Annotated in this window: 55 protein-coding genes and 2 pseudogenes (1 of these 57 running past the window's edge); 30 read left to right on the forward strand and 27 right to left on the reverse strand. The window is 66.6% G+C overall.

The genetic code is table 11. The features are described 5' to 3' along the window. Window positions 1-113 precede the first annotated feature (113 nt). The gene (locus tag OU994_RS08220; protein ID WP_281610353.1) at window positions 114-1310 is read left to right on the forward strand and encodes an MFS transporter; all 1197 of its coding nucleotides are present in this window, start codon (window positions 114-116) and stop codon (window positions 1308-1310) included. Here the strand turns inward: OU994_RS08220 and OU994_RS08225 are convergent. Then, a complete protein-coding gene (locus tag OU994_RS08225; RefSeq protein ID WP_281610354.1) occupies window positions 1299-2234 on the reverse strand; it encodes a LysR family transcriptional regulator in 936 nt (311 codons plus the stop codon). The genes OU994_RS08220 and OU994_RS08225 overlap by 12 nt on opposite strands. 113 nt (window positions 2235-2347) lie before the next feature. Between OU994_RS08225 and OU994_RS08230 the strand changes: the two genes are divergently transcribed. Both OU994_RS08230 and OU994_RS08235 read left to right on the forward strand, forming a co-directional pair. Continuing rightward, window positions 2348-3103: an SDR family NAD(P)-dependent oxidoreductase gene (locus OU994_RS08230; RefSeq protein ID WP_281610355.1), complete on the forward strand. Its 756-nt coding sequence runs from the start codon at window positions 2348-2350 to the stop codon at window positions 3101-3103. Window positions 3104-3117: 14 nt separating this feature from the next. Next, window positions 3118-3522, forward strand: a complete 405-nt coding sequence (locus tag OU994_RS08235; protein ID WP_281610356.1) for a limonene-1,2-epoxide hydrolase family protein — start codon at window positions 3118-3120, stop codon at window positions 3520-3522. A gap of 117 nt (window positions 3523-3639) precedes the next feature. Here OU994_RS08235 and OU994_RS08240 read toward each other — a convergent pair whose 3' ends face one another. After that, complete coding sequence (locus OU994_RS08240; protein WP_131147318.1) at window positions 3640-4134, reverse strand: PEGA domain-containing protein; 495 nt, start codon at window positions 4132-4134, stop codon at window positions 3640-3642. 401 nt (window positions 4135-4535) lie between these two features. Here OU994_RS08240 and OU994_RS08245 point away from each other — a divergent pair, with 401 nt between their 5' ends. Continuing rightward, window positions 4536-5066 carry a hypothetical protein gene (locus OU994_RS08245; RefSeq protein WP_281610357.1) on the forward strand — a complete coding sequence of 177 codons (531 nt, stop codon included), beginning with the start codon at window positions 4536-4538 and terminating at the stop codon, window positions 5064-5066. An 80-nt stretch (window positions 5067-5146) separates the two neighbouring features. On the opposite strand, the gene OU994_RS08250 is transcribed toward OU994_RS08245, so the two are convergent. The 3 genes from OU994_RS08250 to OU994_RS08260 all read right to left on the reverse strand — a co-directional run bounded on the left by OU994_RS08250 (window position 5147) and on the right by OU994_RS08260 (window position 9819). Next, window positions 5147-8560: a DUF4450 domain-containing protein gene (locus OU994_RS08250; protein WP_281610358.1), complete on the reverse strand. Its 3414-nt coding sequence runs from the start codon at window positions 8558-8560 to the stop codon at window positions 5147-5149. 102 nt (window positions 8561-8662) lie between these two features. Beyond that, window positions 8663-9106 (reverse strand): hypothetical protein, encoded by a 444-nt coding sequence (locus tag OU994_RS08255; protein WP_281610359.1) that lies wholly within the window; start codon window positions 9104-9106, stop codon window positions 8663-8665. Next, window positions 9106-9819, reverse strand: a complete 714-nt coding sequence (locus tag OU994_RS08260) for a S24 family peptidase (RefSeq protein ID WP_281610360.1) — start codon at window positions 9817-9819, stop codon at window positions 9106-9108. Before OU994_RS08260 ends, OU994_RS08255 begins: the two co-directional genes overlap by 1 nt. A gap of 164 nt (window positions 9820-9983) precedes the next feature. Here OU994_RS08260 and OU994_RS08265 point away from each other — a divergent pair, with 164 nt between their 5' ends. Then, window positions 9984-10412 carry a hypothetical protein gene (locus OU994_RS08265; protein WP_281610361.1) on the forward strand — a complete coding sequence of 143 codons (429 nt, stop codon included), beginning with the start codon at window positions 9984-9986 and terminating at the stop codon, window positions 10410-10412. A 17-nt stretch (window positions 10413-10429) separates the two neighbouring features. On the opposite strand, the gene OU994_RS08270 is transcribed toward OU994_RS08265, so the two are convergent. Continuing rightward, on the reverse strand, window positions 10430-11311 hold the full coding sequence (locus OU994_RS08270) for a CAP domain-containing protein (protein WP_281610362.1): 882 nt from the start codon (window positions 11309-11311) through the stop codon (window positions 10430-10432). Between the two features lie 222 nt (window positions 11312-11533). On the opposite strand from OU994_RS08270, the gene OU994_RS08275 reads away from it, so the two are divergent. The 6 genes and pseudogenes from OU994_RS08275 (at window position 11534) to OU994_RS08300 (ending at window position 16634) form a co-directional block, all read left to right on the forward strand. Next, a complete protein-coding gene (locus OU994_RS08275; RefSeq protein WP_373922568.1) occupies window positions 11534-12010 on the forward strand; it encodes a GNAT family N-acetyltransferase in 477 nt (158 codons plus the stop codon). Between the two features lie 71 nt (window positions 12011-12081). After that, window positions 12082-12501: a hypothetical protein gene (locus tag OU994_RS08280; RefSeq protein WP_281610364.1), complete on the forward strand. Its 420-nt coding sequence runs from the start codon at window positions 12082-12084 to the stop codon at window positions 12499-12501. 24 nt (window positions 12502-12525) lie between these two features. Further along, window positions 12526-13173, forward strand: a complete 648-nt coding sequence (locus OU994_RS08285; RefSeq protein ID WP_281610365.1) for a hypothetical protein — start codon at window positions 12526-12528, stop codon at window positions 13171-13173. Next, window positions 13170-13553, forward strand: a complete 384-nt coding sequence (locus tag OU994_RS08290) for a phosphonate transporter (protein WP_281610366.1) — start codon at window positions 13170-13172, stop codon at window positions 13551-13553. The genes OU994_RS08285 and OU994_RS08290 overlap by 4 nt, the downstream gene beginning before the upstream one ends. Beyond that, window positions 13550-14890, forward strand: a complete 1341-nt coding sequence (locus OU994_RS08295; RefSeq protein WP_281610367.1) for a sensor domain-containing diguanylate cyclase — start codon at window positions 13550-13552, stop codon at window positions 14888-14890. Before OU994_RS08290 ends, OU994_RS08295 begins: the two co-directional genes overlap by 4 nt. A 428-nt stretch (window positions 14891-15318) precedes the next feature. Beyond that, window positions 15319-16634 (forward strand): annotated as a pseudogene (locus tag OU994_RS08300) (putative bifunctional diguanylate cyclase/phosphodiesterase). On the opposite strand, the gene OU994_RS08305 reads toward OU994_RS08300, so the two are convergent. The 8 genes from OU994_RS08305 to OU994_RS08340 form a co-directional block, all read right to left on the reverse strand. Then, a complete protein-coding gene (locus OU994_RS08305) occupies window positions 16612-17196 on the reverse strand; it encodes a Rhs element Vgr protein (RefSeq protein WP_281610368.1) in 585 nt (194 codons plus the stop codon). The pseudogene OU994_RS08300 and the gene OU994_RS08305 overlap by 23 nt on opposite strands. A gap of 193 nt (window positions 17197-17389) precedes the next feature. Beyond that, window positions 17390-18175, reverse strand: coding sequence for an alpha/beta fold hydrolase (locus OU994_RS08310; RefSeq protein WP_281610369.1), 786 nt, complete (start codon window positions 18173-18175; stop codon window positions 17390-17392). A gap of 144 nt (window positions 18176-18319) precedes the next feature. Continuing rightward, the gene (locus OU994_RS08315) at window positions 18320-19060 is read right to left on the reverse strand and encodes a PEP-CTERM sorting domain-containing protein (protein ID WP_281610370.1); all 741 of its coding nucleotides are present in this window, start codon (window positions 19058-19060) and stop codon (window positions 18320-18322) included. Window positions 19061-19419: 359 nt separating this feature from the next. Continuing rightward, complete coding sequence (locus tag OU994_RS08320; protein WP_281610371.1) at window positions 19420-19809, reverse strand: DUF4124 domain-containing protein; 390 nt, start codon at window positions 19807-19809, stop codon at window positions 19420-19422. A 170-nt stretch (window positions 19810-19979) separates the two neighbouring features. Then, complete coding sequence (gene gluQRS, locus OU994_RS08325) at window positions 19980-20987, reverse strand: tRNA glutamyl-Q(34) synthetase GluQRS (RefSeq protein ID WP_281610372.1); 1008 nt, start codon at window positions 20985-20987, stop codon at window positions 19980-19982. 145 nt (window positions 20988-21132) lie between these two features. Beyond that, entirely contained in the window at window positions 21133-22338 is a 1206-nt protein-coding gene (locus OU994_RS08330; protein ID WP_281611603.1) for an MFS transporter, read from the reverse strand. A gap of 407 nt (window positions 22339-22745) precedes the next feature. Beyond that, entirely contained in the window at window positions 22746-23738 is a 993-nt protein-coding gene (locus OU994_RS08335) for an LLM class flavin-dependent oxidoreductase (protein WP_281610373.1), read from the reverse strand. A gap of 88 nt (window positions 23739-23826) precedes the next feature. Further along, entirely contained in the window at window positions 23827-26043 is a 2217-nt protein-coding gene (locus OU994_RS08340; RefSeq protein ID WP_281610374.1) for an ATP-binding protein, read from the reverse strand. A 178-nt stretch (window positions 26044-26221) separates the two neighbouring features. Between OU994_RS08340 and OU994_RS08345 the strand changes: the two genes are divergently transcribed. From OU994_RS08345 to OU994_RS08355, 3 genes are all read left to right on the forward strand, one after another. Then, on the forward strand, window positions 26222-27718 hold the full coding sequence (locus tag OU994_RS08345) for a dipeptidase (protein ID WP_281610375.1): 1497 nt from the start codon (window positions 26222-26224) through the stop codon (window positions 27716-27718). Between the two features lie 473 nt (window positions 27719-28191). Further along, window positions 28192-29067 (forward strand): TraB/GumN family protein, encoded by an 876-nt coding sequence (locus OU994_RS08350; protein WP_281610376.1) that lies wholly within the window; start codon window positions 28192-28194, stop codon window positions 29065-29067. A 179-nt stretch (window positions 29068-29246) separates the two neighbouring features. After that, window positions 29247-29690, forward strand: coding sequence for a hypothetical protein (locus OU994_RS08355; protein WP_281610377.1), 444 nt, complete (start codon window positions 29247-29249; stop codon window positions 29688-29690). Between the two features lie 10 nt (window positions 29691-29700). On the opposite strand, the gene OU994_RS08360 is transcribed toward OU994_RS08355, so the two are convergent. From OU994_RS08360 to OU994_RS08375, 4 genes are all read right to left on the reverse strand, one after another. After that, window positions 29701-30096, reverse strand: a complete 396-nt coding sequence (locus tag OU994_RS08360) for a VanZ family protein (RefSeq protein ID WP_281610378.1) — start codon at window positions 30094-30096, stop codon at window positions 29701-29703. Window positions 30097-31017: 921 nt separating this feature from the next. Further along, window positions 31018-31527 carry a TPM domain-containing protein gene (locus tag OU994_RS08365; protein ID WP_281610379.1) on the reverse strand — a complete coding sequence of 170 codons (510 nt, stop codon included), beginning with the start codon at window positions 31525-31527 and terminating at the stop codon, window positions 31018-31020. Continuing rightward, window positions 31527-32348 (reverse strand): YgcG family protein, encoded by an 822-nt coding sequence (locus OU994_RS08370; protein ID WP_373922611.1) that lies wholly within the window; start codon window positions 32346-32348, stop codon window positions 31527-31529. The genes OU994_RS08365 and OU994_RS08370 overlap by 1 nt, the downstream gene beginning before the upstream one ends. Window positions 32349-32609: 261 nt before the next feature. Continuing rightward, window positions 32610-33212, reverse strand: coding sequence for a LemA family protein (locus OU994_RS08375; RefSeq protein WP_281610380.1), 603 nt, complete (start codon window positions 33210-33212; stop codon window positions 32610-32612). Window positions 33213-33383: 171 nt separating this feature from the next. Here OU994_RS08375 and pyrF point away from each other — a divergent pair, with 171 nt between their 5' ends. Further along, complete coding sequence (gene pyrF, locus OU994_RS08380) at window positions 33384-34199, forward strand: orotidine-5'-phosphate decarboxylase (RefSeq protein ID WP_281610381.1); 816 nt, start codon at window positions 33384-33386, stop codon at window positions 34197-34199. Window positions 34200-34431: 232 nt separating this feature from the next. Here the strand turns inward: pyrF and sbcB are convergent, their stop codons facing one another. Beyond that, window positions 34432-35877: an exodeoxyribonuclease I gene (sbcB, locus tag OU994_RS08385; RefSeq protein WP_281610382.1), complete on the reverse strand. Its 1446-nt coding sequence runs from the start codon at window positions 35875-35877 to the stop codon at window positions 34432-34434. Between the two features lie 34 nt (window positions 35878-35911). Between sbcB and OU994_RS08390 the strand changes: the two genes are divergently transcribed. Beyond that, window positions 35912-36460 (forward strand): DUF5610 domain-containing protein, encoded by a 549-nt coding sequence (locus OU994_RS08390; protein WP_281610383.1) that lies wholly within the window; start codon window positions 35912-35914, stop codon window positions 36458-36460. A 58-nt stretch (window positions 36461-36518) separates the two neighbouring features. Here OU994_RS08390 and OU994_RS08395 read toward each other — a convergent pair whose 3' ends face one another. Continuing rightward, the gene (locus OU994_RS08395; protein WP_281610384.1) at window positions 36519-37487 is read right to left on the reverse strand and encodes a diguanylate cyclase; all 969 of its coding nucleotides are present in this window, start codon (window positions 37485-37487) and stop codon (window positions 36519-36521) included. Window positions 37488-37595: 108 nt separating this feature from the next. On the opposite strand from OU994_RS08395, the gene OU994_RS08400 reads away from it, so the two are divergent. Next, the gene (locus OU994_RS08400; protein WP_281610385.1) at window positions 37596-38381 is read left to right on the forward strand and encodes a helical backbone metal receptor; all 786 of its coding nucleotides are present in this window, start codon (window positions 37596-37598) and stop codon (window positions 38379-38381) included. Between the two features lie 22 nt (window positions 38382-38403). Here OU994_RS08400 and OU994_RS08405 read toward each other — a convergent pair whose 3' ends face one another. From OU994_RS08405 to OU994_RS08415, 3 genes are all read right to left on the reverse strand, one after another. Continuing rightward, a complete protein-coding gene (locus tag OU994_RS08405; RefSeq protein WP_131147293.1) occupies window positions 38404-38778 on the reverse strand; it encodes an HPF/RaiA family ribosome-associated protein in 375 nt (124 codons plus the stop codon). 90 nt (window positions 38779-38868) lie between these two features. Then, complete coding sequence (locus tag OU994_RS08410) at window positions 38869-40116, reverse strand: MFS transporter (protein WP_131147292.1); 1248 nt, start codon at window positions 40114-40116, stop codon at window positions 38869-38871. A 74-nt stretch (window positions 40117-40190) separates the two neighbouring features. Beyond that, complete coding sequence (locus OU994_RS08415) at window positions 40191-41216, reverse strand: CDP-6-deoxy-delta-3,4-glucoseen reductase (RefSeq protein WP_281610386.1); 1026 nt, start codon at window positions 41214-41216, stop codon at window positions 40191-40193. Between the two features lie 136 nt (window positions 41217-41352). On the opposite strand from OU994_RS08415, the pseudogene OU994_RS08420 reads away from it, so the two are divergent. The 3 genes and pseudogenes from OU994_RS08420 (at window position 41353) to OU994_RS08430 (ending at window position 42983) form a co-directional block, all read left to right on the forward strand. Then, window positions 41353-42184: pseudogene (locus tag OU994_RS08420) on the forward strand (sugar nucleotide-binding protein). Window positions 42185-42246: 62 nt separating this feature from the next. Then, window positions 42247-42543 (forward strand): hypothetical protein, encoded by a 297-nt coding sequence (locus tag OU994_RS08425; protein WP_281610387.1) that lies wholly within the window; start codon window positions 42247-42249, stop codon window positions 42541-42543. A 197-nt stretch (window positions 42544-42740) separates the two neighbouring features. Next, window positions 42741-42983, forward strand: a complete 243-nt coding sequence (locus tag OU994_RS08430) for a hypothetical protein (protein WP_131147288.1) — start codon at window positions 42741-42743, stop codon at window positions 42981-42983. A gap of 136 nt (window positions 42984-43119) precedes the next feature. On the opposite strand, the gene OU994_RS08435 is transcribed toward OU994_RS08430, so the two are convergent. The 3 genes from OU994_RS08435 to OU994_RS08445 all read right to left on the reverse strand — a co-directional run bounded on the left by OU994_RS08435 (window position 43120) and on the right by OU994_RS08445 (window position 47981). Continuing rightward, window positions 43120-43977: a hypothetical protein gene (locus tag OU994_RS08435; protein WP_281610388.1), complete on the reverse strand. Its 858-nt coding sequence runs from the start codon at window positions 43975-43977 to the stop codon at window positions 43120-43122. A 212-nt stretch (window positions 43978-44189) separates the two neighbouring features. Beyond that, window positions 44190-45998: a CHASE domain-containing protein gene (locus OU994_RS08440; RefSeq protein ID WP_281610389.1), complete on the reverse strand. Its 1809-nt coding sequence runs from the start codon at window positions 45996-45998 to the stop codon at window positions 44190-44192. A 216-nt stretch (window positions 45999-46214) separates the two neighbouring features. Beyond that, window positions 46215-47981 (reverse strand): glutamine--tRNA ligase/YqeY domain fusion protein, encoded by a 1767-nt coding sequence (locus OU994_RS08445; protein WP_281610390.1) that lies wholly within the window; start codon window positions 47979-47981, stop codon window positions 46215-46217. Window positions 47982-48122: 141 nt separating this feature from the next. Between OU994_RS08445 and OU994_RS08450 the strand changes: the two genes are divergently transcribed. Genes OU994_RS08450 through OU994_RS08475 form a run of 6 tightly spaced genes read left to right on the forward strand, consistent with a single transcriptional unit; the run spans window position 48123 to window position 51796 of the window. After that, window positions 48123-48416: a DnaJ domain-containing protein gene (locus OU994_RS08450; RefSeq protein WP_131147285.1), complete on the forward strand. Its 294-nt coding sequence runs from the start codon at window positions 48123-48125 to the stop codon at window positions 48414-48416. Between the two features lie 30 nt (window positions 48417-48446). After that, window positions 48447-48950, forward strand: coding sequence for a hypothetical protein (locus OU994_RS08455; RefSeq protein ID WP_131147284.1), 504 nt, complete (start codon window positions 48447-48449; stop codon window positions 48948-48950). Then, window positions 48950-49732, forward strand: coding sequence for a hypothetical protein (locus OU994_RS08460; protein ID WP_281610391.1), 783 nt, complete (start codon window positions 48950-48952; stop codon window positions 49730-49732). Before OU994_RS08455 ends, OU994_RS08460 begins: the two co-directional genes overlap by 1 nt. Beyond that, window positions 49732-50604 (forward strand): hypothetical protein, encoded by an 873-nt coding sequence (locus OU994_RS08465; protein WP_281610392.1) that lies wholly within the window; start codon window positions 49732-49734, stop codon window positions 50602-50604. The genes OU994_RS08460 and OU994_RS08465 overlap by 1 nt, the downstream gene beginning before the upstream one ends. Window position 50605: 1 nt before the next feature. Further along, window positions 50606-51172 (forward strand): hypothetical protein, encoded by a 567-nt coding sequence (locus OU994_RS08470; protein WP_281610393.1) that lies wholly within the window; start codon window positions 50606-50608, stop codon window positions 51170-51172. A 15-nt stretch (window positions 51173-51187) separates the two neighbouring features. Further along, on the forward strand, window positions 51188-51796 hold the full coding sequence (locus tag OU994_RS08475) for a hypothetical protein (RefSeq protein ID WP_281610394.1): 609 nt from the start codon (window positions 51188-51190) through the stop codon (window positions 51794-51796). Window positions 51797-51827: 31 nt separating this feature from the next. Here the strand turns inward: OU994_RS08475 and OU994_RS08480 are convergent, their stop codons facing one another. After that, window positions 51828-52727: a LysR substrate-binding domain-containing protein gene (locus OU994_RS08480; RefSeq protein WP_281610395.1), complete on the reverse strand. Its 900-nt coding sequence runs from the start codon at window positions 52725-52727 to the stop codon at window positions 51828-51830. 95 nt (window positions 52728-52822) lie between these two features. On the opposite strand from OU994_RS08480, the gene OU994_RS08485 reads away from it, so the two are divergent. The 4 genes from OU994_RS08485 to alaS all read left to right on the forward strand — a co-directional run. After that, on the forward strand, window positions 52823-54034 hold the full coding sequence (locus OU994_RS08485) for an MFS transporter (RefSeq protein WP_281610396.1): 1212 nt from the start codon (window positions 52823-52825) through the stop codon (window positions 54032-54034). 112 nt (window positions 54035-54146) lie between these two features. Next, the gene (locus tag OU994_RS08490) at window positions 54147-54470 is read left to right on the forward strand and encodes a hypothetical protein (protein WP_281610397.1); all 324 of its coding nucleotides are present in this window, start codon (window positions 54147-54149) and stop codon (window positions 54468-54470) included. Window positions 54471-54662: 192 nt separating this feature from the next. Further along, complete coding sequence (ugpQ, locus tag OU994_RS08495; protein ID WP_281610398.1) at window positions 54663-55406, forward strand: glycerophosphodiester phosphodiesterase; 744 nt, start codon at window positions 54663-54665, stop codon at window positions 55404-55406. An 87-nt stretch (window positions 55407-55493) separates the two neighbouring features. Further along, on the forward strand, window positions 55494-56112 hold the 5' end (the start) of the coding sequence (alaS, locus tag OU994_RS08500) for an alanine--tRNA ligase (RefSeq protein WP_281610399.1). The gene runs 1991 nt beyond the window's last position; the window shows 619 of its 2610 coding nt (coding positions 1-619); the start codon lies at window positions 55494-55496; its stop codon lies beyond the right edge, outside the window.

Here is a 56112-nt window from a genome sequence, read left to right on the forward strand (position 1 = left end):
GATCACCGATTTACAACACAAACTCACAGCCTCGGCTTACAACACCGTGCATTACCCAGACCGCCCCGTTCCCCGACCCCTGCCTGCCGCACGCCATCAGCCCGGAGGCCTGGATGCCTGACCTCGGCAAAGCCCGCATCGCCGTCATGTCCGTGTTGTTCTGCAATGGCGTGATCTACGCTTCCTGGGGGACCCACGTGCCGACGATCAAGGACAAGTTTTCGCTGTCCGAAGCCAACCTGTCCCTGTCGATGCTGGCGGTCGCGCTGGGCGGCATCCTCATCATGGCCTGGGCCGGACGGTGGATCGCGAAGGTGGGCAGTGCGCGCGCCTCCGTCAACAGTGGCGTGCTGATGGCGCTCGCCGCCTTCGGCATCCTGCTGATGCCGCAGTACACGCTGCTGCTGTTCTGGCTGGCCCTGTACGGCGCCATGTCGGCGGTAAACGACGTGGCCGCGAACTCGCAGGCGGCCGTGATCGAAGCCACCTTCGAGCGCCCCGTCATCGGTTCGCTGCACGGCGCCTTCAGCCTCGGCGGGATGTTCGGCGCGCTCGTCTCCAGCGGCTGGCAGGCGATGCAATGGCCGAACCAGTGGCACCTGGCGGCCGTGTGCACGCTGTGCGCCGTGCTGACGCTGTCGACGGCGCGCTGGCTGCTGCCGGAGCCGGCGGCCGCTGCCAGTGAAGATGGCGGGGTGCACGGCGCGCAGCCATTGGCGCCGGCGGTCAGGCGCAAGCTGGTCGTGCTGGGTTGCCTGGCCTTTCTCGCGCTGATCGTGGAAGGGGCGATGTACGACTGGACCGCCGTGTACATGCGCGACGTCGCCTTGGCCAGCGGCGGTTTCGTCAGCGCCGGCTATGCCGCGTTCTCGATCGGCATGGCGACCGGGCGCTTCACAGGCGATCCGGTGCGCGCGCGCTTTTCCGAAGGTGCGCTGGTGGTGGCCAGCTGCGCGCTGTGCATCGCCGGGCTCGGATTGGCGCTGCTGCTGCCCGCAGTGCCCACCGCGCTGGCGGGATTCCTGGTGTGCGGGCTGGGTGTGGCGAACATCATTCCGGTGATGTTCTCGTCGGCCGGGCGCATCGCGCTGGCCAATGGCGTATCGCCGTCGACCGGGCTGGCCATTACCACGCGCCTCGCCTATGTCGGCTTGCTGGTCGGGCCGGTGATCGTCGGCTTCGTGGCGCACCGGTCCGACTTGCGCACCGCGCTGGCGCTCAGCCTTCTCGGTGTCGTGGCGATCGCCGTTGCGTCGCGCCGCGTCTTCGCGTTCGACGGACCTGCGGTGCCGCAGCCGTCACGCGTGTGACGGGAAGGCGGCGAACCGTTCCGCCAGCCGGTCGCGTTCGAAGGCCTGGGTGACAAAGTCGATGAAAGCGCGCGTTTTCGCCGGCAGCAGGGCGCGGCTGGCGTAGTAAAGGGAGATGGCGCCCGCATCGGCGTGCCAGCCGGGCAGTACGCGCACCAGGGTGCCTTGTTCGAGTTGGGGTAGTACGTCCGGCACGGCAAGCATGGCGATGCCGAGCCCCAGCAGGGCCGCTTCGCGCATGGCGGCCGGGTCGCTCAGCACGAGGGATGGGGAAGCCTCCATGGCCACTTCCTCCCCGGCGCCGTTGCGCAAGACCCAGGTGCGGATGCGGCCGTTCTGCAGGGAGCGCGAGGCAATCCAGTCCACTGTCCGGAGGTCCGATGGATGGGCGGGTTGCGCGCGTGCCTGCAGATAAATTGGCGAAGCCACCGCGATCACGTGCGCCGGGGCCAGCCGCCGCGCCACCACGCCTTGCCGCAATTCGAAGCCACCGCCGATCGCCGCGTCGTATCCCTCGCCCACCAGGTCCACCTGCCGGTTCTCGAAGTGCCATTCCGGGCGGATGCGCGGGAAGCGCGCCAGGAAATCGGGCAGCATCGGCATCAGCCAGCCCATGCCGATGCTGGGTGACATGCTCACCCGCAGCACGCCGGACGGCTCCAGCCGCTCGGTCGACACGGCTGCCAGCGCCGACTGCAGTTCTTCCAGGCTGCCGGCAATACCCTGGCGCAGTTCTTCGCCCGCCTCTGTCAGCGCCAGGCGCCGGGTGGAACGGTGGAACAGCCGCGCGCCCAGGTTTTTCTCCAGCATCGCGACATTGCGGCTCACCGCTGCCGGCGTCAGGCCGAGCTGGCGTGCCGCTTCCGAGAAACTGCCGGCATCGGCCGTGCGTATGAAGCATTCCAGGTTGCTGAGGGTTTCCATGCCAGGATTTTAAACGAATCGTTGAAAATAACTGAAGCGATAGGCGACTAATCAAGAAGGAATAAGAACGCGATAGTAGAGCCACTTCCAAACACCTATCGAAAGGAAACACCATGAACACCCATCTGCCCCTGCAAGGCCGCGTCGCACTCGTCACCGGTGGTTCGCGAGGTATCGGTGCCGCGATCGTGCGCCGCCTGGCACGCGACGGTGCCGACGTCGCCTTCAGCTATGCCGCCTCGGAACAGCGCGCCAATGAGGTCGCTGGCGAAGTCGAGGCACTGGGCCGGCGCGTGCTCGCCATGCGCGCCGACCAGGCCGACCAGGCGGCGGTGGCCGAGCTGGTGAAAACGGTGCATGCGACCTTCGGGCGCCTCGATATCCTGGTCAATTCGGCGGGCGTGTTCGTGACCGGCGCCGTGGACGACAGCACGGTGGATCTCGCCGCGATCGAACGCCAGTTCGACATCAACGTCAAGGGCGTGGCCGCCGCGGTGCGTGCCGCCGCGCCGCTGCTGTCCGAAGGGGGCCGCGTCATCTCGATCGGCACCACGGGGGCGGACCGGATCCCGTTCGGCGGTGCGGCCGACTATGTTGCGTCGAAGGCTGCGGTGGCCGCTTACACGCGCGGCTGGGCGCGCGACCTGGGAGCACGCAACATCACCGTCAACGTGGTGCAGCCGGGGGCGATCGATACGGAAATGAATCCCGCCGATGGCGCCTTCGCCGATACGCTGAAGGGCATGGCCGCGCTGGGCCGCTATGGCCGGCCGGACGAGATTGCCGCCGCGGTGGCGTTCCTGGCGGGGCCGGATGCCGGCTACATCACCGGCGCCACGCTGAACGTCGATGGCGGCCAGTCGGCCTGAACGAGGAGAACGCCATGAACCCGATACAGGTCGCCGAGACGTTCTTCGCCCACTGGAACCACAACCGCATCGACGAAGCGCTGGCGATGCTGGCCGACGATGTCCTCTACGACAACGTGCCGTTGCCGGACATCGCCGGCCGCAAAGGCGTGGCGGATTTCCACCGCGGCTTCGGCATCGGCACGGACTTCCTGCTGGACTGGAAGATCACGCACATCGCCGCGGCGGGCAGCGTGGTGCTGAACGAACGCATCGACATCTTCCGCCACCGGGACGGCGGCGAAATCAGCCTGCCCGTGATGGGCACCATCACTGTCGAGGATGGCCGCATCACCGTGTGGCGCGATTACTTCGACCTGGGCGATTTCGAGCGCCAGCTGGCGGCCATTCGGGGCGGGCAGGGCGGGCAGGATAGCTGAACGCAGGGCAGCCAAGGCAGGCAGCGAAGGCAGTTCAGCTGAGGGGAGGCGGGGTAAGCAACGGGGGCAGGGCGTGCCGGTATCGACAGCCAAGCCCTCGCTTCGTGAAACGGTCGCTCAGGGCGCCGAAATCAGCTTCGCGTGCTTCATCACTTCCGGCGACAGCTCGGTGGTCGACACGATCGTCAGCGGTGCCGCACCCGCCACCTTTTCCTGCGAGGCATCCAGGGTCGCGGTGACCGATTCGGGGAACGAGTACATGGCGCCGGTGGCCGGATCCACCCCCACCATGCCGATCAGGCCGCCGAACACGATGTTGGCGATATACCAGCCGTTCACATTGCTGTTGAGGGTGAGTTCGCGATCGCTGAAGCCTTCTTTCGTGACCACCACCTTGTACGATTCCGACTTGAAGTAGCCGGCGCCCCGCTTGAGCGTCAGGGTGACAGGCGTCAGGCCGCTATGGATCTTTTCGCCGGCGCGGTTGGTGACCGACACGCTGGCGCCTTCCGGCACGCTGCGGATGCTGATCGGCTGGGTGCTGCCATTCATGATGCTGGCACAGCCGGAAAGCGTGACAGCCAGCAGGCCGGCGATGAGGAGGTGGCGCATGGGTGGTTCCTTTCAGTTTTTTATTGCGGGAATGGTAAGGGGCAGCCGAATCACAGAGCAATGAAAATATTCTATAAATAAATATTTGTTGTTGATTGGCATCAACCTGCTTGAGTTGACCCTGCGTGCCGCGTGGGCACGCCGCAGAAAGCCCGGCACCGCGAGGAGCGGTTTCTTCAAGGCCACGCATGTGCAGCAAAAAAATCCCGTCGAATCTTCTTGCCTCGGCGGCGGAAAATTCCGCGCCGTTCGTCAAAGGACTGAGACCACACAGCGAGCTTGCAATGGATACAGGAATTGCCGAACGGGGATTGACCGACAATGAGCGCCTGATGGGCCCTGGATGGCCTGCTCCGATCTCCATACGCCCACGTCCCTTGGCTGGACGGGAAGTTCCGCCCATGCCGGTGCCGCCGGCGTCCGGGCTGCCCCCGCTGGCCCGCGCCATCGCGGCGCTGGCACCGTTCGGCCAGGATGCGCGCCGCCGTGAACGCTTCCTGGCGGCCCGCGAGCAGGGCTGCTGCCATCAGTGTCACGCGCCGTTGCAGAACCTGCTGAACGATTGTCCGTGCCCGCACTGGTTCATCACGTCGGCCAGCACCGTCGAGCGCATCGCGCCGGTGCTGCGCATGTATGCGCTATCCGACGTGCTGCACTTCCTGCTGCTGCACGTGGAAGCCGGCAATGCCGGTCGCGCGCCGACGAGCAGCCAGCTTGCCGCCCTGGCCCGGCGCGACGGCTACGAGCTCAAGGTGCGCCTCGGCAGGAAGCAGTGGAGTTTCCGTACTACGCAGGCCGGCGAGGATGGCGGCCGGCTCGTGGTGGAACTGTTCAATCCGCGCACGGGCAAGCACTGCGCGATCGACCTGCCGGCCAGCGGCGTGGATCTCGATGTGATGGACGCGGTCACGCAGGCCATCGGCGGCGGGTAAGGCGGCGTGAAGGCGGCTTTATAAACGTTGCCTGGAAAATGGGGTCCGTCCCCATTTTTGAGGCAACTCTTGCATGCGGGTCATGGGTCCAGCGTGAGCCCCATCAGCCCAATGACGACGTCGTTGGCGAGGGCGCGCACGGTCACGCTGTGCAGCGTCTTCGAGCGGTCCAGCGGGACCGGCAGCACCGTGGCGGCGCCGCCGTCGATGGTTTCGCGGCCGGCCCCCTTGAAGGTGGCCGGATCGGGCACGGATATCCTGGCTGTCTTCAGGTCGACGCGCACGGGCAGCGTGCTACACAGCCGGAACTGGTAATCGTCCAGGAAGTAATCGCGCTCGATGGGCCACCAGTTGTCCGGGTTGCGCAGCGGCGTGCGGGTGATGGTGCCGTCCGTGTACCGGACCGCGATCTCGCCGTTGTCGACGCGGCTCTGCATGTGGTTCGTCGAGCCGGCCATCAGCAGGAAGGCGCGCGAACCCTGGCCCGCCAGCGGCACGGTGATCTCGCGCGGGTAGTTGCGCCACTGTGAAACGAAGGCCACGTTGGCGCCGGTGGGCGGTGTCGCGAATGTCAGCCCGTTCGGCAGGCGCAAGGTGCCGCCGAGGGCGCGCAGGCCGGCGTCGTCCAGCTTCGGCAAGTCGTTCACGTGGCCAGCCCAGGCGCCGGTGCCTTGCGCGGGCAGGGCCAGCGTCACGTGCGGCGAGCGGGGCGACAGGTACTTGAACGGCTTGAACAGTTCCGTGACGCTGTCGTTGAAGGTACCAGCCAGGGGCACGTGCCGCGGCTGCACCGGCGCGCCGGATGTCCAGCCAGGGCCGGCCAGCGTGCAGGCCGCCGATGTCGCAGCGGTAGCGGTTGTCGCAGATGCCGAAGATGCCGCAGGCGCGGGCACGGCAGTCCACCAAAGGAAATCGCCCTGGCGCACCTGGCGGAAGCCATCGCGCGGCACGGTGCCCGCCGAGGTGGCGCGGACGGCATCGATCGGGTCGCCGCGCCAGGCGATTTCGATGGTCGCCTGCGCGGCCAGCGGCACCTCGACCAGCAGACGGGGCGCGCCCACCGCATCGGCCTCGGCCTGCCAGCGGGCCGGCTGGCCGTTCACTGATACGCTGGCCACGTTGGCGGTGCGCGCCGGTGCCTGCAGCGCCAGTTGCCGGAAGCGCGGCGCCGTTCCGCTGGCCGGCTGGCTGACTTGCCATGTCTCCCGGTTGCCGTCGCGCTGGTAGGCGATGCCCACATCCGGGTGCTCGAGCCGCGCGTGGTGCCAGTCGCGCGGCAAGCCGGGGCGCACCGCCAGCACGCCGGCCAGCGCATCGGGCCGCACGCCGAACAGGCCTTCGACCAGCGCGCGCGACATGACGCCCGAGCCATCGGCGAAGTCGCGCTGCGATTCGCGGCGGTACACGTCCAGGTAATTCATGCTGCCGATGTTGCCGGGGCTGATGCCCATGTACAGGCTGGCCAGCAGCGCGCCCTTGGCGAGGGCGAAGGCGCTTTCGGCGCGGTCCGCCTGCCAGTAGGCCAGCGCCGTGTGCAGGTTTTCCGACATCACCACGTTGTTGATCGACCAGGTGTACGGCATCCAGTCGCTGGTCGGCAGCACGGCATACGGGCGGTCCGCCGGCACGCCGGGGCCGCGCACGGGCAGCGGGCGCAGGTGGCGATCCAGGTCCGCCGCCATGCGCGCCGCCTCGAGCCGCGTCGGCACCTGCGAATCGAGCGTGTGATAGAACGACCAGAGCGCATAGCTGGGATGCAGCAGCTTCTCGCCCAGGCTGTCGCGGTACTCGGCGAACGCGCCGCGCCCCGGCATCCATAACTGCTCGCGCATGCCGCGCCCGATCGCCGCCGCTTCCGCTTCATAAGGCGCGGCATCCTTGCCGATCAGCCGGGCGATGCGCGCGGCCATCGCGTTGTGCCAGGCGTTGTAGGCGGAGGTGTGGGTGACGCCGCCACCGTTGTAGTACAGGTCGTCGCTGGCCCAGATCGCGGCGTAGGCATCGTACAGCGGCAGCTTCGACGGACCGAACTCGCGGCGGAACAGCCGGCGCTCCCAGGCCAGGTGCCGTTCCAGCACGGGCCACGCGGCGCGCGCGTAATCCAGGTCGCCGGTCCACAGCAAGTGGCGCAGCAGCGCATCGACGAAGCCGATGTTCATGTCGTAGTGCGACTGCGTGAGGTTGCCGTTCGAATGCATGCCTGCCCGGTTGCGGGCCAGGTTGGTGGCCTGCTCGGGCGGCGGCACGCTGGCGGGAACCGGCGCCGTGTTCTGCTGCGCGGTCCAGCCATCGGCGTTGCGGCGGAAGCGGTCGTGCCAGCCCAGCGCATCGAGCGCATACGGCCCGCGCCAGCCCAGCAGCCTGCTGCGCCACGCCACGGCGCCGTGCATGATGGCTTGCTGGCTGTCGTCCCATACCGCATCGGCGGCCACGTTCAGCGCACCCATGGCCGCGTTCAGGTAGGGGTCCGGCGTGTCGATGCGCACCTGGTTGCGCACGCGGGCGAAGTGGCGCGTGGCGTCGGCGAAGCGCTGCGCCAGTTCGGCGGGCGTGAAGCGGGGCAGCGGCGCGCGCGGCCCATTCCGGTCATCGGCCGCACCGACTTCGCGGTACACCTGGGGCTCCTTCGGCTGTTCGCGTGAGACGACCTGCAGTGCCAGGTGCACCGGCTGCGCAGCCAGCGGCACGCTGCCGACGGCCACGTTTTCGTCCGCCGCTTCAGGCGATGCGAGCAGGGCTGGCAGGACATTCCAATGGCTGGCGGCAGCCGTGCGCACCCGCACGGGCACGCTGGCGGTGGCGCTGATCGTGGCCTTCGGCGTGCTGACTGTAAAACCTTGCGCCGAGACGTCGAAGCGGACGCCGCGCGCGAAAGCCGGCGTGAACTGGAAGAATTCGCCGATGGGCACGCGCTCGGTGCCGATGTCGCCATCGCGCCGGCCGCGCTGGCCATTGCCGGGGCCGAACGCGAACACCAGTTCCGCGCCCGCCGGCAGGCTTTCGCCACGCACTTCGACGGCCAGGCCTTCGGTGGCGGCGTAGGCCACGGCCGCCACCTTCAGGCGTCCGGTCGGGCCAAGCACTTCATCGGCGATCTCGTAATGCAGCTCGCCAGGGCGGTAGCGCGCCTGCACGCGGCGCGCTTCGTGCAGCCACAGCGTGCCCGCGGCCGTGCGCAATCCCAGCCGCAGGTTGCCGCCGCGGCCCGGCAGGTACAGTGAAAATTCCGGCCGGTCGCCGCCATCCACGCGGAACGCGGTATTGCCGCCATAGAGGGGACGGTTGAAGAATTCGCGGCCGTCGTCGATGACGAAATCGGCGCCTTCGGGGCGGTAGCGCAGCGGGCGATCGAGCTGCCCCTCCAGGTTGGGCGCGAGGGCCGGGGCTTCCGGCTTGTAGGGTTCCGCCGCCTGCGCGGGGCTGCTGGCCGCAGCGATGCCCGCGAGCAGGCACGCCAGGGCGACTGCAGTGCGTATGCACGTCGGTATGCACATCGGTATGCTCATCGGCGAACGGTAGCGGAAAAACGTTTTGTGGTGGCCGGCGCGGCCGCAATACTCACCGGGTTGATCGGACCCGCCGCGCCTTCCCGAGGCCTAGAACGGCTGCGGCAGTTCCAGCGACAGCCGCGCGGTGCCGACCGGTATGCCGTCCCCGGTGGCGCGCACTTCGAATACGCACTCGTGGAATGTCAGCCACGCCGGGATCGGGAAGATGTGGTCGACCGTGTAGGGGCCATCGGCGTGGCCGGGCGGCGGCGCGACCGCCGCATCCTCGTAGGTGATCCAGTCGATCTCCATGCCGTGCGCCCACAGCGACAGCGCCAGCTTGCGCAGCGGCGTCGCCACGCCGGTCTTCAAGCCGCTTTCCTGGCCCGCTGCTCCATGCACTTCCACGCTGGCCCAGATGCACAGTTCGGCGATGGCGCCGGGCGCCGCCAGCAGGATCCGGTCGTGCGCGCCGCCGATGAAATGCAGCGACTGCGTGCCGGCATTGTCCACGCCGTCGACGAAGGCGCAGGCCAGGCGGCGTGCCGGCATCAGATATTCTCGCTTTTCTTCAGCACCACGCGGCCGATCAGCAGGCACGTCACGCCGTCGCACAGCTTGCGGGGAAAGCGCCGCTGGTCGGGATTGTCGGAGGTGAGCCACCAGTGGCCGGCATCGCGGGTGAGGCGCTTGACCACGGCCTCGCCTTCATAGTTGACGGCGAAGACCTGGCCATCGGCGGGTGTCTTGTCAGCCGTGTTCACCACCACCAGGTCGCCCTTGTACAGGCGCGGTTCCATGCTCTCGCCGGTGACTTCCAGGGCCAGCAGGTCTTCCCACTTGTAGCGGTTGCGCGCGATCCAGTCGGTCTCCACGCCGAACGAGCCGCCGGCTTCCTCGTCCGGCTCCACCGCGAAACCGACGATGCCCGCGGAAAGGCGCAGCCGCACGCGGCGGATCTGCACGATGCCGGGACTGTGCGCATCGATCGCGCGCACGCGCAGGAAGGCCGGCGGCGCCGACGCTTCCTCGCCGGGGGCGATCGCGCCGAGGTCGAAGAACATGGCCGGCAGAGACAGGTCGCCTTCCAGCTTGCGGGCGATCTTTTCGCTGAACGCGCGCCCTTCCCGGTAGGTGGCGGACAGGATCTGCGACAGGCGCGCTTCGCTCCAGCCACAGGCCTCGGCCAATGCCTTGCGCGTGCCCGAATAGTGTTCGCGGATCAGGGAGGTGAGCCGCTCTCGTCGATGTTGATAGATGTTCATGAAAATACCGTGCAACGGGGGTGGTTTCGATAGATTAGCAAACGCTTGACTCCGACTATAGCAATTGCTAAAGTCGGTTGCAAGCGGCCTGATGTTTTATTGCGTTCACTCAAGCAAATAAATGGCAGTGCCAGGACGCGAACCACACCAGGAGACAAGGCATCATGACCATCGAAATCGGCGCGGCCGGCAGCGCGCTTCTCACCATCTTTGCGGCGCCGTTGCTGGCCGGCGCCATTGCGTGTGCACTCACATTCCTGTTCATGTGGCCCCGCACGCGTCGCGAAGGGTGGGTGCGCTTCATCTGCGCGATCGCCATGGCCGGCATCGCCGGGCCTTTCCTGCTGGCCGCGCTGCATTCGTGGTGGCCCACGCTGTTCGTGTCGGCCGGTTCGGTGATGGCGCTGTGCGGCATCGATGCCTCCCTGGGCGTGGCCATCGTGGCCGTGCCGATGCTGGTGGTGGCGGCGTTGCCCGCATGGTGGCTGCTGGGCGGCGTGGTGCGCTGGCTCGACCGGCGCCGCGACCAGGATATCGCCGAGATCGCCCGCGCCGCGGCGCAGGCGGTGAAGGACGTGAGGAATTCGCTGTGAGCGGGCGGGGCGCGATGTCAGCGTGCCAGCACCTGCGTCCAGTACAGGGTGCCGCGCACCGGGTTGACGGCATAGCCGACGCCCATTTCCACGAACGCCGCGTTCATGATGTTGGCGCAGTGGCCAGGGCTGTCCAGCCAGCCCTGCACGGCTTCCTGCGCGGTGCGCTGGCCGGAGGCGATGTTCTCGCCGATGGTGCGCCACTTGTAGCCGGCGCGCAGCGCCCGGTCGCCGACCACGCTGCCATTCTTTTGCTGGTGGCTGAAATAGCGCACCTGCGCCATGTACCGGCTGTGCGACAGGGCCGCCGCATCGAGCGCGGGATTCAGGCGCAGCGGCGGCGCGGCGGCGAACTGGCGGTCGCCGCACTGGCGCGGCGCGGCGCGCGCGGCATTCACCGCGGCCAGCGTCTCCTCGCCGATGCCTTCCGGCGCCGGCAGCTCGCGCCGCTCCGGGCGGGCCAGCACCACGTGCCAGCCATCGGCCACGCGGATCGTGCCGATCGCGGTGACGTCGGTGCCCAGCAGGCGCGAGCAGTACTTCTCGCGCAGCGTTTCCATCGCTTCGCCCGCATCCGCGGCGCCGGAGATGAACACGGCTTCGGCATGTTCGACAGGGTAGCCGGCGCGTTCCAGCGCCGGTTCGAGGAACGTGCCGGAAACGATGCGGATTTGCGACAGCGCCGCTTCCACGGCAAGCGGCGGCACGGAGGCGGCCGGCGTGCCGGCGCAGCTGCCCGGCGCGGCGCGGTAGGCGTTGATCAGGGCGGCCAGGTTCGGCGCGTGGGGTGCCTGCGCGGGCAGGGCAAGGGCGGAAACGGGCAGCAGCGCCGCAGGCACGAGCGCCACTGGAAGCAGGGCCGCGCGTCGTGCAATATTGCTGAAAGATGAATTGGACATCGGTGGTATTGCCGGGTAAAGAGCGATCTTGCCGCAAATTGGGCCATCGGGCAATACAGCAATGGTTCAATGTCACGGGGCCGATGCACGGTTTCAATGTGGGGGGCCGTGCGCGCGGCGATGCTGGAACGCGACGGGAGGGCGTGCCGCCGAACCGCCAGGGATCGTCCGGATTCGCCGCCAATGGTAAGCTGGCGGGCTACGCCATCCAGCCTGCCGATCTTGTCTTCCCCATCCCTCCAGCCGAGTCCCGAAGCACGCACTGTCCACGTGTCGCTCGAACCGCACATCGCCTATACCGCCGCGAACTCGCCCTGGGGCGTGCGCGCGTGGCGCTGGCACATCCTGGCCGATGGCGTGCGTGCCGGTTCGATCAGCCTGCGCGACGGGCACTCGCACGTCTTCACGCACCTGCTCGGCCATGTCGGCTTCGCTGTCGAGGCGGCGTTCCGCGGGCAGGGCGTGGCCGGGCAGGCGGTGCTGGCGCTGCTGCCCGAGATAACCAGGCTGGGGCTCGCCACCGCGTGGATCACCACCACGCCGGACAATGTCGCCTGCCAGCGCGCGCTGGAGCGGATCGGCTGCACGCTGGTCGAGGAGGTGGCGATTCCGCCCTGGTATGCCACGTACGGAAAAGGCGAGCGCACCAAGCTGCGCTACCGGCTGGCCGTGGACGGCGAACGATTACCTGGCACGTAATTGGCGCGATGCGGCGCCGGCGCGACACTGGCTTCACTGCTTCATCGTCAACCACCGCCAAGGAGATCGCCATGCAAACCGTCCAGCCATCCAGCCTGCTCAAATCCATCCTGCTGATCGATGCCGCCGCCAGCGGCGCAATGGCCGCCGGCCACCTGCTGTGGCCCGGCATGCTGGGCACCACGCTGGCCCTGCCCGAGGCGCTGCTGTCCGGCACCGGCCTGTTCCTGGCAGGCTATGTGCTGCTGCTGGTCGGACTGGCGCGCAGCCGGGCCGTGTGGCGGGCGCTGGTGTTGTTCGTGATTGCCGGGAACGTGGGGTGGGCGGTGCTGAGCGTGGCACTGCTGGCCGGCGGCGTGCTGGTGCCTACGGGACTGGGAGCCACCTATGTGCTGGCCCAGGCGGCTGGCGTGCTGGGGTTCGCGGCGCTGCAGTACCGCGGGCTGGGCCGGTCGGCGCCCGTTGCAGGCCGCGGTGCCGTGCTGGCGTAGCCTGGCTGGCGTGAACATGGCCGGATGGATCCGGCTCCGGATGAAAAATGGCCCGCGGATGCGGGCCATTTTTCCTTGCGGCGTGAATCAGATTCTTCTACTGCTTATTTCTTCACCGAGTTGTCGTCCGCATTGCTCGGGGTGGTGGGCGACGTGCCCGGCGTTGCGGTCGGCGACGTGGTGCCGGACTGGTTCCATTGGCCCGAGCTCGTCGAACCGGAAGCGCTGGAACCGGAGGTGCTCGAGCCCGACGTAGCGGAACCCGCGGTGCCCGAATCCATCGAGCTGCTGCCCGAGGTGGTCGAACCGGTTGCCGAGCTGTCGCTCGCGCCGCTGGAATTCGTGGTGTCGGTGGTGCTGCAAGCGGCCAGGCCGAAGCACAGGGCGGCTGCGAAGATAGCTTTGGTCATGGTCATGATCAGTTCCTTTTCCAGAGAGTTGATGGTTGACTCGAGCGTTAATGCTAGCATTGGATGCAACAAGACCGCGTTCCATTACCCCTCGAAAAGTCATGTTTCCGCGAGGGGAACCGTTGGTTTCAATCGTGCGTGGATTGACAGGACGTTATGCCCATGTCAGCATATATTTCCGCACATCAACCTCGATGACAACCTTGCTGGTCGCTCGACGGTGGATGCTGGCCTGCAATCCCGTTACCTGGAGTTTCGATGACCGCACTTGCCTTCGACCAGCCCGACCTTGGCGCGCGCCTTGCGTCACTCGGCGATGAACAGCTCGACGATGCCGCCTTCGGCATCATCGGTTTCGATGACGCCACCGTGGTGCGCCGCTACAACCGCTTCGAATCCCAGGCCGCCGGCCTGGCGCCGCACAGCGTGCTGGGCCAGCCGCTGTTCACCAGCGTGGCGCCGTGCATGAACAACTTCATGGTGGCGCAGCGGTTCGAGGATGCGCAGGCCGACGGCACGGCGCTGGACGCGACGATTCCCTATGTGCTGACGTTGCGGATGCGGCCCGCCAAGGTGCTCCTGCGCCTGCTGGCGGAACCCGGCGCGGCGACGCGCTACGTGCTGGTGCAGCGTCAGCCGTGAATACCCCGGCGGCAGGCGGCCCGGGCGCCGGTGCGGACGTGGACCTGGCAGCCGAACACGAGGCGCTGATGCAGTTCCTGTACCTCGCTCCCGTCGGCCTGGTGCAGGCCAGGGGCGATGGCGAGATCACGCTGATCAACCCGATCTCGGCGCAGCTGCTGATGCCGCTGTCGCGTGACGGCTGCCTGGACAACCTGTTCACCGCGCTGCAGGACGTGGCGCCGGATGTGCGCGTGCTGTGCGAAGAGTTCACCGCGCCGCGCGGCCGGATCTGCGACGGCATGCATATCCCGCTGCATGGCGGCGGCCGGCGCAACGTTCCGGCCATCCTGTCGCTGTCGATCGTCAAGCTCGATGCGCAGCGCCTGATGGCGGTGCTGCAGGATGTCACGCTGCAGGTGCAGCGCGACCGCCAGCTGCGGCAAAGCGACGCCTGGCTGAATGCGCTGCTGGCCAGTGTCGCCGATTATGCGCTGGTGAGCCTGGACAGCGAAGGCCGCGTCGAACAGTGGAACGGCAGCATCGGCCGGGTGACCGGCCACGGCGAGACGGTGGTTGGCCAGACGTATGCCGTGTTCGAGCCGGACGACACGACCACGCCGGAGCGCGCGCGCGACCTGCTGCGCGAGGCGGACGCCAACGGCTGGAGCCTGGACGAGGGCCTGCGCCTGCGCGCCGACGGCACGCCGTTCTGGGCCAGCGCGATGATCACGCCGCTGCCCGAACGCGACCCCGCCGCGGCCGATACCGATCCAGCCTACTGCCTGGTACTGCGCGACATCACCGACCGGCGCGATGCCAGCGAGAGCTGGCGCCAGGCGGTGTTCGCCGATCACCTGACGGGCGTGGCGAACCGCCGCGGCTTCTACCATGCGGCCGAGCTGGAGCTGGGGCGCGCGACCCGCTCGCCGCGGCCGGTAGCCCTGGCACTGTTCGATCTCGATCACCTCAAGGCGGTCAACGACACCCGCGGCCTGCACGTGGGCGACGCCGTGCTGCGCGCCTTCGCGCAGGCCTTGCGCGACACCTTCCGCGCGGTGGACGTGGTGGCGCGCCTGGGCGGCGAGGAGTTCGCCGTGCTGCTGCCATCGACCAGCGTGCCGCAGGCCTGCGCTGTGGCGCAGCGGTTGCTGGCGGCCGTGGCGGCCCTGACGGTGAAGGTCGACGGCGTGGCGGTGACGTTCACGGCGAGCGCCGGCGTGGCCGCCTGGGATGCGCAACTGGGTGGCATCGACGACCTGCAACAGCGCGCCGGCCGGGCACTGCAAGCCGCCAAGGCGCAAGGCCGCGACCGCGTGGTCTGCTGGAGCACCGACATGATCGGTACCGCCGCATGATGGGGCACGACGACAAGCTCGCCTACGAGGCGCTCCTGCAGTTCCTGTACCGCACGCCGATCGGCATGCTGCAGGCCGATATCGGCGGCGCCGTCGAGATGCTCAATCCGATGGCCGCGCAACTCCTGATGCCGCTGGTCCCGCACGGCGCGCTCGACGACCTGTATGCGATCTTCGCTACCGCCGCGCCGGACCTGCGCGCCGCGGTGGAGCGCTGCGATACGCCGTCCGGCGTGGTGGTGGAAGGCTTGCGGATCGATGCGCCGGACGGGCGCGACGGGCCGCTGGTGCTGTCGCTGTCGGTGATGAAGCTCGACCGGCACCGGCTGATGGCGGCGGTCAACGACATCACGCTGGAAACCCGGCGCGAGCAGGAACGGCTGGCCAGCCGGCTGTCGTCGGCGGCGCGCACCGATGCGTTGACGCGCATGCCGAACCGCAGTGCCGTGCACGAGGAGCTGCAGGCGATCCTGGCGCGCGGCAAGGGCAGGGACGGCGCCCATGCCGGCTTCGCGGTGCTGTTCATGAACTGCGACCGCTTCCGCCAGGTGAACGACACGCTGGGCCAGGCGATGGGCGACCGGCTGCTGGTGCTGGTGGCCGAGCGCATCCGCAACGTGCTGCGCCCGCCCAGCGACCGGATCGCGGTGGGTGCACGCGGCGGGCAACTGGCGGCGCGCGTGGGCGGCGACGAATTCGTGGTGGTGCTCGATGGCCTGCGCCGGGTGGAAGATGCCGAGAGCGTGGCCACGCGGATGATCGGCGCGATCGGCCACGCCTACCACCTGCAGGGGCATGACGTGGTCTGCAACGTCAGCGTGGGCATCGCGTGGGGCGAGGGCGACGATCCCGATGCGCTGCTGCGCGACGCCGGCATCGCCATGCTGGAAGCCAAGCGTGCCGGCGGCGCGCGCTTCGTGCGCTTCGCGGCCGAGATGCGCGAGCGGTCGGCGCGCCGCACCGATATCGAAACGGACCTGCGCCACGCGCTGCAGGCCGACCAGCTGTTCGTGGTGTACCAGCCGGTGGTGGCGCTGCGCCCCGATGGCGGCACCGACCACTCGGCCGGCGTCGAGGCGCTGGTGCGCTGGCGCCACCCGGTGCGCGGCATCGTGCCGCCATTCGAATTCATCGGCGTGCCGAGGAATGCGGCTTGATCGGCCCGCTGGGTGACTTCGTGCTGGAGCGTGCCTGCCGCGACTTCGTGCGCTGGCAGCACGAGCTGGGAGACCTGGCCCCGCGGCTGCTGGCGGTGAACCTGTCGCGCGCGCAGCTGGGGCAGCCCGACTGGGCCGGCACCGTGGCGCGGATCCTCGCGGAGACGGGCATGGCAGCGGAGCGGCTGCAGCTCGAGGTGACGGAAAGCCTGGCGGCGCAGGATACCGACGTGCAGCAGCGCCTGCACGAACTGAAGGCGCTCGGCATCACGCTGGCGCTGGACGATTTCGGCACCGGGTACTCGTCGCTGGCCAGCCTGCACCTGCTGCCGGTGGACACGGTGAAGATCGACCGCTCGTTCGTGAGCCAGAGCGAAACCAGCCACCATCACCGCGTGCTGATCGAGGCCACCGTGAAGGTGGCGCAAAGCCTGGGGATGAGCACCGTGGCCGAAGGCATCGAGACGGACGCGCAAGCCACCGTGGTGCGCACGCTGCAATGCGACAAGGGCCAGGGCTACCTGTATGCCCGGCCGCTGCCGAGCGACGACCTGGCGGCCTGGCTCAGGCGGCCCGCCGGCGCCTGAGCAGTGCCATGGCCTGCCGGGCGAATGGCCAGGGCATGCGCGGCAGGCTGGCGGGGTTCCCCGGATCGGCCAGGAAGGCGCCCAGCACTTCCTCGAACAGCCAGGCATCGCCCGCATACTGCTTCTGGCGCATCGCCCCCGGTTCGCCCAGCCAGCGCAGCGCGAACCAGTCGGCCAGCAGGTCGCCTTGCGCTTCCATGTTGAAGTCGGCCAGCCGCCGGCCCGGCGCCAGCCGGTAGCGATAGGACAGCCCGACGCGCAGCGCGCCGCGGCACATCACCGGGTAACCCAGCTGCCATTGCCACACGTGCACCATCTCGTGCATGAACCACAGCAGCCGCCAGGCCGGCGCGCGCGAAAAGTCTTCCTGCCAGTCCTCGGGCCGGAACCAGATGTGGCCATCCGGCGCCATCGCCGTGTGGCGCCATTGCAGGCCGAAAAACCAGCCGCGCGCATGGATGCGCACCCGTGCGTAGTCGACCGCCGCGCCGAACAGCTCGCGGCAGCAGGCGATCTCACCATCGGTCAGCGGGCGGGAGCGGCTATTCTGGCGTTCAAGCATTTGTTGTTGACCTGGGCGGGACAGTCCCGGGTTGGGTTGAGACCAGTTGTGTGGCAATTTCGTGGTTTTACAACCAGCCCGGCAGTAATTCTGGCGACGCTCCAGCGCACAAATGCGGTGCTCCCTCCTCTGGCGCCTTCGTCAAAAATTACTGGAGCATAATGTTGCTCAAATTCGGGGACTGTCCCCGTTTTCAAGCAACAGTTGCCAGGAAGGCGGCCAGTTCGCGGTTGACGTCGGCTGCGTGCGTGATCGGGGCCATGTGGCCGCCGGGCGTTTGCGCGCTGGTGGCGTTGGGCAGGGCGGCGGCCAGCCGGGTAACGACGGCGCGGGTGGAGGCGGGGCCGGCGCGGCCGGACAGCACGAGCGCCGGCACGCCGATCGCGGCCATGTCGTGCAGCGTGGCCGGTTCGCCGAGCAAGGCGGTGAAATCGAGCCGCACCTTGGCCACCTGGGCGGTGAAGCGCTCGCGCACGGGCGCGGGCATCGCATCGAAGGCGCCGGGCCCGTTCCAGTAGTCGATGAAGCTGCGGGTTGCCTGTTCCGGCGTGGCGGCCGCCTCGATCGCGGCGATGACGGCGCCGACTTCGGCGCGGCCAGGCTCGCTGTCGTCGAGCAGGTGGAAGGCGACAGGCTCGAACACGGCCAGCGAGCGGACACGGCCCGGTGCCGTGCGCGCCAGCCGCAATGCCGTGGCGCCGCCATACGAATGGCCGATCAGGTGGAAGGTTTCATGCGGTGCCAGATGCGCGGCCAGCGCGGCCTGGACCGCCTCGACCTCATGCGCGAGGGAGAAGCTGGCCAGCATCGCCGCGTCCGGGAATGGCGCCTTGCCATAGCCCAGCAGGTCGAGGGCGATGAATCGGTAGTCCCGCTCGTGCGCGGACATCAGCGCGGCCCACTGGCTGCGCGAACTCATCGAACTGTGCAGCAGCACGACGGCGGGGCGGGAATCCGGATAAGCGGCGGCGGTGGTCATGGTTCTCTCGCGGTATGGGCAGACCGCGCATTATAGGACCGCCATTGTGAATGGGCACAGTGCCCGGCAGGCGGTCGCCGCCCGCAGCGGGTTGCCCGCCGGCCGCGTGCGGCCACGCCGCGCCGGCGGACGATCAGTTGCGCATCAGCCCTGCTGCTTGCGGCGGCGGGCGATGGCGCCCACCAGGCCCAGGCCGGCCAGCATCATCGCGTAGGTGCCCGGTTCCGGCACGGGGCTGACGGTGATGTTGTCGACGGCCACGTCGAAATCGGTGAAGCCGAATGCGGAGCCCGGCTTGTACGTCGTGAAGGCGATCTCGTCGACACCGGCCAGCACGCTGGCGAACGTGCGGTCTTCCGGCAGGTAGGGAGTGCCGTCGGCCTGTTCGGCGCCGTAGCCGCCCCAGCCCGATGGCAGGCCGATCGCCGACGTATCGTTGATGGTGACGGAGAAGTTCTGCCATCCCTCGACCGAAGCATCGAGCGTGCCGATCGTGTACCAGACGCTGGTGTAAGGCAGGCCAATGTTGGCGTTGTCGTAGTCGCGCAGTTCGAGCACGAGGTCGCGCGTGACGTCAGTACCGAAGAAGCTTACCTGCTGCGCCAGCACGTCGATGCCGAAGGTGACCGACGACGACGCCGTGTAATCGCGCACGAAACCGGCGTTCGTGCTGTTGGCGAAGGTGATGCCGCGGTTGTTGATGATCGTGCGGTAAGCCGGTGAGCCAATGCCCAGCGATGCATCGATACCTGAGCCGCCGACGCCGTCCGCGGATTGCGTTCCTTCCCACCCTTCGGTGCCGGAAGAAAAATTCGTCGTAGCCGCGGCGGCTCCGCCCGCGGCAACCGCCAGGGCCAGTGCCAAGTATGCCTGCTTCATCTTCATGTGCATTCCTTATCGTGGTTGATCGTGCCAAGTGCCGCGGCCGGACTTCCGGCACGGTCGACTTTTGATCGACGCGGCGCAACCCATTCTCGGCATGAGATTGTCACGTGTCAAAGAGGAAACATGGATTATTTGTAACAAAGTGCCCCGCTTATACGGCTCTGTCCACAGGGAAAGAAAAGCAGACGATCAAAGTTTGGTAGCGCTAGCGAGACGTGCCGGGGGTGCACGCTATTGCGCGGCGTTGCGCGACATTTTGCAGCGTTTCGCTCACTTGGCGCGGCGAAGTGGCGCGTGCCGGTGCACGCTCCCGTAGTGACTTTATTCGTGCAAGCCGGGGTGTGTCCCCGGCGCCACGATCAATCCAGGCTGGCCTGGCGCAGCGAGGCGGTCTTGTCTTCCAGCTCCAGCTTCAGCCTGGCAGCCTTCAGCGTGGCCACGTCCACTTTCGGCGGGGTGCTCACGAGCTGTACCTTGGTGCGCTGGCCGTGGTCGATCTCCGCCGCCGGCAGCGTGAAGTACTCCTTCGTCACCTGCGGGCGGTCTTCGCCGACGAGGGGCAGGTCGCTCACTGCACCGGTAGCCGACGAGCTGTCGGCGGGAACCGCTTCGACGATTGCGCAAGGCTTATCGGACAACATCGTGGTGCCGTTCGCATCGATGCACTTGTAGATCTGGTCGTTGGCGACTGCGCCCGAGCCAGCCAGTATGGCCAGGCCGAGCGCGGCGGGAATCATGAAGCGACGCATGGCTCACCTCCTGTAAAAACGATGGAGGAAGTGTGCGCGCCTGCCTCGCGCGGGTCTGTTCGCCAACCCACGATAGGCCGGAGGACCAGTCCTACAGGGACGTGCGGTATTGTCCGGGAGGGCGCTGCAGGCTGGCAACCAGGCCGCGCCGCATATGCCTGCCGGGCTGCCTACATGCGGCCGTGGTCGCGCAGCAGGCGTTCCCAGGCCGGTACCGCGGCGGTCCAGAACGCGGCAATGGTGTCGGCCTCGACGTGCAGGCCAAGGAAGCGGGCCGCGGGCTGCAGGCTGTCCGCCAGCAGCCGCTCGGGCGGCGCGCCATTGTCGAAGGCCGCCGCGCCGGTCTGTTTCGACAGCTTCTCGCCATCGGCGTTGGCAACCACCGGCACATGCAGGTAACGGGGATGCGGCACGCCCAGCAGCTCCTGCAGGTAGAGCTGGCGGGGCGTGGAGTCGATCAGGTCGGCACCGCGGACGATGTCGGTAATGCCCTGCGCGGCATCGTCGACCACGACGGCCAGCTGGTAAGCCCAGAAGCCATCTGCGCGGCGGACCACGAAATCGCCGACTTCGGCGGTGATGTCCTGCTCGATGTGGCCATGCCAGCGGTCGTCGAAGCCGATCACGCGGGCCGGGTGCTGCGGCGTGCGCAGGCGCAGTGCGCGCGGCGCCTTGCCCGGTGCCAGGCCCGCACGGCACGTGCCGGGGTAGACCAGCGTGGCATTGTGGTGCGCGCCGGGCCGGGATTGCTGGTCGGGCTGCTGGACGAGCTGTCGATCCGGTTGCGGGTTCAGCTGTAGATTCGGCTGTAGATTCGGCTGTAGATTCGGCTGTGGATTCAGCTGTAGATTCAGCTGTGAGTCGGCGATCTCCCTGCGCGAGCAGCCGCACGGGTAGACGTGCTGCGCCAGTTGCGCCAGCGCGGCTTCGTACAGGTGTTCGCGGCGCGTCTGCCACGTCACGTCGCCATCCCACGCCATGCCGCAGCGGCGCAGGGAAGCAAGGATGTGCTGGTCGGCGCCGGGCACGTTGCGGTCGCGGTCGAGGTCTTCGATGCGCACCAGCCACTGGCCGTGGTGCACTTTCGCGTCGAGGTAGCTCGCCATGGCCGCGACGAGCGAGCCGAGGTGCAGCGGGCCGGTGGGAGAGGGGGCGAAGCGGCCGATGTATGCGGTCATTGAGTGCGTCATGCGGGCAGTATCGGCGAGCGCGCGGCGGGGCGTCAACGGTGGCACGCCTGCGCGCTGCCGACGCCGCCGGGGTGGCAGGCATGCTTGGTTGCGCTTGCGTGCGCCTGCCTCCCGATACTTGCCCTGCTCGCCCTTACCTGCGCTCGGTACTGAAGACCAGCAGCCCGGCGGCGGGGAACAGCAGGCCGGCCATCAGCACGCCCTGCCAGCCGTGGTGCGCATACATCCAGCCACCCGCCGAGGAGCCGAGCGCGCCGCCCATGAAGAAGATCGCCATGTACAGGCCATTCAGGCGCGAGCGCACGTCGGCACTGAGCGCATACAGCGCCCGCTGGCCGGTGACGAGGCTGGCCGACACCGCGCCGTCCAGCACGATCGCGGCCACCACCAGCAGGCCCAGGTCGAACAGGCGGCCACCGTGCAGCAGCAGCGGCGCGGCAAGCGACAGCGCGGCGGCCACCAGGGCGACGGCCGTCGTCGAGCGGGACTTGCCCTGGTCGGCGCGGCGGCCGGCGATCGGCGACGCCAGGGCGCCCGCCACGCCGACCAGCGCGAAGATCGCAATGCCCGATTGCGACAGGCCGAACGCGGGACTGGCGAGGATCAGCGGCACGGTGGTCCAGAACAGGCTGAAGGCACCGAACATGCAGAACTGGTAAGCGGAGCGGCGGCGCAGGATCGGCGTGGTCTTCAGCAGGAACCACAGCGATGCCAGCAGCGCCAGATAGGTGGTCTTTTGCGGCGCTGCAGTCTGCTGCGGAGTGGTTTGTTGCGAGGTGTTCTGCGCCATCCGGGCCTGCGCCGGGTCGCGCCGCGGCAGGCGGCGCCGGAGCACCAGCGCCAGGCCGGCCGTGACCAGCGCCGAGAGCACGAAGATGGCGTGCCACCCCAGCGCATCGGTGACGAGGCTGGCCACCGGCCGCGCCAGCATGATCCCCAGCATCAGGCCGCTGACGACGGTACCCACCGTCTGCCCGCGCGTTTCCGGCTTCGCCAGGTGCGACGCGAACGGTACGATGACCTGTGCCGCCACCGAGCCGAGACCGATGCAGAACATGGCCGCCAGGAACAGTGCCGCGCTGGTGCTGAAGGCCGCGACGGCCAGCGCGCACGCGGTACCGGCCAGTGCCGTGACGATCAGCCGGCGGTTCTCGACCAGGTCGCCGAGCGGCACGATGAAGATCATGCCCAGGCAATAGCCCATCTGCGTCAGCGTGACGATCAGGCCGGCGGCACCGGGATCGAGGCCCGTCGCCTGGCTGATCGGGCCGACCAGGGGCTGGGCGTAGTACAGGTTCGCAACGATGAGACCGGTGGCAGTCGCCATCAGCCACACCATGGCGGCGGAAATATCTTGTTGTTCTTCTAGGTGCACTGCGATTCCTTATTGCTGAGAAACGTTGGGCGGCAAGCAGAAAGGCATGCCGCCCCAAATACTGGAAATATTGCCAAAAAAAGGGGAAAGTCCCCGATTTTTAGAGATATTTTCAGAAGGTATTATTCAGAAGGTACTGAGCTGGCGCACCGAAGGGAATGACCCTTGCCGTGGTTGAAGCCGCGGAGGGTTCGACCGTTGCCGACCTGCTGAATCCGCGACTTTGTCGCGCAAGAACCGCTCGGGACAGTCCCCTTTTCTGGAAATCTTTCCAGGAAAATGCGGCCCAGCGGCCCGGCAACCCCTTGCGGTACGGGAGACATTTCCAGAAACCGGGGTCAGACCCCGGTTCGGGGAAATATAGCGGGAGGCTAGCCGCGCAGGATGTCGCCCAGGATTTCGTAGGAGCGCAGCCGGGCGCGGTGGTCGTGGATCTGCGAGGTGACCATCAGTTCGTCCGGCCGGGTGCTGGCGATGAAGGCGTCCAGCTGGGCCGCCACGGTGGCGCGCGAGCCGGTGGCGGTGCAGGAGAGCACAGAGTCGAGCATGGCGTTTTCCTGCGGGCCGAGGGTGTCGCGGTAGTTGGCCTGCGGCGGCGGCAGTTTCGACGGACGGCCGGTGCGCAGGTTGACGAAAGCCTGCTGCATCGACGTGGCGAGGAACTGCGCCTCTTCATCGGTATCCGCGGCGAACACGTTATAGCCCAGCATGACGTAGGGCTTGGCCAGTTGCGGCGAGGGCTTGAAGTTGCTGCGGTAGAAGTTCACCGCCTGCATCATCATCTGCGGCGCGAAGTGCGAGGCGAACGCGTAGGGCAGCCCCAGGTGCGCGGCCAGCTGGGCGCCGAACAGGCTCGAACCCAGGATCCACAGCGGTACCTTGGCGCCCTGGCCCGGCACGGCCAGCACGCGCTGGCGGGGCGAGTCGCTCATGTAGTCCTGCAGTTCCAGTACGTCCTGCGGGAACTCCTCGGCATCGGAAGCGAGGTTGCGGCGCAGTGCGCGCGCGGTGTTCTGGTCGGAGCCGGGCGCGCGGCCCAGGCCCAGGTCGATGCGGCCGGGGAACAGCGCTTCGAGGGTGCCGAACTGTTCGGCGATCACCAGGGGCGAGTGGTTGGGCAGCATGATGCCGCCGGCACCGACCCGGATCGTGCTGGTGCCGCCCGCCACGTGGGCGATGACGACGGCGGTCGCGGCGCTGGCGATGCCGGGCATGCCGTGGTGTTCAGCCAGCCAGTAGCGCTGGAAGCCCCAGCGTTCGCCATGCTGTGCCAGGTCCAGCGTGTTGCGAAGCGATTCGCCGGCGTGGCTGCCTTCGGCGATCGGGGAAAGATCGAGGATGGAAAGTGGAATAGTTGGAGTCATCGGATCGTTACGAGGGCGCGCCGACGCTCGGTGGCGCGGCCCTGCCTTTCATGCAAGATGCCGTTTCGGGCCGGGCGGGAGGCACGGCTCAAACGGTGTCGTGCATTGTGGCACGGCTGGCGCGTTCCTGCAGGAGGGCGCGCAGCTGGGTGGGTGCCAGCGGCTTGACGATGTGCCGATGAAAGCCGGCGGCCCGCGAGTCCTGCTGGTCCTTTTCCTGGCCCCAGCCGGTGACGGCCACCAGCATGCAGTCGCGCTGGCGCGGGTCGGCGCGCAGCCGCCGCGCCAGTTCGTAGCCATCCATGCGCGGCATGCCGATGTCGAGGAAGGCGATCTGCGGTTCGAAGGTCTCGGCGCTGCGCAGCGCGGACAGCCCGTCGTAGCAGACGGTAACGGTTTGCCCGGCGGCGATGAGCAGCGTGCGCAGCGTGTTGGCGTGATCGATGTTGTCGTCGGCCACCAGCACGCGCAGCTGCGGCAGGGGCGCCGCGCCGGCATCGTCGACGCAGGCCGGCGCCGCTGTATCGAGCGTGACCGGCAGTTCCAGGGCGAACGTGCTGCCCAGGTCCTTGCCGGGACTGGACGCGGTCAGCGTGCCGCCATGCAGCTCGACCAGGCGGCGCGCCAGCGACAGCCCGATGCCCAGCCCGGCCTGCGCGCGGCCCAGCGAGCGGTCGGCCTGGAAGAAGATGTCGAACACCTGCGGCAGCACGCCCGCGGCGATGCCGATGCCGTTGTCGCTGATCTCGATGCGTACCCGGTCCGGCCCTTGCAGGCGCACGGCGTTCAGGGCGATGCGCCCGCCGTTCGGCGTGTACTTGGCGGCGTTGTTCAGCAGGTTGGACAGCACTTGCGCCAGGCGCGTTGGGTCGCCCTGCAGCGGCACCGGTTCATCCGGCACGTTGACGGACAGCGCATGGCGCCGCTGCGTGATCAGCGGGCCGGCCGTTTCCAGCGAATGCGTGACGACGTCCTGCAGCACGATGGGCTCGGTGCGGATGCCCAGCTTGCCGGTGGTGATGCGCGACACGTCGAGCAGGTCGTCGACCAGGCGCACCATCTGCTGCAGCTGGCGCCCGATGATGTCCAGCACATTGGGCGGGGGCGGCTTGCCGGGGCCGCCAAGGCGCATGATCTCGAGCGCGTTGACGAGCGGTGCCATCGGGTTGCGCAGCTCGTGCGCCAGCGTGGCCAGGAATTCATCCTTGCGCCGGTCGGCGGCTTGCAGCGCTTCCTGGGCGGCGCGGCGTTCGCGCAATTCGTTGTCGGCGCGGCCGCGGGCCTCGTCCAGTGCGGCCGCGGCGCGCACCAGCGAATCGGCCACCTGCTGGGCTTCGGAAAAGTCCACGACGGCGGGCTGCACGTGCTGCCCGGTGCCCAGCGCGGTCGCGGGCCCGATCAGCGCCTGCACGGAATGCGCGATGCGGCCGCCCACCAGCCATGCCATGCCCAGCCCCAGCGCCAGGAGCACCACGGTGGCGATGATCAGCGATTCCAGCGTGCGCATCAGCCCCGCCGCCAGGTTCGCATGGGGGATGCCCAGCGTGACGCTCCAGCCGGACTTGGTGGAACGGCTGTACAGCATGACGACCGGCTTGCCGTCGACGGTGGAGCCTTCGAACGTATCCTCGAGCTGGCGGCGCATGCGTTCGACCAGGTCGGGGGCGGGCAGGGTGCCGCGGTAGCGCTCGATGTCGACGTTACGGGCGACGATGCGCAGGTCGCCATCCAGGATCGACGCGCGCCACGTGGCCGGGATCTGCTGGTCGCGCAGGATCGCGCCGAGCGCCGCCGGCAGCACCTGCGCCGCCAGGACGTAGCGCACCGCGCCGCCGCGCATGACCGGCACGCCGACCGTGATCGTCTGCCCCTTCGCACCATCGATCGTGAGGCCGGTCACGACCGGTTGCGCGGTGCGCATCACGTCGCGCAGCAACCCGGGGTTGACGGCGCCGGCCGATAGCGGCCCCGCGGTGTTCATCAGCTGGCGGCGGCTCGGCGCGTCATACAGCACGATCTCCGTGATCGGCAGGATCGCGTGGACATTGGTGGCTTGCCGGCGGAATTCGGCAAGATCGGTTTCATCGATATCGTCGGACACCGACAGCGCGGACAGCGCGGTGATGACGGTGTCGAAATCGCGGTCCACCACCGATACCATCGAACGCGCCGTGGCCATGGCTTCGCCCAGCAGGCTGGCGCGCTCGACGCGGTAGTGGTCATAGATCAGGAACGCCGACACGATGGCGGCGGGCAGCACGCAACTGAACACCAGCAGCGCCAGCCGGAACCGGATGGTGGGCAAGCGGGGATGAACGTGGGAAGGCAGCTGGCTGGGGCTTGTCTGCACGAAACGTGGAGGTACGTGTACACTCGTTAATAGTTGTGCCAAGTTACCATAAGCTTGCGGCCAGTGACAGCAGGCAATGCGCCTGCGATGACGCCCTGTTGCGCGAGCCACCACGATTCCTCAGGATATGACGATGCTGAAAAAAGCCGCCCTGGCTTCCTTGCTGCCCCTGTTTTTCCAGGCTGCCGCCGCCGCGCCGAGCCCTATCGCCCTTGCAACCGCCGAGCATGCCCGCACCGCCTACCACGGCAAGGTCATCGACACGCTCGAAAAGATGGTTGCTTTCAATACGGTCGTGCAGGAAGGCGTGCCGTGCGAACGCAATGCCCAGCACATCGCCTTCAAGGCTTACCTGCGCGAGGAAGCGGCGCGCCTGGGCTTCGACTTCGACGATGCCGGTTGCGTCGTCGTCATCGGCCTTGGCAAGGGCAGCGAGCGGGTAGGCATCGTCACGCACGGCGACGTGCAGCCGGTCGACCCGTCGAAATGGAAGCGGTCGCCCTTTACGCTGGACCGCACCAGCGAGCCGGGCTTGCTGCTGGGCCGTGGCACCGAGGATGACAAGGGACCGATCGCCACGGCGCTGTATGCGATGAAGGCGATCAGCGACCGCAAGGTGCCGGTGACCAAGCGCATCGAACTGTATGTGTACATGGCCGAGGAATCGGACTGGGGCCCGCTGGAGACTTACCTGAAGACGCACACGCCGCCGCAGGTGAACATCACGCTCGATGCCGAATACCCGGCGGTCACGGCGGAGAAAGGCTGGGGCCTGGTGACGGTGACGATGCCGGCGGAGATGGCCAGGGCACCGGCCGGCCCGGCCCTGGCATCGTTTACCGGGGGCTTCTTCAACAGCCAGATCCCGGAGGATGCGCGCGCCGTGATCGATGGCGCCACGCCGGCACTGGAACAGCGCATTCGCGCCCGCGCCGCCGGGCAGAAGGGCATGCGCTATGCCTTTGCCCGCTCGGGCGGGCAATTGACGGTGACCGCGAAGGGCGTGTCGGCGCATTCGTCGAAGCCGGAAGATGGCGTCAACGCGATCGCCATGCTGGCCGACGCGCTGGCGGTGCAGCCATGGCGAGGCACGACGGCGGGCGCCATGGTCACGTTCGTCAACGACCTGGTCGGCACCGGCCTGTATGGCGAGAAATTCGGCAACGTGGCCTATCGCGACGATTTCATGGGCCCGATGACGGTGGCGCCCGTGATGCTGAAGGCGGATGGCGGCTCGCTGCAGCTGAACCTGAACCTGCGCCGCCCGCGTGGCAAGACCGGCGCCGAACTGGAGCGCGAGTTCCACGCCGCGTTCGATGGCTGGAAGGCTGCCCACGCACCGAAGGCCACGCTGAAGGCGCAGATCGGCGAACCATGGGTGCGTGAAGACGCGCCGCAAGTACCGGTGCTGCTCGACATCTTCGCCCATTACACCGGGGCGCGCGATGCCAGGCCGGTATCGATCGGCGGCGGCACCAATTCGCGCCTGTTCCCCAATGCCGTCAGCTTCGGCCCCGGCATGCCCGGCGCCGTCTATACGGGGCACTCGGAGCATGAATTCATCAGCGAAAAACAGCTGTTGCTGAACTTGCAGATGTACACGGCGGTGCTGGTCGAACTGGCGAAATAAGTGGCGCCGCCCGCGGTGCTCGGTCGATGCCTGGGTATCTGCGGCATTCAAGCGATCATTCTATATAGATGAAGTATCTCGACGGTAATCCGGACGCTGATTCAATTGGCAAGTTTTCCTTATTCAACTAAGCCGCCTGTCGTGTAGTGACAAAATGCCAGTAATCCTGGCGTAATGATTAATATTAACGAAGCAGCCATATCGGCCGGAATGAAACAAATTGTTGTTTCATTCCGGCCGATTTACTTCGCACGCCACAAATAAATTTCCTCGGCGCGCAAATTCCTTTACCATCAGCAACAGAGCCGCTCGTACGCGGTTGCCAGCCAGTGCCCGGCTGACTCCAGGGCATACCGTTCATTGTTATTGGATTAATGCCAGCCTTTTATAAAGGCCGGTCGGGGATTTGCATGCTGCGCTATCTGACTATCACCGTTGCCTTCTTGCTTTCCTGGTCCGCTAACAGTATGGAAATGAACGTCCCCAACGCGGTCGCCACCGCGGAGCCGATCGAGCTGAAGCCGGTACCCCGGCGTGGTGCGCTGTACCGGGTCCGGCACGACGGCAAGACCAGTTATCTGTTCGGCACCATCCACGTCGGCAAGCAGGGCTTTTTCCCGCTCGAGCCGGAGGTGACCCGCGCACTGGACCATGCCAGCTCGCTCGTGCTGGAACTCGACACCCGCCAGTACGAGCCATTCCAGCGCGCGCTGGCGAAATACGGCAGCTACCCGGCGGGTGAATCCATCACGCGCCACCTGTCGCCGGATGCGCTGGCGCGGCTGGAGCAGGCGCTGGCCAAGGCTGGCATTCCGATGCGCAATGTCGAGAACTACCGGCCGTGGCTGGTCGCGAACATCCTGGTCGGCGGCGAGATCGAGAAGCACGGGTATCACCGCAGCAATGGCGTGGAAGGCTTTTTGCTGTCCGCGGCGGTGAAGCAGAAGAAGCAGGTACGTGAACTGGAAACGGCGGACTATCAGCTCAGCCTGTTTGCATCGCTGGACGATGCCCAGCAAGAGCGCTATCTGCTGGAAAACCTGGACGACCTGGAAAACGGCAAGGCCCTGCAAAAGTCGGCCGGGCTGATCGATGCGTGGAGTACCGCGGATTCGGCTCGCATCGCTGCGCTGGCACGCGAACTGACCACGGGCGATACGGTGTCCGCCATGTTCATGGATCGTACGCTGCTTCGCCAGCGCAATCCGCAAATGACCGCCCACATCGAGGCGATCATGCGCAGCGACGAGGTGGCGTTCGTCGGCATCGGCCTGCTGCACCTGGTTGGCGAGGAAAGCGTGCCGGAGCTGCTGCGGCGCCGCGGCTACGACGTCGAGAAGATGTATTGACCGGATGCCGTGAAACGCCCAGGCCGCATGCCGCCGGGTAATGCCGGCGTCGACGGGGCGCGAAAGAATGGGGATGGGCCACTGTTCGAGGGAAGATTTCCCGAAAAACAGGGTCCGTCCCCATTTTTTTTGCGTCTCTCCCACGCCCGGAGGGGAGGCGCTGCGGCAGGCAGGGCTTGATGCAAATCAAACTGTTCAGTTCGGTGCAGCTTGATAATGGCTATCAGAAAACTATAAGGGTCGATATGATCAAGCATCGGACGGACGCGGTGATTTCGGACCTAGTCGACGCCGCGCATGGCGGCGAGGCTGGCCGGAGCGGGCGGCGCAAGCGCCATGTGTTGCGCCAGGCATTGTATGCGCTGGTCAGGCTGGCGAAAGTGGAACAGCTGGCGGACATGCGGCTCGACGCCGAGCGCGCCGCCGGCGGCATGGTGGGAACGGGCCAGCGCCGGCACACCAGGGCGCTGCTGCACAAGATCAGCATGGATGTGCATGCCGGGCAGGCGCGGCTGGAAAGCGAGTGGGCATCCGCCCAGGCGGCCAAGCCGGCCCCGTCATCGGCATTGGCATCCGATGGCCAAGCTTTGCCCGATGTTGAAAACGATTGCGGGAAAACCTAGCAAGGAAGTTTCACGTGGCGACCTTGCGGTTCGTCCACAGCGCCCACAGCAGCGAGGACGTGATGACGGCGGCGCTGCAATCGACCATCCAGTCGCCGAGGGCGCCGTGCCGGTACGGCAGGAAACTCTGCACCGCTTCATCGATGAAGCCCATCGCGGCGATCGTCAGCACGGCTTTCGTCGCGCGCTGCGGGGGCGTGCCGGTGCTGCCGGTGAAGATCAGGAAGGTCAGCACCGCGTACGCGCACGAATGCAATACGACGCCCGAAGCCACTTCCGCCGCATCCGCCCGGGCGCCGGGAATCGACCCGATGATGACGATCAGCGCGAACAGGGCCATCGCGCCCCAGTAGCGCAGGCGGGCATGGGCGGGAGTGAGCAGCAGCAGATGGAGGAGTTTCAGCACGGCGGAGCGGGGAATTGGCAAAAGCGTAACGATAGCACGGCCCAGAAAAAAGAGCCCGCCATTGCGGCGGGCTCAAACCCTGTCCGGGCCAAGAGACCATAAAGCGCCGCATCCATCGATCGTTCCATCGATCAATGCGGGACCAACTGATGCAGGCGAACCGCTGCGCGAAAACCTCGTCATGCGAATGCGGCAAAACTCAATGCAATCGAATGGGTGCGGAAAACCCAGCGCGAATACAAAGTGTAACAACCAGGGCAATCAAACCAATGCAATCAAACCAATGCAATCAAACCGATGCAATCAAATTACTGCAATGAAAAGCTATGCGATGGAATCAATGCAATGAAAACCGTCGCAATGAAACCGTCGCAATGAAAGCCGTTGCAAAAAAAATCAACGCAGTGAAACTAACGATAAAACCAGTGCGGCAATGAAGCTGTTGCATTCACGGATCGATGCCACGGCCGGAAATGCGCTTCTTGATCGATACAAGAACCGGGCTGGTACGAAAACAAGGCGGTTCCAGGATCAAGGAAGCTCAACATCGGATCCAACTGGTGGCGGTGAGACCGGACTGCGAATTCGAAAGCGGTGTGCCGAAGCACACCTGATCCGCCACCACGCATATCGGTTGCATGTGCAGCAGATGAATCAAGTATAGGCGGTGCGTGTGACGGCGCCATGACAGCGCGCAAACGTGGCGCACTCAGCGGGAAGATATCGGATCGAGGCAGGCGGGCGGACAAGACCGGTCAAAAAAAAAGCCCGCTTCTCGGCGGGCTTCAAACTATTATCTTGGAGGAGAATAGTGGAGACAGGTGTAATTATGCTGCGCCGCCACATATACGTCCAATTTTGAATTTCGATAATAGATATGCCGTTCGCGAATATCTCATCCGTAGAGCATGGCTGTCGGCTTCACAGGATCACGGCTTCGTCGGGCAGCTGGTTCGGGCGCGAGCCGTCCGACGGGAAGTGCCGTTGCAGCAGGTCGGCCAGCTGGTTCAGCGCGGCCACCGTGCCTTCCTGGAATTCGCCGCGCTTGTAGGCCTGGGTCATCGTGCGGCAGACAGCCTGCCATTCCGCCTCGGCGATACGCCGGCCGACGTTGCGGTCGGCAACGATGTCCACCGCATGGTCCGCCAGGTTCACGTAGATCAGCACCCCGCAGTTTTCTTCGGTATCCCACACGCCATATTGCGCGAACAGGGCACGGGCGCGGTCGCGGTTCGCCATGCCGTCCAGCGCGTCGCCGAACGGCAGCGCCGGCTCCACCACCAGCCGCACTTCGGCCCGGTGGCGGCGTTCGCCTTCCGCGACCGCGGCGGAAATGGCTTGCAGCGCCGCTTCCGGGAAACAGCGCCGGCCCGTGCCGGAGCCCGTCATCAGGTGGCGCAACGCGCGGCGCCAGCGTGCAATCGCATCCATTACCAGTCTCCCGAGGCGCCGCCGCCATCGAATGTGCCGCCGCCACCGCCGCCGAATCCACCGCCGCCAAAGCCGCCGCCGCCAAAGCCGCCACCACCGCCACGGTGCATGCTGCCCAGGGCGCTGCCGAGTGCGCTGCCGATCAGCACGCCGGTGGCATTCGAGCCCCAGCCGGAGCGGTGCAGGCTGCTGCCGCGCCGTCCGCGGCCGCGGAACATCGGCAGCAGGACAAACACGCCGAACAGGATTGCCGGCCACATCCACCCGCCGCCGCTCTCGGCCTGCCGTGGTGCGGGCTGCTGTTGTGGAGCAGGGAATTGTTCCTTGTCCAGCAAGGTGGCGATGGCGGATACGCCCGCGCTCAAGCCGCCATAGAAATCATTGTTGCGGAAGTGGGGCGCGATCACGTCCTGCAGCACGCGCTTCGACTGGGCATCGGTCAGCACGCCCTGCACGCCACGGCCGGCCTCGATACGCAGGCGGCGCAACGAAGAGGGATTATCCTTTGCGACCAGCAGCAGGACGCCATCGTCGACGCCCTTGCGCCCCAGCTTCCAGGCATCGACGACACGAATGCCGTACTGCTCGATCGGCTCGGGCGCCGTGCTCTTCACGATGAGGATGGCGATCTGGCTGCCGGTGCGGGTTTCATGGTCGGCCAGCACGGATTCCAGCGCGCCCCGCTGCTGCGCCGTCAACATGCCGGCCTGGTCCGTGACTCGCGCCGTCAGTTCGGGCACCGGTACGAACGGGTCGGCTTGCGACGAGGTGCCCGCCTGGGCCCGCGCCGCTTCGACGAACAGCAGCGCAAAGCACAGCAGCACGACCAGCAGCGTGTAGCGCACCAGCCAATGGCCGAGCCAGCTTTTCGATGGGCGGGGCACGAGACGGCGCAGGCCGCGCCGGTGGCCGCGGCCACGCACGTCGCGCTCCCGCATGACCTCGGCGGTACCGAGCCATTTGCCCTCGGAAGGGTGTTCACGCGTGCGCCGCCGCGGCGCGGCGGGTGGTGCGGCATCGTCCTGCGGACCCAGCGGCATGGCGGTTCTCTGCTCCTGCATGGTTACCAGCGTCATCCCGGCTTATTTCTTCGCGCCGAAATCGACGGCGGGCGCGGTCGAGATGGCTTTTTCGTTCTCCACCGTGAAGCTCGGCTTGACGTCGTAGCCGAACATCATCGCCGTCAGGTTGGTGGGGAAGCGCCGCGCGAGCACATTGTAGTCCTGTACCGAGGCAATGTAGCGCTGGCGTGCCACCGTGATCCGGTTTTCCGTGCCTTCGAGCTGGGACTGCAGGTCGCGGAAACTGGTGTCGGCCTTCAAGTCCGGGTAGCGCTCGGAAACCGCCATCAGCCGCGACAGGGCGGACGACAGTTCGCCCTGCGCCTGCTGGAACTTCTGGAACGCGGCCGGATCGTTCAGCACCTCGGGCGTGACCTGGATGCTGGTGGCCCGTGAGCGCGCGGCGGTCACCGCTTCCAGCGTTTCGCGCTCGTGCGATGCGTAACCCTTGACGGTGTTGACGAGATTGGGAATCAGGTCGGCGCGGCGCTGGTACTGGTTGACCACCTCGCCCCAGGCTGCCTTGGTTGCCTCATCCTTGGTCTGGAAATCGTTGTAGCCGCAGCCGGACAGCGTGGCCGCCAGGAGCCCCAGCACGATCCAGCGTACGAAGTTGTAGCGCATGCTTCCTCCTTGAAAGGATACGTTCAGGTATGGGAGGGACTATACAGCGGAGACAAATTTCGCAATGTTCGGTGCAGCACATAGCGGCGGGGCGAACCCGGTGGCGGGCGGAGGGTGTACAGGCTTCCACTATAATGGTGGGTTTGCACAATTTTCGATAAAGGGGCCGCCGTGAATTTCATCAACAAACTGAACGCCGCCTGGGCTGCCAACGATTCGCTGCTGTGCGTGGGACTGGATCCGGACATGGAGCGCCTGCCGGCGCAATTCCGCGGCACCCCGGATGGCATCTACCGCTTCTGCACCGAAATCATCGACGCCACGGCCGACCTGGCGTGCGCGTTCAAGCCCCAGATCGCCTACTTCGCGGCACTGGGCGCCGAAGGCCAGCTGGAGCGGATTTCCGCCTACCTGCGCGACCGGCATCCGCACATCCCGCTGATCCTCGACTCGAAGCGGGGCGATATCGGCGCCACGGCCAAGCAATACGCGCGCGAAGCCTACGACCGCTATGGCGCCGACGCCGTCACGGTCAGCCCGTACATGGGCGCCGATTCGGTGGAGCCGTACATGGAATGGCAGCGCGGCGTAATCGTGCTGTGCCGCACGTCGAACCCGGGCGGTTCCGACCTGCAATTCCTGGAAGTGAACGGCAAGCCGCTGTACCAGCACGTGGCGCAACTGGTGGCGGACAAGTGGAACAGCAACGGCCAGTGCGCGCTGGTGGTTGGCGCCACGTTCCCTGAGGAAATCCGTGCCGTGCGCGCGATCGTCGGCGACATGCCGCTGCTGATCCCCGGCATCGGCGCACAGGGCGGCGATATCGAAGCCACCGTGCGCGCCGGCCGTACGGATGCCGGTACCGGCATGATGATCAACTCGTCGCGCGCGATCCTGTACGCGGCCCCGCAGGCTGGCGAGGACTTCGCCCAGGCCGCGCGCCGCGTGGCCGAAGAAACGCGCCGGGCGATCAACGCGCATCGCTGACGTTTTCCGAAGCATGACGGTCCGGCGTTCCGGTCCGTCCCCATTTTTCGAGGCTCCCGAAAACAGGGTCTTTCCACAATGCCCTCAAGAAAGCGTCGTTCGACGTATTGAGAGCGCATGCATTCACCCCAACAGCGAACGGCTGGGGTCAGACCCGCCGGGTCTGACCCCGGAATTTGCCCTTGGGTGAACTTGAATTTACGGCATCAGGGTCCGTCCCCATTTATTTTGCCTAGTACGACTGCGGCACGATCATCTCGGCGTAGTCGTACAGCGCGCCCAGGATTTCCTCGCCGCGCTCGTCGGCTTGCTGCGCCAGCGTGTCGATCTCGCCGAACAGCTGGTCGACGCTGCGGGCGCCGCCGGCGCCTTCCAGCAGCCGCGCGGCGCGGTGCTGTTCCCAATGTTCGTGCTCCTGCTCCGACAGCGTGTCGCGGAAGTTGCGGGCGCGGTAGCGGAACAGCAGCTCGGCCAGGCGGTCATCCTGGAAATGCGGCGACATCGTGGCCAGCTTGTGGGGCGCTTCGCGGCGCAGCGCGTCGAGCAGCCGGCGGTCGTCCTTGCCGATGAAGCCGCCATACAGGTCTTCGTCGACATCGGCCGGCTCCGCCGGCGGGCGGTGAAACACCTGTTCCCACAGCGCTGACAGGTCGGGCCCGCTCGCGGCGTATTGCGCGTGCGCCAGCGCCAGCTCCAGGTCGATGCCCCAGCGCCGGGCCATGTCCGCGCTCAGCGTCTTCAGGTTACCCACCAGCATGGGCGACTTGTTCAGGTGCACGCTCTTGATGGGCAGGCGCGTCACGCCTTCCGGCAGCGCGTCGGCGCGGCTGAACAGCCGGGTGCGGATGGTTTCCGCATCGAGCGTGAACAGTTCGCGCGGATCATGGCTGCAATCCCACACCAGCACTTCGTTCTTGTTCGTCGGGTGCACGCCCAGCGGCCATACCAGCGCCAGGCAACCCCGTTCCGCCGGGAACATGCCGGACACGTGCAGGAACGGCTTGCGCAGTTCGCGCGCCAGGTGCAGGCCCATCTCGTCCGCCGCGCGGCCCTTGTCGCGCAGGGCCAGGCAGAAGTCCCACAGGCGCGGCTGCCTGTCCCGGATCAGCCGCGCCAGCGCAATCGTGGCGCGCACATCGGACAGCGCGTCGTGCGCCGCCTCGTGCGCCAGATTGTTGACTGATGTCAATAATTCAAGTTTGAAGCTGGTCTTGCCGTTATCGCCTTGTGGCCACTCGATGCCGTCGGGCCGCAAGGCGTGGCACATGCGCACCACGTCGAGCAGATCCCAGCGGCCGCAACCGTTTTGCCATTCGCGCGCGTAGGGATCGATGAGGTTGCGCCAGAACAGGAAGCGGGTGAATTCGTCGTCGAAGCGGATTGTGTTGTAGCCCACGCCGATGGTGCCGGGCTCCGCGAACAGATCGAGGATCGTGGCGGCGAACTGGTGCTCGGGCACGCCTTCGCGCAAGGCGTGCTGGGGCGTGATGCCGGTGATCAGGCAGGACTGCGGGTCGGGCAGGTAATCGTCCGCCGGCTTGCAGTAGAGCATGACTGGTTCGCCGATCTCGTTCAGGTCGGCATCGGTGCGGATGGCGGCAAATTGCGCGGGACGATCGCGGCGCGGCACCGCGCCGAACGTTTCATAGTCGTGCCAGAGAAAGGTGTGGTCGCTCATGAGTGGCTTAGTCGTGTCATAACCGGAGATTATCGTGGCAAACAGCATTTCCCTCAATTCAAAGGCCATCTCGACCGATTCGAAGGTGGCCAACCAGGGCGAAGTCACCGCGGCCCGGGCGAAAATGCAGCTGAACGTATCGATCATGGAAGCTTCCGCATCGATCTCGATCGGCGTGGGCAGCAATCCGCAGGCGCTGCTGTACAAGTCGGCGATCACCAGCATCAACGAGGCCTTGCGTGCCGAGCTGGGCGAGAATGCCGTGCAAAATGCCGCCCGCCTGGACAATTCGCCGCAGGCCACGGCCGACCGGATCGTGTCGCTGGCCACCGGTTTCTATGACATGTTCCGGCGCCAGAATCCGCAAATGGAAGACGGCGCCGCGCTGCAAAAGTTCATGGATACGGTGAAAGGCGGTGTCGAGCAGGGCTTCAAGGAAGCCCGCGACATCCTGCAAGGCCTGAAGGTGCTGGACGGCGACGTGGCCGCCAACGTCGACAAGACCTACGAATTCGTGATGAAGGGATTCGACGCTTTCGCGGCCCGCGCCGCGGAGCCGAAGGAAGAGCCGGAAGCCGCCTGAGCTTGCTTCAGGCTGCTGCAGGGAGCCGAAGAAGCGCCGGAAGCCGCTTGAGCTTGCTTCAGGCCGGTGCAGCTTGCGCCGCCACCACTACCCGGTCACGTCCGGCTTCCTTCGCGCGGTACAGTGCGCCGTCGGCATTCGCGATCAGTCCGTGGTCGTCCTGCGCATCGGCCAGCGACGCTACGCCGAACGAGGCGGTGATATGGGGCAGCGGCAGCCGCATGTCGTCGAACACGACCGCTTCGCGCATGCGCTCGCACAGCCGCTCGGCCACGCCGGCCGCCACCGGCCCCGGCGTATCGGGCAGGATCACCATCAATTCCTCGCCGCCATAGCGCACCGCGAAATCGCTCGGGCGCAGGGCGCCGGCCAGCACGTGCGCGGCGATGCGCAGCGCGCTGTCGCCCTGCTGGTGGCCATGGCGATCGTTGAATTTCTTGAAATGATCGATGTCGAGCATGACCAGCGACAGGGGCGCGCGGGTCGCATGGGCGCTCGACACCAGCCGCGGCAGCACGTCGTTCAGCCAGGCCCGGTTGTACAGGCCCGTCAAGCCATCGTTCAGCGACAGCTGCCGGTAGAACTCGCCCAGCTTTTGCCGCCTGCGCAACTGCATGCTGGCGGCGCGGATACGGAACGACAGCAGGCGCAGCAGGTTGCGCGCCACGCCGTCGGCTTCCTCGATCAGGCGCCACGCCAGGTCCGCATCGACCAGCAGCAATTCGCTTTCTTCCAGCGCCGTCAGGCCCGCCAGGTCGGCCTCGCCATCGAGCACCGATTGTTCGCCGGCGCTTTCGCCGGGCAGGATCCTGGTGGTGGCACCGTCGCCGGTGGCGTCGGCCAGCGCGCCGCGCAGCACGATCACGAGGCGCGGCGAAGCCGGCGCGGAGATGATCTCTCCCGGCGCCGCCAGCATCACGGGGCAGGGCGCCAGCAGCGCACCGGCACGGGCGATATCGGCGTCGCGCAGCAATTGCAAGGCAGCGGGGTCGTGCGAAGAAGCGGCGAAAGTGCTCAGTAGTTTCACGGCGGGGTTTCCAGGAAGTCATGCCATGATAACGCATGAAAGGCACCGGATCGTGCCTGGACATGTTTCAACACATTACTTTTACTTTCCTTGACCACAACTAACAACATGACGTTCACCGATGCCCTGGGCTGCGCGCACCGGCCCCGCCCGGATGCCCGCATCGTTTCGCTGGTACCGTCGATTACCGAGCTGCTGTGCACCCTGGGCCTTGCGCCGCAACTGGTAGGCCGGACCGGCTTCTGCATCCACCCGCGCGACGTGGTGCGCCCCATCGCCAAGGTCGGCGGTACCAAGGATGTCAACCTCGACAAGGTCCGCGCGCTGGCACCGACGCACGTGGTGGTCAACATCGATGAAAACGAAAAGCCCACCGTCGACCTGCTGGCGGAATTCGTGCCCAATGTGATCGTCACCCACCCGCTGCGTCCCGAAGACAACCTGGAGCTGGCGCGCCTGCTGGGCGGGGTGTTTTGCGCGGAGGCCGCCGCGGTCCGCTGGTGCGATGCCTTCGCCGCGGAACTGGCCGCCCTGCGCGCCATGCCGAAAGGGCCGCCGCAGCGCGTGCTGTATTGCATCTGGCAAGACCCATGGATGACCGTGTCGCGCGGGACCTACATCGCGGCGATGCTGGCGGAAATCGGCTGGAGCGTGCCGGACCTCGGCACCGCCCGCTATCCCCGCTTCGAATGGAACGATGCGCTGGTGGCGGACATCGACCAGGTGCTGCTGTCCACCGAACCCTACCGGTTTACGGAAGCGCATGCCGACGCGCTGGAAAAGCAGGTCGGCAAACCGGTGCAACTGGTGGATGGGGAGATGATGTCGTGGTACGGCAGCCGGGCACTGGCCGGGCTGTCGTACCTGCGCGCACTGGCCAGCGGTGGCAGCTGAGCTGCCGCGCTGTTTCCGATGATCAGTCGTCGGACTGGACCGGGTCCGGCTCGACCAGGTCGGCCACCGGCGTGTTGTGCTTGACGTCGCTGCGCTTGCCGATCGCCGTGTCGAGTGCGCGCACCAGCTTGCCGGAGGCACCGGAGATGGCCTGGCGCAGGTCGCCGGCCTGGTCGGTCACGGCGATCGGAGGAATGCCGGCCACCCGTGCTTCCATCATGCAGCGCTTGTCGTTGGGGCCCGACTTGTGGCTGCTGTTGTTGTCGCCCAGGTGGACTTCGACGCGGGTGACCTGCTCGCCAAAGCGTTCCAGCGCCGAGCGCACCACGCCTTCGACGTGATCGTCCAGGCTGGCGTCATGGGTGATGGCCTTGTCGGTATTGACTTGAACTTGCATCGTTACTCCTCCTCGTTGTGTATGCGTCGATGTTACGGTGTACAGACTCCTTTTGTTGTTAAGTGCAGCACATTGCCGCGTTTTCAAGGCTTACTTCGCCTGTTCGGCCAGTTCTTTCTCGTGGTGCGGGAAACGGTCCATCTTCGCCAGCACCGGGAACAGCTTGATCCATGCCCCGGTCACGGCGAGGGTGGCGGCGCCGCCGAAGACGATGGCGCGCGACAGGCCCATCCAGCCAGCCGTGACGCCCGACTCGAATTCGCCCAGTTCGTTCGAGGCGCCGATGAATACGGAATTGACGGCGCTGACACGGCCGCGGATGGCATCCGGCGTCTCGAACTGTACCAGCAGGTGCCGCACGTAGACGCTGATCATGTCGCCGGCGCCCATCAGCAGCAGGCAGGCGAGGGCGACCGCGAAGGTGGTGGTGGTGCCGAGCACTACGGTGCCGACGCCGAACACGGCCACGCCGCCGAACATCCAGGCACCGACCCGCCGCGTGATGGGGAAGAAGGCCAGCGCGATCGAGCACAGCGCCGCGCCGGCGCCCGGTGCGGTGCGCAGCAGCCCCAGGCCGGTCGGGCCCACGTGCAGCACGTCGTGGGCCAGCGCCGGCAGCAGTGCGGTGGCGCCGCCGAACAGCACGGCGAACAGGTCCAGCGAGATCGCGCCCAGCACGATGGGGCGCGACATGACGAAGCGCAGGCCCTCCAGCACGCTGTGCCAGGTGGCCGGTTCGCGGTTGCTGGCCTGCGGCGGCGCCTTGGTGATCGCCATCAGCACCGTGGCCACCAGCAGCAGCGCGGCGGCGATCGCGTACACGGCGACCGGGCCCTGGAGATACAGCAGGCCGCCCAGCGTGGGGCCGAGGATCACGGCGACATGGAAGCTCGACGACGACAGCGCCACGGCCTTGCTGAGGTCCTGCTGGGGCACCAGGTTGACCAGCATGGCTTGCGTGGCCGGGCCCATGAAGGCGCGCGCGCTGCCGAACAGCACCAGCACGCAAAATATCGGCCAGACGACCTGCATGGCGCTGTGGGCGAACGCCAGCAGCAGCAGGCCGACAAGCAATTGCGTGGCCAGGCAGGCGGTGACGATGTTGCGGCGGTTGTAGCGGTCGGCAACGTGGCCGGCCGGCAGGATCAGCAGCAGGAAAGGGGCGAACTGCGCCAGGCCGATCATGCCGAGGTAGAACAGGTTGTGCGTCATCGAATACACCTGCCAGCCGACGGCGACGTTCTGCATCTGCACGGCGAGCGTGCCGAGGATGCGGGCGGACAGGTAGAACGAGAAGTTACGGTGGCGCAGGACGGCGAAGCCGTTGGATGAGGACATGAAGCGATCAGTGGTGAAACGCGGCCCCGCCGTCCGGCCGGTGGGGCCGGCGGGAACCGGGATCGCGCGGGTGTTTAAGGTTGGGCCAGGTCGGCTTCGGTGGTGAAGGCGTCGGCGTAGAACTCGTCTTCCGGCAGGGCGCAGCGGGCCACGAAATCGCGCCTGGCCGATTCGACGACGATCGGCGCGCCGCAGGCATACACCTGCCAGCCGCTCAGGTCGGGCAGGTCGGCCACCGCGGCCTGGTGCACATAGCCGGTGCGGCCGGTCCAGCCGTCTTCGTCGAGCGCGTCGGACACCACGGGCACATAGCTGAAGTTCGGCAGTTCGCGCGCCCACTGCTCGCACAGCGCATGCATGTACAGGTCGCGCGGCCGGCGGCCACCCCAGTACAGCACCATCTTGCGTTGCGAACCGGAAGCCTGCATCTGCTCGACGATGGCCTTGATCGGCGCGAAGCCCGTGCCGGAAGCCAGCAGCACCATCGGCTTGTCGGAATCCTCGCGCACGAAGAAGGTGCCCAGCGGGCCTTCGAAGCGCAGGATATCGCGCTCCTTCATGGTGCTGAATACCTGGTCGGTAAACAGGCCGCCCGGCATGTGCCGGATGTGCAGCGTGATCGGGCCGGCGCCCGGTGCGCTGGCCATGCTGTAGCTGCGGCGCTTGCCGTCGCGCAGCAGGAATTCGATGTACTGGCCGGCGCGGTATTCCAGCACTTCGTTGGCGGGCAGCTGCAGGGTCATCACGATCACGTCCGGCGCCACTTTCTCCAGCGTGGTCACGCGCGACGGCATCTTCTTGACGGGGAAGTCGCCGCTGCCGGCCACTTCGCGGGCCGAGATCACCAGGTCGGAATGGGGCAGCGCGCAGCAGAACAGCGACATGCCCTGGGCTTCCTCTTCCTCGGACAGCGCGCGGCGCTGGTGCGGCTTGTGCGTCACGGCGCCGCTGACCACCTTGCCCTTGCAGGAACTGCAGGCGCCGTTCTTGCAGCCGTACGGCAGCCCGACGCCGGCGCGCATCGCGGCCGCCAGCACGGTTTCGTCTTCGTCGCATGCGAACTGGTGGCCGCTGGGCTGAACAGTAATCTGAAACGTCATACAATCCTTGAGATGAAAAGCTTACGCAAACAAACCTCCGGCCGCATGCCGGGCCAGCCGTCCCTGGCGCAAACGCGCTCCGACCGGCCGACTCGGCAAGCCGCGCCTGCTGATCCTCGGCTGCGGCGACGTAGGCATGCGCCTGTTGCCGCTGCTCTGCGCGCGCTACCGCGTGTTCGCCGTGACGCGCGACGGTGCCGACTTCGGCGTGCTGCGCGCGGCGGGCGCGGTGCCGGTGCTGGCCGACCTCGACCAGCCGGCCACGCTGCGCCGGCTCGCCGGCCTGGCGCACACGGTACTCCACCTGGCGCCGCCGCCGGCCGCCGGCGAGCGCGACACCCGCACCCGCAATGTGACCGCCATTCTACCCGAGGCGGCCAGGGTCGTTTATGTCAGTACCACCGGTGTCTATGGCGACCTGGCGGGCCGCCTGGTCGATGAAACGCAGCCGGTGGCGCCCCGCAATATCCGGGCGCGCCGCCGGGTCGACGCGGAACGCGTGCTGCGCGGCTGGGCGCGCCGTGCCCAGGGCAGGCTCTCCATCCTGCGCGTGCCCGGCATCTATGCGGCGGACCGCCTGCCGCTGGAGCGCCTGCGCCAGGGCACCCCCGCGCTGGATGCGGCGGACGACGTGTACACCAACCACATCCATGCGGACGACCTGGCGGCGCTGGTCCGCGCGGCGCTGTACCGCGGCCGGCCGCAACGGGTTTTACCACGCGGTCGACGACAGCAGCATGCGCATGGCCGAGTACTTCGATGCCGTGGCCGACGCGGTCGGGCTGCCCCGGCCACCCCGTTTGCCGCGCGCGCAGCTGGCCCAGGTGGTCTCGCCCACGCTGCTGTCGTTCATGTCCGAATCGCGCCGGCTCGCCAACGGCCGCCTGAAGAACGAACTGGGCATGCGGCTGCGCTACCCGACTGTTGCCCATGGGCTACAAAGCGTGACAGGCGTCCGGCAGGATTGACCCGGCGCAAACGCGCGGTTGCCGCTTGCGACTAACGTAGGCAGACACCATCAGGAGGTCGTATGGACGCGAACCGCCAGCATCCCAGCAAGGAAGAAGTACGGGCCTGGATGGCCCGGCGCCGCATTTCCTCGCGCGCCGGGTTGCCGTTGCCATCGCCGGACGAGATCCGCCGCGAACTGGGGTGGCACCAGCTGGGCTGGCACCAGGTGGGCAGGCAACAACCGCCGGTGGTGCGGCAGGAAAGCGCGGCCTTGCTAATGCCGTTCGTGCTGGCCGAACTCGCCGCATTGACGGCCGTGACGTGGTACTGGCTGCTGCTGCGGCTGGCGCGCGAGTGTCCACGACCATCCGCATAACACAGAATGTAGTAGTGGAATCTCTCCAATTCTCACGCAAGTTGCCAAAAATAAAGCAAATCGGTGTACCATATTGTCCGCATACAAACTAATTCGCCGTGAGCGATCGTTTGTCACTCCGCAGACCGGTAACAAGCCGGCGAAACATTGGTAACCCTGCTACTGCTTTACAAGAGCACTGCCCGAGAGAGTTTGACATGTCATTCCTGAAAGACCTGACCGCATCCCCGTCCTATAATCCGAACCGCGTCCTCGATGCGATCATCAGCAAGCTGCAACTGAAGAACGACGCGGCATTGTCCCGCGCGCTCGAGGTGGCACCGCCGGTCATCAGCAAGATCCGCCACAATACGCTGCCGATCGGCGCCACGATCCTGATCCGCATGCACGAGATCAGCGATTACTCGATCCGCGAACTGCGCGAATTGATGACGCACTGAGGCCGGCGCGCCGGGCGATGCTGCACCGGGTGACGATCCGCTGAGTGAAGCCGCGCCGAGCGTCGGTGCATTGCGTCCGTGCGAAAAAAAACGGCCGGTCCCCGCGTGGAACCGGCCGTTTTTGCTTTTGGGGCGATCAGGCCAGGCGCGGGCGCTCCGTGTAGAACGCTACCGCCTTGGCGTTCTGCGCCGGCGCTGCCTCGATCCGGCCCGAGTAGGCCGTGGTGGCGCTGATGCGGCCCGAATAGGCCGTGTCGGTACCCACGCGGCCGGAATACGCGGTTTGCGGATTCACGTTCGCATCGCTGATGCGGCCCGAGTAGGCGGTCTTCGCGGCAACGGTCGGTTCGCTGATGCGGCCCGAATAGGCAACCCGGCCGGAATACGCGGTATCGGTGCCGATCCGGCCCGAATACGCGGTTTGCGCACTGATCCGGCCCGAATAGGCGGTATCCGTACCGATCCGGCCGGAATACGCGGTGTCGTTGCTGATGCGGCCGGAATAGGCGGCCTCGGTGCTGATGCGCTGCGAATCGGTGGTTTCCTTGCCGATGCGGCCGGAGTAGGCGGTGTCCGTGCCGATGCGGCCGGAGTACGCTGTAGCGGCGCTGCGCAGGTAAGGCTCGCCGAAGGTTTCCTCGTACAGTTCCTTCATCCGGTCGCCCACGCGGCGGTGCGCTTCCACGTCATCTTCGCCGCGCAGGCCGATGTAGGGGAAGTGATGCAGGAAGTAGCCGAACACCTTCTCGCAATCGACGGCGTATTTCATGGTGTCGAGGATGTGGTAGTGCCAGAACGTGTCCACGTCCATCAGCGGCGCCGTCTGTTCATTCGGGAACGCCTTCATCAGGAACAGGAAGCGGCGGTATTCGAACTCGACCGCATTGGCCTTCTCCAGCGACCAGCCCTCTCCGGATTCTTCATGCATCAGCTTGACCTTGATGGGCTCCAGGTCGAGTTCGGCGAACGGTTTGAATTGCTCGAAAGAAATCATGTAAATCCTCTCTGGTGGTAACTGGGGAAAGTGACTGCCGGGAACGGCCATCCACGGCATGTTGATACGTGGAAATTTCCACAGGCCCAAGTATAAGACCAGATTCCGTACGGCAACGCCGCGGGTTCAATCGTGTGCGGGGTGTCAAGCGAGAAAGAGGTTTGATGTTGTGGTTCGGCAACGTCGCGGCGCGTAGCGCAACAGGCCGAGGGTCAGTTGGCAAAGGCCCCGGCCGGCTGCGTGGCGCGCCAGGCCATCGGCACGGTCACGGTAACCGTGGTACCGCCATGTGGCCGGCTGACGATCGAGCAATCGCCGCCCAGCAGGCTCATGCGTTCTTCGATGCCGACCAGGCCGAACGAACCATTCTTGTTGCGGCTGCCGTCGTGCAAGCCGATGCCGTTGTCGGCGATGGTCATGCGCAGGGTGCCGCCGAGCTGGCGCAATTCGACCCGCACATGCGTGGCGCGGGCATGCTGCTGGATATTGCTGAGCGATTCCTGCAGCACGCGGAACAGCGCCACGGCACAGCGGTCATCCACGTCGGGGGTGCCCTCCGGGTCCACCACGTCGCATTCGATGCCGGAGCGCTTGCGGAATTGCGTGGTCTGCCATTCGACGGCGGCGGACAGGCCGAGGTCCAGCACGTTCGGCCGCAGGTCGTTGATGATGTTGCGCACGCTGCGGATCGTGTCGTCGATCTGCTTCAGCGTGGCGGTGGCGCGCGCATGCAGGCGCGGATGGCGCACCGACGTGCGGCTGGCCAGGATATCGGCCTCGATGCGCAGCGCCAGCAGGTTCTGCCCCAGGTCGTCGTGGATCTCGCGGGCGATGCGCTTGCGTTCTTCTTCCTTGATCTGCTCGGCATGGGCGGCCAGCCGGCGCAGCCGCTGGTGCGACAGTTGCAGCTTGGCCTGGCTGTCGCGCAATTCGCGCGTCATGTCGCGCGCCATCTGCAGCGCCCGGCGCCGCGACGAGACCTGGGCATGGAACAGCGCATACATCAACAGCGTGCTGACGAAGCCGACCAGGGCGGCAAGCCATGGCAGGTAGGCGTCGAACGTGGAGAACAGCGCGGAGCGGGGCGCATCGAAGTACGCTTGCCACACCCGGCCGTTGAAGTTCAGCGGCAGGCTCAGTTGCACATGGCTGTCCGGCGGCGCCTGCGCGGCGGACGGTTCGACGCTGTCGAACAGCAGGTGGCCGGGGGGCGCCTTGCTGTTCGGCGGCGTGCCGGGGGCGGTGTTGTACAGCCGCACGCGGATTTCACGCACCGGCGTATCGACCATCGCCGCCTCCACCAGGCGCGGTACCGAAAAGCCGATGTCGACCGACCCCAGGTAGGCGGCGCGCCGCTGCGGCACCGTATCGACCGGCATGTCGGCGCGGTAGACGGGCAGCCGCAGCGGCATGCCGAACTGGGTGGGCGCTTCCGGCAATTGCACCGGCAGGCCAGAGCTCGAGATCGTGCCCGTGTCGCGCGCGATGTCCAGGGCCTGGGCGGTGCCGGGGCGCGATGCCAGGTCGTAGCCGAACTTGGCCTTGGCGCCGAACATCGGTTCGAGCAGCGTGATGACGGTGTAGGAGGCGCGCTGGCCGGGCGGCGAGATGCGGAATTCCGGATACCCCAGTTCACGCACCGTCGCGCTGTGCATCTGCTGTTCGAACGCGGCGCGGCGTTCATGCGGCACGTACTGGGCAAAGTTGATGCTGGCGATGGACGGGAAGTTGTGGGGAATGTCCAGGCCGCGCACGTAGCGGTGGAAACTTTGCGGCGACATGCCTTCGCTGGCCTGGAAATGGCTGGCGGTACCGCGCAGCACGTCGGTACACGCCTTGATGCCGCCGGCAATGTTGTACTGGATGCTGCGGGCCTGGTTGCGGAAGCGGTCCAGCGCCTCGCTTTCCAGCGAATTGGCCATCCATGCATAGAAACCCGCGCCAACCAGCATCGACAGCAATACGCCGCTCCACCAGGAAGGTTTGGCTTCGTGCAGTTTTCCTGACAGAGGTTGATTCATGGACGGCGTGCGGAGGTAGCAGGGTTCGTGGTCAAAATATAGGCAGTCGGTGTGAGCTGCGTCAAGAACAAAGCCACTATCGGACGTTAATCGTTGCGGTGGCCACAGACCTGTTCCTGCTGTCGTGGACAACCGAAGGGCATTTAGTCATTGTGACTGGAGGTGTCTGGCCGCGCCTGAAAAAAGGCCGCCTCGCGGGCGGCCTCGTCTGCCAGGTTACTTCGTGCTGCCCCAGCTGTCTTTCAGCGTGACGATCCGGTTGAACACGGGTTTGCCCGGCCGGGAATCGACCCGGTCGGCCACGAAGTAGCCGTGCCGTTCGAACTGGAAGCGCTGTTCGGCTTGCGCATCCTTCAGGCCCGGCTCCAGGTAGGCGGTGACGACTTCCTTGGCTTTCGGGTTGAGGAATTCCTTGAAGTCCTTGCCGCCGGCATCGGGCTGCGGATCCGTGAACAGGCGGTCGTACAGCCGCACTTCCGCTTCCAGCGCGGCGCTGGCGCTGACCCAGTGGATATTGCCCTTGACCTTGTAGTTGTTGGCGCCGTCCGTACCCGATTTACTGTCGGGGAAGTAGTTGACGTGCACCGCGATCACCTTGCCGCTGTCGTCCTTGTCGTAACCGGTGCATTCGGCCACGAAGCCATACTTCAGGCGCACGCGCGCGCCCGGCTGGTCGCCGATCGGCGGATAGAAGCGGAAATAGCCCTTCGACGGCACTTCCATGAAGTCTTCTTCCTCGATCCACAGTTCGCGGGTGAATGGGAACGTGCGGTTGCCCAGCTCGGGGTGGTGCGGGTGCACGGGCGAACTGCATTCCACGCTGTCGCCGGCGGGGAAATTGTCGACGATCAGTTTCAGCGGCTTGAGCACGGCGATGGCGCGCGGCGCCTTCGGGTCCAGGTCTTCGCGCACGGCGCCTTCCAGCACGCCGAAGTCGATCCAGCCATCCGATTTCGTCACGCCGGTGCGCTCGGCCATCAGCTGGATGCCTTCCGGCGTGAAGCCGCGGCGGCGCATGCCCACCAGGGTGGACAGGCGCGGATCGTCCCAGCCGTCGACGATGCCTTCCTCGACCATCTGGCGCAGCTTGCGCTTGGACGTGACGATGTACGTCAGGTTCAGCCGCGAGAATTCATATTGCTTCGGCAGGGGCTTCTTGAAGAAGCCGCCTGCGGCCAGGGTTTCCAGCAGCCAGTCGTAGAACGGGCGGTGATCCTGGAATTCCAGCGTGCACACCGAGTGCGTGATGTTTTCCAGCGCATCCGAAATCGGGTGCGTGTAGTCGTACATCGGGTAGATGCACCACTTGTCGCCGGTACGGTGGTGGTGCGCGTGGCGGATCCGGTAGATGGCCGGATCGCGCAGGTTCATGTTCGGCGACGCCATCGCGTCTTCGCTGATCTTGGCGCGCAGGATGTGTTCGCCGTCGGCGTACTTGCCCGCCTTCATGTCGCGGAACAGTTGCAGCGATTCCTCGGCGGGGCGGTTGCGGAACCGCGAATTCACGCCCGGCGTATTGAAATTACCCCGGTTGGCCGCCATTTCCTCGGCGCTCTGGCTGTCCACGTAGGCGTAGCCGGCCGTGATCAGGTATTCCGCCATCTCGTACAACCGGTCGAAATAATCGCTGGCATAGTGCAGGTAGGCGTCGCCGCCGGCCGGATCCTGGTTTTCCCAGCTGAAGCCCAGCCATTTCACGCTGTCCATGATCGAGTCGACGTATTCCTGCTCTTCCTTGGCAGGATTGGTGTCGTCGAAGCGCAGGTGGCAGCGCCCCTGGTAATCGCGCGCCAGGCCGAAGTTCAGGCAGATCGACTTGGCATGGCCGATGTGCAGGTAACCGTTCGGCTCGGGCGGGAACCGGGTGATGACGGAAGGCAGTCCCTCGCGCTGGTGCGCGCCGGTGGCCAGGTCATGCTCGACGATGTTGCAAAGGAAATTCGGTGCTGGGGCCGCTGCGGCTGTCTTTTTGTCGTTGCTCATGTACGAAGGCAGGTATGGGAGTCGATTGACGGCCATTTTACCGTACGCACGCCTGCGCGGCGGGACGGCCGATGGTTTTCTATAGGATAATTCGCCCTTACGCCCACGTTTTGGACGAGAGTTACGAGGCAGGATAAAACCATGGATAATTTGTACAACGTGCTCGGCATCGCTCCGAACGCGACGGAAGACGAGATCAAGAAGATCTACCGCTCGCTGGCGATGCGCTTTCACCCGGACCGCAATCCCGAGCCGGGTGCCGACGCCCGTTTCAAGGCCATCGTCAAGGCATACGAGGTATTGTCCGACCCGGCCAAGCGGGAAGAATACAACCAGAGCCTGAACCACCGGATCATCATCGACCCGGAAGAGGAAGCCTACCAGCTGTGGCGCTCCGTCTTCAGCCTGCATGGCGTGAGCCTGCCAGTGGCCTGAGTCAACAAGCATTTACGAAAAGAGTCAGCAATGAGAAGAGTACACCCCGAGTTCGCCTTCCAGGCGCGCGAACTGGCCGAGCAGATCGAGGGCATCCTCGGCGACCCGCCGGACCGCAAGAATTACCAGGCGATGACGAAGGCGCTGGTGACCGAGTATGCCAATGGCGCCGGTATCGAAGACTTGAACATGATGGCGTTCGCGCTGGTCGACGTGATCGACATCGCCGAGCCGAAGACGCTGCTGGCCGATGCCGAGGACTTCGAGTTCGGCGATCCGGCGCGGGTGTTCGCGGCCGTGTCGTGCCCGGAAGGCGAGCCGGCCCGCATGCTCGAGGCGATCGAGGAAAACCATCCGGACCTGGGCCGCCAGGCCATCGTGACCGCGTTCCTGCACAAGCACCCGCGCATGTGGGACGACGACGATACGTCGCTCGACCAGCTGGCCGAAGGCGACGAAGGCGATGACGACGAGGAAGAAGGCGGCGCCAGCGAGGAATTCACCCAGATGTTCGACCAGGAAGGAGAGCGTTGATGTCCGACGAAAAGTCCAATCTGCCCGCGATCAGCAAGCAGGTTACCGAACTGGTGCTGGCCGGCTCGCTGAGCCACGCCGAGCAGGCATTCGCCGACGCGGCCGAGCAGCACGGCGACCTGGCCGTGGCCGAGGTGCTGCAGAACATTCCGCCGCATGTGACGGCGCTGCACATGGCCGGCTTCGATGGCGGCAAGCTGTCGCTGGCCACGCTGCTGGTGCCGCCCAAGGCGTGGGCCGACAGCCTGGCCTACATCGCCGCCACCTGGAACGAGGACATGATCGAGGATGATCCCGAGCGCATCGCCGAGGGGCTGTTCAATCACATCCACGGCGTGGTGTTCGGCACCGAGAACGAGGAGCGCCGCCGCGAACTGCTGCAGGAAGCTTCCGCCACCGACCATGGCGCGACCGTGTTCGCCATCGTGTTCTCGCTGGCACCGAAGGAAATGCTGGAAGTGGCCGGCGAGGTGATCTCGAAGGGCCAGTACATCACGGCGCAGTCGTCGTCCGACAGCGACGTGGTGCCGCTGGCTGTCGCTTTGGCGCAAGCCAGCGAAGATGGCTGGGACCGCGCGCTGTTCGAACTGTTCCCGGAATTCCGCCACAGTGCCGACCTGGCCGACGCCGAATACTCCGACGATCCGGACGACGAAGAACCGTCCGTGCTGCAGCGCTCCACCAAGGAGCTGCTGTACCGGCTGCGCAAGCAGGTGCCGAGCACCCGCAATGCCAGCGCGCGCGGCGGGCGCCGCAACCTCGGCACGGGGATCTTCTCCTGATGCTGCCGGCACTCGTACGCGAAAACCTGCCGAGACTCACGCGCGCGATCAAGCTGCTGCCGGGCGACGACCGCCCGGACGCGGCCTTGATGCTGGCCGACGAGCTGGCCGGCATCACGGCGATGGTCGCCGAGAAGTTCACCAACCACCGCACTTCCGAAGGCATCCAGAAGGCCGTCAACCTCACGGTGGGCGGTGTCTCGCTGGGCCTCGAGCAGCTGCTGGCGGTGGACAGCGACGAGGCCGCGCTGGACTTCCTCGTCGATAACGGTGCCGAGGCGGCATTCCAGGCCGGCTTTCGCCAGCTGAAGGACCTGGCCGCCATGCCGGAAGATACGCTGGTCGGCGAATACGACCAGGATCCCGTGTACGCGCAGCGTCGGCTGCGCGACATCTTCTTCGACATCTGCCTGACGGACCCGAACGCGAACTGGGATGGCCCGGCGCGCTACCAGGAACAGCTGAAGCAGCGGCAGGAAGCGCAGGCCGTGGTGCGTTTCGCCAACTGGCTGCGCCGCCACAACAGCGCCGGCGCCGTCAAGGATACCGACCTGAACGCGGAAGGCGTGATCGCGCTGGCGATCATCTTCGCCGTCGAAGGCGGCGGGCGCATCGTGGCCCGCACCGGCCAGAAGGATTTCGAACGCTTCGTGAAGGCGGTGCGCGCCAACAAGCCCGACTTCGAAGCCGGCTGGGCCGAACTCGTCGCCGCCGTCCCCGCGCAGCACCACGCCGTGCTGCTGAACCGGATCGACACCTACCGCAAGGGTTGCACGGTGCTGCAGCACATCCCGGGGCGCACGGCGATGAAGACCCTGTTCGCCGAGCTGGAGAACTACGCCGGCTCCGAGCTGGACGCCGATTACGACTGACGTGGCGACCAGCGCAGCAGACATCGCGGCCATTCCGGCTGACCTGATGCAGCTGGTCGAAGCGCTTCATCGGATTTCACCGAACCGTTTCCATGCGATGGTGAACAGGGCCGCCACGGCGGCCGAGTGGTACGACGCCGTGCTGGCGCTGCGCTATGCGGCCAACGCCAGGGAACTCAGGGATACCGGGGACGAGCGGGTGCACGGGCTGTGCGAGGAAATCCGGCGGCACGTGGCGCGCATCGATGACGTCTTCCAGATGACACTGCTGCCCGCATCGCCCGTGCAGCAACGCGAATGGGAAGGGGCGCTCGCGGCCGATGGCCATGCAAGGCAGGTGTTCCGCACGGACGGCTCGCTGCACATCAGCCTGCTCGACTCGGACTTGCGGGGGGCGGCATTGCACGTGCGGCGCGCCTGGAACCATGTGTGCAATTTCACCGGTTCCTGGACGGACTTCACGATCGGGCTGGACGAGGCCCAGGCGGCCGACTGGCAAGCCAGGCGTGCGCGATTGCGGGCGATGCAGGAGGCCATCGAAAAGCGGCGGCAGGCACGCTCGCCTTGATATGTGGGGACACCGGTGACGCAGGCATTCGAGAACTTCCTCAGGCAATTCCACATGACCGGCAGCGAGAAGGCGGATGGCTACAGCCGCGACGCCTTCGAAGGCCTGGCGGACCATGAAAAGACCACGGTCTTCGACATGCTGGTGCAGGAGCTTCCCTGGGCGTCCGACTGGCTGTTCCGGCTCGATCCCGGCAGGGCTCTGGCAGTGGCCACGGAGCTGGAGCCGCGCATGCGGGGGCGGAACTCCGGCGTGCACTGGCTGCAACGCCAGATCGTCGACCTTACCGGCGACCTGCGCTATCAGCAGCATATGATCGAGGACTATCCCGGCTACGACGAACGCGCGCGGCCCGGCGTGATCGCCTCCATCGCCTGCACCCCCGCCAGCGAAGCGGCCATCGCGTTCTTCAGGCAGGTCATCCTGGCCGGCGAGGAGGGCGGCGCGATGCATGCGGCGGCCCGGGCGCTGCTGCGGGCACTTCAGGTCCCACGCGCTTCGGCACAGGAGGAAGCGCATTATCTCGGGCTGGAGGCACAGTTGTGCGGCGCGGATCGGGAAACGAGGTCGGCGGCGATCGAGGCGCTGCGGCGCTACGGGCCGGATGGGACCGCAATCCGGTAATGCCGCCGGGCATCCGGGCCCGCCAGGTTCCCTAGGCCTCCTCTTGCGCGGCGGCCCTGGCCAGCGCCACGAATGCCGCCACCAGCGGCCCGCCGTCATCGCTGCGCTGCGCCAGCAGCAGCGCGGTCGTTGCCTGCGGGTCGGCCAGCGGCCGGTAGACCACGCCTTCCATGTGGATCCCCTCGAACGAACTGGGTAGCACCGAGATGCCGCAGCCGGCGGCGACCAGCCCGATGATGGTCGACGCTTCGCCCGCTTCCATCGCGATCTGCGGCGTAAAGCCCGCGGCCCGGCACATGCGGAACAGTTGCGGGTGGATGCCGGTGCCGGCATCCTTCGGGAAGATCACGAAGGGCAACCCTTCCAGGTCTTTCACGGTGATGGTTTCCATCGCCGCGATCGGCCAGTCCGCCGGCAGCACCAGCCGCAACGGGTCGTGGCGCAGGGTCGTCAGGGTGATGGTTTCGGGAATCGGCACGCTGACGGTGCGCACGAAGCCCAGGTCCAGCTCGCGTGCTTCCAGCTTCTCCAGCTGCGGCAGGGTGGCCATTTCATGGAAGGTCAGCAGCACGCCCGGATATTGCTGGCGGTAGCGCCGTACCACCGCGGCGAACAGCGTGGTGAACGGTGTCGAGAACGTAAAGCCGATGCGCAGCTCGCCCGCTTCGCCCCGCTGCGCGCGGCGCGCGGTTTCCTTGGCCTGTTCGGCCAGCGCCAGCACGCGCCGCGCGTCCGCCAGGAACAGCTTGCCCGCTTCCGTCAGCCGTACCCAGCGCTTGCTGCGCTCGAACAGCCGCGCGCCGACCTCGTGTTCCAGCGCCTGGATCTGCTGGCTCAGCGGCGGCTGGCCGATGTGCAGCCGCTCGGCGGCGCGCGTGAAGCTCAGTTCCTCGGCCACGGCGACGAAATAACGCAAGTGCCGCAGTTCCATGTTATCGCTTTAAAGTATTAATGGAGACTCAAATATATATTGGACGCTTATACCGGGCAAGCCTCCGATGGCTCCATCGTCGTTGAAAGCTCATCATGGAACGCCTCTCTCCCGCCAGCCCCGCCTTCCGGCGCACCAACCGCGCACTGTTCTTCGGCGGCTTTTCCTGCTTTGCCCTGCTGTACTGCGTGCAGCCGCTGATGCCGCTGCTGGCGCACCAGTTCGCGCTGACGCCGGCGCAAAGCAGCCTGTCGCTGTCGGTGTCGACCGGTGCGCTGGCCGTGTCGCTGCTGCTGTCGTCGATCGTGTCCGATCGTATCGGCCGCAAGGGCCTGATGGTGACCGCCCTGTGCCTGGCCGCCGTGATGACGCTGGTGTGCGCGCTGGCGCGCGACTACCCCCAACTGCTCGCGGCGCGCGCGCTGCTGGGCCTCGGGCTGGGCGGCATGCCGGCCGTGGCGATGGCTTACCTGAGCGAGGAAGTGGAACCCGAATCGCTGGGCCTGTCGATGGGCCTGTACATCAGCGGCAGCGCGTTCGGCGGCATGCTGGGGCGGGTCGTCACGTCCACCCTGTCCGACGTGTTTTCTTGGCGCGTGGCGCTGGCGGCAATGGGCGCGGCCGGCCTGTATGCGGCCTGGGAATTCTGGCGCAGCCTGCCCGAGTCGCGCCATTTCAGGGCGGCGCAGGGCGGACTGGCGGGCATGGCGGCCGGCCTGCGCCGCCATCTGGGCGACGCCGGCCTGCCATGGCTGTACGCGCTGGCCTTCCTGCTGATGGGCTGCTTCGTCAGCGCCTACAATTTCATCGGCTTCCGGCTGCTGGGCGAGCCGTTCTCGCTGCGCCAGGGGCTGGTCGGCGGCATCTCGTTCCTGTACCTGCTGGGCATCTACAGTTCCGTGTGGGCGGGGCGCCTGGCGGATCGCCTGGGCCGCCGCAAGGTGCTGTGGGCCACGCTGTCGGCGATGCTGGCCGGCCTGTTGCTCACGCTGGCCAACAACCTGGTGGCGATCGTCGCCGGCATGGCGCTGTTCACCTTCTCGTTCTTCGCCTCCCATTCGATGGCCAGCAGCTGGGTGGGCCGCCGCGCCCGCGCGCCGCAAGCCCTGGCATCGGCGCTGTACCTGTTCTTTTATTACCTCGGCTCGAGCGTGGTCGGCTGGCTGTGCGGCGTGCTGTGGGCCCATGGGGGCTGGCCGGGCGTGGTGGCGCTGCAGGCGGCATTGCTGGGTATCGGGCTGCTGGTCGCGTTGCGGCTGCGCACGCTGGTACCCGTGGCCACGGCACTGGTGGCGAAGCCCGCATGACGGGAAACTTGAGGCCTCTCAAGCAGGAGGCGGACTCAGGCAACCTTCGGCCGCGCGCTCCCTCCAAGCATGAACGGCGCATCCCGCTGCCGCGCACATCACGGAGAGGACCATGGGAGAACAGGAAATCCGCAGCCGCATCAGCAGTATCCAGCTTGTCATCGGCCAGGCCGCGCAGGCGCTGTCCGCCGAACGCAACCTGCCAGGGGAATTGCGCGACTACATCCAGAAGCTGGACCGGCAATCCGACCGCATCGCTGAAATCGCCGCGTTGCGCGACCGGGCCCGCATCGTCAAGCTGATCGCCGACATGGAACTGCTGGGTTCCCGCGCCCGCCGCGTGTGCGGCAGCGGCCTGCCGTTGTCGGCCCAGATGAAATCGGCGGTCAGCCGCATGCACAATGAACTGATCGACTTCAAGCTGCACCTGCATTGAGTTGGGGCGACGGCGCCGGCGGGCCACGGGCCCCGCTCCCGGGACGATGCCGTGGCGAACCCCGGCCTTTGGCATCGTCCCGCGGTGGCAACCGGCGCCTTACAGGGCCGCTTCGATGGTGAAGCGGCCTTTTTTTGCCCGCACGGATCCGCTTTTTGCCTTTTTCGCGGCGAGCATGGTAGTGTCGCAGCCATGTGGCACTATCCAACCATGATCGCGCACCGCGGCGGCGGCACGACCGCCCCGGAAAACACCATCGCAGCGCTGGCGGCCGGCCTGCGCCATGGCTATCGCGCGGTCGAGTTCGACGTGATGCTGTCGCGCGACGGCGTCGGCGTCGTCATGCACGATCCGGAGTTCGGCCGCACCGTGGCCGGCCCGGGCAGCGTTGCGGAAACCGACGCGGCCGCTCTCGCCAGGCTCGATGCCGGCGCATGGTTCGGCCCCGCGTTCGCCGGCGAGCCGGTCCCGCTGTTCGTGCCGTTCGCCGAGTACTGCAAGGGCCATGGCATCTGGATGAACGTGGAAATCAAGCCGGCGCCGGGCCACGATGCCGCCACCGGGCGCTATGTGGCCGAAACGGTGCGCCAGCTGTTTCCCGGCGAAAGCGACGCAGGCCGCTTGCCGCTGCTGTCGTCGTTCAGCCCCACCGCGCTGCGCGCCGCGCGCGCCGCGGCACCCGAACTGCCCCGCGCGATCGCCTTCGAAGGCTTGCCGGACGACTGGGAAGGGCAGGCCCGCGAACTGGGCGTGCTGTCGGTGCATGTCGACCATGCCAGGCTGACGCCGGCGCTGGCGCGCGCCGTGAAAGCGGCCGGTTTCGGCCTGTTTTGCTATACCGTCAACGATGCCGCGCGCGCCCGCGCGCTGCTGTCCTGGGGCGTGGACGCGATCTGCACCGACCGGATCGACCTCCTGCCAGCCGACTTCAAGTAGTGCCAAGCGTTATATAATCAACGTTTTGCATTTCAGCCAGGGCGCCCGCCCGCCTTCAGCCTGTCTCTAATAACCTGCACCAGCCAAATGAAATCATCCGAAATCCGCGAGAAGTTCCTCAAATTCTTCGAGTCCAAGGGTCACACGATCGTCCGTTCCAGCCCGCTGGTCCCTGGCAACGATCCGACCATGCTGCTGACGAACTCCGGCATGGTGCAGTTCAAGGACGTGTTCCTGGGCCTGGATTCCCGCCCGTATTCGCGCGCCACCACCGTGCAGCGCTGCGTGCGCGCCGGCGGCAAGCACAACGACCTGGAAAACGTGGGCTACACGGCGCGCCACCACACGTTCTTCGAGATGCTGGGCAACTTCAGCTTCGGCGACTACTTCAAGCGCGACGCGATCGCCTATGCGTGGGAACTGCTGACCAAGGTGTATGGCCTGCCGGCCGAGAAGCTGACCGTCACCGTCTACCAGGAAGACGACGAAGCCTACGACATCTGGGCGAACGAGATCGGCGTGCCGAAGGAACGCATCATCCGCATCGGCGACAACAAGGGTGCCCGCTACGCGTCGGACAACTTCTGGCAAATGGCCGACACCGGCCCGTGCGGCCCGTGCACCGAGGTGTTCTACGACCACGGCGCCGACATCTGGGGCGGCCCGCCGGGTTCGGCCGAGGAAGACGGCGACCGCTTCATCGAGA

It is taken from the genome of Pseudoduganella sp. SL102, from assembly GCF_027856995.1.
Lineage (GTDB): Bacteria > Pseudomonadota > Gammaproteobacteria > Burkholderiales > Burkholderiaceae_D > Rugamonas > Rugamonas albidiflava.

Excerpts from the sequence above, each read along its gene's own strand:
- ugpQ (WP_281610398.1), top strand. The coding sequence starts at position 54,663 with ATGTGGCACTATCCAACCATGATCGCGCACCGCGGCGGCGGCACGACC.
- OU994_RS08455 (WP_131147284.1), top strand. The coding sequence starts at position 48,447 with ATGAGAAGAGTACACCCCGAGTTCGCCTTCCAGGCGCGCGAACTGGCC.
- OU994_RS08460 (WP_281610391.1), top strand. The coding sequence starts at position 48,950 with ATGTCCGACGAAAAGTCCAATCTGCCCGCGATCAGCAAGCAGGTTACC.
- OU994_RS08435 (WP_281610388.1), bottom strand. The coding sequence starts at position 43,977 with ATGATTTCTTTCGAGCAATTCAAACCGTTCGCCGAACTCGACCTGGAG.
- OU994_RS08365 (WP_281610379.1), bottom strand. The coding sequence starts at position 31,527 with ATGGATGCGATTGCACGCTGGCGCCGCGCGTTGCGCCACCTGATGACG.
- OU994_RS08230 (WP_281610355.1), top strand. The coding sequence starts at position 2,348 with ATGAACACCCATCTGCCCCTGCAAGGCCGCGTCGCACTCGTCACCGGT.
- OU994_RS08410 (WP_131147292.1), bottom strand. The coding sequence starts at position 40,116 with ATGTCCTCATCCAACGGCTTCGCCGTCCTGCGCCACCGTAACTTCTCG.
- OU994_RS08350 (WP_281610376.1), top strand. The coding sequence starts at position 28,192 with ATGAACGTCCCCAACGCGGTCGCCACCGCGGAGCCGATCGAGCTGAAG.
- OU994_RS08405 (WP_131147293.1), bottom strand. The coding sequence starts at position 38,778 with ATGCAAGTTCAAGTCAATACCGACAAGGCCATCACCCATGACGCCAGC.
- OU994_RS08330 (WP_281611603.1), bottom strand. The coding sequence starts at position 22,338 with ATGGTGTGGCTGATGGCGACTGCCACCGGTCTCATCGTTGCGAACCTG.
- OU994_RS08450 (WP_131147285.1), top strand. The coding sequence starts at position 48,123 with ATGGATAATTTGTACAACGTGCTCGGCATCGCTCCGAACGCGACGGAA.
- OU994_RS08315 (WP_281610370.1), bottom strand. The coding sequence starts at position 19,060 with ATGAAGATGAAGCAGGCATACTTGGCACTGGCCCTGGCGGTTGCCGCG.
- OU994_RS08260 (WP_281610360.1), bottom strand. The coding sequence starts at position 9,819 with ATGAACATCTATCAACATCGACGAGAGCGGCTCACCTCCCTGATCCGC.
- OU994_RS08480 (WP_281610395.1), bottom strand. The coding sequence starts at position 52,727 with ATGGAACTGCGGCACTTGCGTTATTTCGTCGCCGTGGCCGAGGAACTG.
- OU994_RS08280 (WP_281610364.1), top strand. The coding sequence starts at position 12,082 with ATGCAAACCGTCCAGCCATCCAGCCTGCTCAAATCCATCCTGCTGATC.
- OU994_RS08225 (WP_281610354.1), bottom strand. The coding sequence starts at position 2,234 with ATGGAAACCCTCAGCAACCTGGAATGCTTCATACGCACGGCCGATGCC.
- OU994_RS08485 (WP_281610396.1), top strand. The coding sequence starts at position 52,823 with ATGGAACGCCTCTCTCCCGCCAGCCCCGCCTTCCGGCGCACCAACCGC.
- OU994_RS08400 (WP_281610385.1), top strand. The coding sequence starts at position 37,596 with ATGACGTTCACCGATGCCCTGGGCTGCGCGCACCGGCCCCGCCCGGAT.
- OU994_RS08490 (WP_281610397.1), top strand. The coding sequence starts at position 54,147 with ATGGGAGAACAGGAAATCCGCAGCCGCATCAGCAGTATCCAGCTTGTC.
- OU994_RS08430 (WP_131147288.1), top strand. The coding sequence starts at position 42,741 with ATGTCATTCCTGAAAGACCTGACCGCATCCCCGTCCTATAATCCGAAC.
- OU994_RS08335 (WP_281610373.1), bottom strand. The coding sequence starts at position 23,738 with ATGACTCCAACTATTCCACTTTCCATCCTCGATCTTTCCCCGATCGCC.
- OU994_RS08235 (WP_281610356.1), top strand. The coding sequence starts at position 3,118 with ATGAACCCGATACAGGTCGCCGAGACGTTCTTCGCCCACTGGAACCAC.
- OU994_RS08305 (WP_281610368.1), bottom strand. The coding sequence starts at position 17,196 with ATGCTTGAACGCCAGAATAGCCGCTCCCGCCCGCTGACCGATGGTGAG.
- OU994_RS08425 (WP_281610387.1), top strand. The coding sequence starts at position 42,247 with ATGGACGCGAACCGCCAGCATCCCAGCAAGGAAGAAGTACGGGCCTGG.
- OU994_RS08320 (WP_281610371.1), bottom strand. The coding sequence starts at position 19,809 with ATGCGTCGCTTCATGATTCCCGCCGCGCTCGGCCTGGCCATACTGGCT.
- OU994_RS08440 (WP_281610389.1), bottom strand. The coding sequence starts at position 45,998 with ATGAATCAACCTCTGTCAGGAAAACTGCACGAAGCCAAACCTTCCTGG.
- OU994_RS08255 (WP_281610359.1), bottom strand. The coding sequence starts at position 9,106 with ATGCCGGCACGCCGCCTGGCCTGCGCCTTCGTCGACGGCGTGGACAAT.
- OU994_RS08310 (WP_281610369.1), bottom strand. The coding sequence starts at position 18,175 with ATGACCACCGCCGCCGCTTATCCGGATTCCCGCCCCGCCGTCGTGCTG.
- gluQRS (WP_281610372.1), bottom strand. The coding sequence starts at position 20,987 with ATGACCGCATACATCGGCCGCTTCGCCCCCTCTCCCACCGGCCCGCTG.
- OU994_RS08285 (WP_281610365.1), top strand. The coding sequence starts at position 12,526 with ATGGATCCGGCTCCGGATGAAAAATGGCCCGCGGATGCGGGCCATTTT.
- OU994_RS08240 (WP_131147318.1), bottom strand. The coding sequence starts at position 4,134 with ATGCGCCACCTCCTCATCGCCGGCCTGCTGGCTGTCACGCTTTCCGGC.
- OU994_RS08415 (WP_281610386.1), bottom strand. The coding sequence starts at position 41,216 with ATGACGTTTCAGATTACTGTTCAGCCCAGCGGCCACCAGTTCGCATGC.
- OU994_RS08290 (WP_281610366.1), top strand. The coding sequence starts at position 13,170 with ATGACCGCACTTGCCTTCGACCAGCCCGACCTTGGCGCGCGCCTTGCG.
- OU994_RS08245 (WP_281610357.1), top strand. The coding sequence starts at position 4,536 with ATGCCGGTGCCGCCGGCGTCCGGGCTGCCCCCGCTGGCCCGCGCCATC.
- OU994_RS08345 (WP_281610375.1), top strand. The coding sequence starts at position 26,222 with ATGCTGAAAAAAGCCGCCCTGGCTTCCTTGCTGCCCCTGTTTTTCCAG.
- OU994_RS08465 (WP_281610392.1), top strand. The coding sequence starts at position 49,732 with ATGCTGCCGGCACTCGTACGCGAAAACCTGCCGAGACTCACGCGCGCG.
- OU994_RS08375 (WP_281610380.1), bottom strand. The coding sequence starts at position 33,212 with ATGCGCTACAACTTCGTACGCTGGATCGTGCTGGGGCTCCTGGCGGCC.
- OU994_RS08220 (WP_281610353.1), top strand. The coding sequence starts at position 114 with ATGCCTGACCTCGGCAAAGCCCGCATCGCCGTCATGTCCGTGTTGTTC.
- OU994_RS08355 (WP_281610377.1), top strand. The coding sequence starts at position 29,247 with ATGCAAATCAAACTGTTCAGTTCGGTGCAGCTTGATAATGGCTATCAG.
- OU994_RS08270 (WP_281610362.1), bottom strand. The coding sequence starts at position 11,311 with ATGTCCAATTCATCTTTCAGCAATATTGCACGACGCGCGGCCCTGCTT.
- OU994_RS08265 (WP_281610361.1), top strand. The coding sequence starts at position 9,984 with ATGACCATCGAAATCGGCGCGGCCGGCAGCGCGCTTCTCACCATCTTT.
- OU994_RS08250 (WP_281610358.1), bottom strand. The coding sequence starts at position 8,560 with ATGTGCATACCGACGTGCATACGCACTGCAGTCGCCCTGGCGTGCCTG.
- sbcB (WP_281610382.1), bottom strand. The coding sequence starts at position 35,877 with ATGAGCGACCACACCTTTCTCTGGCACGACTATGAAACGTTCGGCGCG.
- OU994_RS08445 (WP_281610390.1), bottom strand. The coding sequence starts at position 47,981 with ATGAGCAACGACAAAAAGACAGCCGCAGCGGCCCCAGCACCGAATTTC.